This is a genomic window from Photorhabdus sp. P32 (assembly GCF_038085095.1).
In the GTDB taxonomy this organism is placed as follows: Bacteria; Pseudomonadota; Gammaproteobacteria; order Enterobacterales; family Enterobacteriaceae; genus Photorhabdus; species Photorhabdus luminescens.
In genome coordinates this window covers 1-57,671 of sequence record NZ_JAZGJN010000291.1, presented here as the reverse complement: position 1 = coordinate 57,671, position 57,671 = coordinate 1, and the positions used below count along the sequence as shown (strand labels likewise).

The following is a 57,671-nucleotide window of genomic DNA, read 5'->3' as shown; positions in this document are numbered from 1 at the left end:
CTCACGTAGCGCCTGAAACAACCCAGGGAAGCGCAGATCATAACATATGGCCATCCCGAGACGGCCAACAGGGGTGTCTACAACGGTAATATGTTCCCCGCGTTGGAAAACAGATGATTCGTTATATGATCCATGTTCATCATTAATATTGACATCAAACATATGGATTTTGTCATAACGGGCGCAAATCTTACCCTGATCATCAAACAACAGGCTGCTACTGGTGAGCCGTTCAGAATTTTCACGACTGATAAGCGGCATAGAACCGATTAATAACCAAACACCATAACGGCGTGCAATCTCACTAACAGCCTGCTGTAAAGGCCCATTCCCTTGTTGTTCCGCATGCTTACGATAGCTATCAGCATTAGCAAACAACAATGCATTTTCCGGGGTCATAACAAACTTGATAGTATCTGGCAACTGCTTAATTTGCTGTTCAATTTGCGCCAAATTATGTTTGATATTCTCACCGCTACATAACTGCAAGAGTGCAACATTGACGTTTCTCATGTTCCTCTATTCTCCTTAAGCTGACGCAGAACTTCATCAATTTTCGGTTGTTCAAGATTACCAGTAATCCGGTAACGAATAACGGATATCTTATTCCATAACGGCCCTAAGACCTTGGTCGCTGCGAATAATGCAGCACCAGCCATCGGATTGATGACAAAAGCCGTCGCTACTCCCACAGTAGCAGAAATCTCCGGCGTGACGATGGCTTCGATATTGATCTGTTGGCGAACAAGATCGATCTCACCTTTCGTTATCACATCGGCAATCAACCCATCAACCCGTAAGTTTTCAGTCTTGAGTATCCCATTTTTTACTGAAACATCACCACGAATTGAATCAAATTCAAAATCCTGGCTAAAGGTATCGCTGAAATCGAGCTGTAATTTACGTAACAAAGCATCAAAACTGACTAATTTTAGTAACTGACCAGCACTTCCCCCACCCAATTTTTCAATAGCGCCTTTACCTAAGTCGCTTTTAAGATTGCCATTCAATGTCTGCAAGTCGGGTTTCCACGGTGTATCCCACCAATTAAAATCAAAGCGGAAGGTAAATGGCGAATTAACAATCGGTACGACTATACCAAGGTAAGATGCCATCTCATCAAACTTTCCACCAGAAAACTGCCCCATAATACGCGTATTATTCCCTACAGCGCCTTCTTGCCAACGGCCTGCCACATTTAGTTTACTGGCACTGTTTTCCACTATTCCATCCCTTAATACCAGCGAATTACCTTCTGGAATCAGGGAACCAGACACCTTGCCAAGCTTCAAGCCCATAATCCAACATTCAGAACAGATGATATCTAATGAAGGCCATTGGTTCAGCGAATAACGCAGAGTTGTACCTGTCTGAGATTGTTTAGGTAAATCCGATTCAGCTTGCTGAGGGCTGTTTTGTAGAGAACTATTTTGTAAAGGACTATAGTAAAGATAGCTCAAATTCATCTGCCAAGGGCCACTATTACGGATATTAAGTTTACCGTTGATTTCTCGACTATTAGCTGTGATCTGCGTTCCCCAAGACTGTTTTTCCACACCCAACGATAACTGATTCCAACGTTGTCCCCCCGCATCCAGTGATGGAAGTGATATATGCAGATACTGCGGCAACATTGACATTCCTGCCAATGAAGAACCTGAAGTCAAAGGTGCAATCAGCCCTAACCACTCTTCCCCTTCAACTGCCGGAAGATTCAATTCCAATAGGGATTTTTCAGGTAAGTCAGGAATGTTGTTACTGTTGCTTTGTAAAATCCCCCGTAACAATTGAGTGCTTTTCCCTGCTAAACGCCATTGAGTATTAAATGTATACTGCTTATCTAAAATGCCTTTTACTCGCAACTGCGCCATATCACCATCAGCCAGAACATGAAGAGCGCGTCGTTCATCCGCTTTCAAAGCAGGTAAATGACTATCCACTTGTGATAAGTCAGCGTCGATTTTCACATCATATTGAGGCTTACCCTGAAACGGCAAATTGATACCAACCTTTCCTTCCCAATCAACAGAGCCAGAAAACACTTTAGCAATCACCGGTGAAAATCCAGATAATTTTGCAATAGCCCAACGCGCATTCAGACCAACATTTACTCGATAGTTTTTGAGTAAATTCTCGGTAGAAAAATCAACCGTAACAGGCTGCCCAAGCCATTGGGCCGATAATTTGCCGCTCTGTAAATTGCCATTATCAAAGCGGAATCGGCCATTCACATTCTTCATTTCGCTATCTAAGGGTTTAATCAACAAGTGATTATTTTTTAAAGTCACCTCACCGCGAGCATTTACATTGCCGCCATTGAGTGGAATATCCAAATGTAAATTACCCGCGATTTGACCGCCAACCTGCAATGTATCCAGTGTTTCACCAACAGAATTTGCTAACGGGCTGCGGGTAAAATATTCATGAATATCTTTGCCATCTCCCAACAGATCAGCGTCGATTAATAATTTCTTGCTACGATAATTAGGAATTACTGCTGAAAGATTACTGGCTTTCACTTTACCAAGCGCCGTTTGCGGAGCAAGCATCCATAGACCGTTATTCTGGAAATTAAGATCAATATTGAGATCCAGCAATGCCGGCCAATTTGGTTGGTACTGGAACGTCGCATGACGCAATGGAGCAAAAACTTGAAACTGCCCATTATTCTTTGCAAATGGGAAATCTTTTGGATTGCCCTGAAAAACAAAAGTCGCGTTTTCTATCTGCCCTTTAATAATTGAAGCTGTCAGATAGTCAGTCAGAGGTTTCCCCATCAAAGGTTCTGGAAAATATCGCCAAGCATCACCTGCATCATAAACCCGGACTCCCGCCAGAATACTTAGCGCCGGAGGCTGTTCTTTAGGCTGTTGATAACGAAAATCACCATTAACCCACAATGATTTCGCTTGCAAATCCAACCCTTGACTCCAAAGTTGTAAACCTCGCTCACCTTGCCGCCAGAGTATTTCTCCATGACTTTGAGATATCTCAAACGGCGCCAGGAACATATTTCGATAATCAACGACACTATCCTGCAAAGCAAAACTCAGTTTGCCTTGCCGCAAGCTGCCATTGAGAGAACCTGAGAAATTATCAATAGAGGGCAGTTCCTGCCAGCGCTGCCAACTGACATTCTGCCATTGCATACTGATTCGAGAATCATCTGCCATTTTGGGTGTAATATCGAGAGCAAGATACTTTACCAATCCTTGTGGCTGACGACGCTGCCAATCCTTCACAACATCAGGAGTCAAAAAAGAAAAAGTCGGTAAAATGCTACTTAGCCGTTCAAGTTGAATGTTTTTTGCCCGGACACGCCAATGATCATGACCATCAGCTCTCTTGGCTTCCGGCAGATAGAGCACTGATACTTTCCCTGACGGCCATTGCTGACCATCAGTGATCAAATTTGCCAACTCAGGTGCATCAAACAACCAACCATCATCTTGGCGACGCATTCGTAATACTAGATCACTGACAGAAAGGTTGTGGGGTTTGCCAGCAACTTTCCAATTAGCTTCTCCCTGACGGAGTTGTAACTGGCCGCCATCAATTCGACCATCTTTAAGCATAATCCAGCTAGACAAACTAAACTCGGCATCCTTCAACCCAGTATTATCCTGCAACCAATGACTTAACCACGGGTGAATATCAACATTATCTGCCTGCAAATAAATAGTACCGTTATCCAGTACGCCATTAGTGTCATGCAAATCGAATTTAACTTGTATATCTCCGTGCTGATTATTGATAGAAGAGAGACTAATTTTCCCTTGAGCACGGTGGCGATTATCTTTATTCAGCCAGGTTAATTGTGGTAACAACAGATCAGCACGTTCACCGGAGGGAGTGAGGAAAGTAAAACGGCTATCTTGCAGATTAAAATGATCAAACTGCTCTAGAAACAGATCAGAAAATAGATCCGATTGGGAAAACATATTACCGCTTTGATTATTAAATAGCGGTTGATAGTAATCTGCTTGTAACTGATAAAAAGTAAGATCGCGGAAACTCCAACGCATTCTTAACAAAGATAACCAGATATCCAATGCAACCGTGATCTTTTTGGCTTTCACATCTGCATTTGCAGTTTTTACACTGATATCACGTAATTCAAAAACAGGCCCAAAAGATTCCCATTTTCCCGCAATATATCCAGCATCAATAGGTACACCAATAATTGACTCAACTTTAGCGAATAATTGTGGGCGGTAATCATTAATATGTGGCAGTAGAAAACGTAATCCACTAACAAGCAAAGCCACAATGATAATGACTATTGCGGCTGTCGCTAATAATACTCCCGGCAGTCGCCTCACACACATCTCCTCGATTACCTATGCTGTTATAACAGAAAATCAAATGGTTACATCATAACTACGTCAAATTGTTCCTGACTGTAGAGCTGTTCTGTCTGAACTTTCACCTGTTTACCGACAAAAATCTCCACTTCCGCCAGTGCATGAGATTCCTCCCCTTTCAGCGCTTCGGACACTGCGGGTGAGGCATAAATAAGGAAACGATCTGCGTCAACTGCCCGGTGCACACGCACAATTTCGCGCATAATCTCATAACAGACAGTTTCAACCGATTTTACTGTTCCCCTTCCCTTACAAGTAGGGCAGTCGCTGCAAAGTATATGCTCTATACTTTCACGAGTCCGCTTACGGGTCATTTCCACCAGTCCGAGTTGGGAAAAACCATTAATCGTTGTTTTAACACGATCTTTACTCAGCACATGCTCAAGAGAAGCTAATACCCGTCGACGATGCTCTTCGCTATTCATATCGATAAAATCGATAATAATAATACCCCCCAGATTACGCAGCCTTAATTGCCTGGCAATAGCTTGCGTCGCCTCAATATTGGTATTAAAAATAGTTTCTTCCAAATTGCGATGCCCGACAAATGCGCCAGTATTAATATCAATTGTGGTCATCGCTTCAGTTTGGTCAATAATTAAATAACCACCTGATTTTAATTCAACTTTGCGATCGAGTGCTCGCTGAATTTCATTTTCTACATCAAACAGATCGAAAATAGGCTGATTACCGTTATAAAGTTCCAATCTGGCGGTCATTTTAGGAATATATTCGCGAATAAATTCCTGTAATTGAGTAAACGTCAAACGAGAATCCACACGAATACGATCAAGGGCTGCTCCGGCGAAATCACGCAAAATACGATGGGCCAGCGCCAATTCGCCATAAAGTTTATTTTTAGTGACATTGCGCTTTTTACGCTCCATCACTTTACTCCACAATCGTTTCAAGAAAGCCGCATCTTGAGCTAATTCTTCGTCACCAACGCCCTCGGCAGCCGTCCTGATAATGAAACCACCATGTTCATCACAATAGTCAGCAACAATATTTTTCAGTCGATTACGCTCTTCTTCACTTTCAATACGTTGTGAAACCCCGACATGAGAAGCTCCGGGCATAAATACAAGGTAACGGGAAGGTAAAGTAATATCGGTCGTTAGCCGAGCGCCTTTCGTGCCAAGAGGATCTTTCACCACCTGAACCATTAAATCTTGTCCCTGGCGAACCAACTCAGCAATATCTTTGACATGAAAGTTCTTTTGCTCTTCACCAGCAATACATTCCGTGTGAGGCACAATGTCTGAGGCATGAAGAAAAGCGGCTTTTTCCAGCCCAATATCAACAAAAGCAGCCTGCATCCCCGGCAACACTCGACTTACACGGCCTTTATAAATATTACCGACAATTCCTCTTTTGGCTTCTCTCTCAATATGGATTTCTTGCAAAATCCCACCATCAATGTAAGCAACGCGCGTTTCGGATGGTGTAATATTGACTAATAACTCTGCTGTCATGTGTTCCCCTTTCCATCAACTAACGCAAAAAACTTTGTGATTAATTCGTGCGTTTCCACCAATGGCAGACCAACAACTGAGTGATAACTACCATTAAGCGTTTTAACAAAGCAACCCGCTTTTCCCTGAATACCATAAGCACCCGCTTTGTCCATCGGCTCACCGGTTGCTACATAATCCAAAATTTCCTGCGTGGATAATTGGCGAAAGGTTACATCTGTAATGACTATATTACTTAAAGTACGCTGATTATCTGATAAAGCAATAGCGGTAATCACCTGATGACACTGACCGGAAAGTGCGCTGAGCATTTCAACGGCATGTTGTTCATTACGCGGTTTTTCCAAAATCTTACCATTCAATACAACAACAGTATCCGCTCCTAGCACCGGAAAATCTTCTGGCGCAATAGCAACCCCCGCCTGAGATTTATCTTTTGCTAATCGGCTAACATATTGACGCGGAGTTTCACCCTCTTGCCATTGCTCCTTTACCTGAGGAGAAAGAATTTCAAATTTAAAGTCCAATAATCCAACCAGCTCACGCCGCCTCGGTGAGCCGGAAGCCAGATAAAGGGTTTTCATGATGATATCGTCCTTACTACTACCTATCTCATTAGGCTATTTCATTTGCCATTTTGAATCTGGAGCAGAGCTTAATCCTCACGTAATCCAGGCACGCTTCGGTTACACACTCTACTCGCATCCTCAAGTTACTTGGAAAGAATGGCCTGCATCAGTAACGCCTGCTGGAATAAGCTCTATCAGGACATTAAAAACTGCGATCCGACCACTAATGCACATTAAACTGACGACGGATTTTTCGCATTAACAGGAACAACCAAGGCCAAAGAATACCATTGACCAAACTGTTCCAAAATACTTCTGGATGAAAAGCAACATTTGATAACAAAAATTCTGCCCAAAAGACGCTGAAATCCATCAGTACCGATAAAGCAATGACGACCAAAGCCTGCTGCCAAAGCGCCATATTGCGGAATAATTGAAACTTAAATGACACCAAATAACTCACAAGACTGTAAGCCAAAGCGTTAACACCCAGTGTCGCCCCCTGAATCAAATCTACGATGATCCCCAATACAAAACCGGTCCCAACACTGACTCTATGAGGTAACGCCATTACCCAATAAATCAACAATAGTGCCGACCAAGTTGGCCGATACATATAAATTTGCTCCGGCCACGGCATAATTTGCAGCACCATTGCAACCAAGAAAGATAACCAAATGATCCAACGCCCATGACTCCGGTATTGATTCATTAACGATTTCCCGAATTTATAAATTTAGCAGACGTTATTGTCGATTCAGCATTTTTCACTCTTTCTGTTGTCTTGGTTGTTTCATCAGAAACAGACGATGGAGCTGGTGGTCCGACTTCATTCGCATGCGGCAATACCTGAGGCATCATTTGCATTAAACGTTCATTGGCTACACGATAAACCTCTGATGGAGGCAATGGTTCGGATGGATTATTATCCGCTCCCCACAACAACAACAAATAACGCAAACGCTGTAATTCTGCCGTTGGTCGGGCGTGAATCACCGTATAGGCTCGCTGATTATCGACTTTAACTGACGAAACCACCGCTACCGGATAACCTTCCGGGAAACGCCCCCCTAACCCAGAAGTCACCAACACATCTCCAACCCGAATGTCTGTGTTGCTTGGCAATAGCTCAAACTGCAAATCATCAGTACAACCCGCACCCGCAACAATAGCCCTGATATCATTACGTAAAACTTGAATCGGCAAAGCATGAGTCGTATCACAAATCAGTAATACCCGACTCGTAAACTGACTGACAGCAACGACTTGACCAACAATGCCTTTATCACTGATAACAGGTTGTCCTTCATAAACACCTTCTCTTGATCCTTTATCGATGACGACCTGATCACTATAAGGATTAGCCCTACCGGAGATCACCTGCGTCACCATCATGTGTTCATCCTGACGTAAAGGCGACCCCAATAGCTCACGCAAACGGGAATTTTCCTGTTTAAGTTGCCCTAATAACAGCATATCACTGTTTTTCATCAATAATTCTTGGCGTAAAGCACGATTTTCCAATCGAAGTTGTTCACGGGAAGCAAGGGTTTCTGACACGCCATCAAGCACTTGACGCGGGCCATTGGCGAGAAAATAAAATGGACTGACCACCGTATCCATATAATTACGGACTTTACTGAGAGCATCAAGGCGGCTGTCTGCCACAACCAAAGCAATGGCAACAATAACAGCAAAGAAAAGTCGTAATTGCAGGGAAGGCCCCCTGCTAAAAATTGGCTTCATAAGCTGCGCTATTCCAAACTGTACTGTTTCATAAACAATGGAATTCCCAGACAGCAATCGCAAGGAGGTCTGAGCTGCCCGTCATTCCTCCCTCACTTGCAAGTTAACACTCACTCCTCACTGAAGAGTTCACCGCCATGCATGTCGATCATTTCAAGTGCTTTTCCGCCACCACGGGCAACGCACGTCAATGGATCTTCCGCAACAATGACAGGAATACCCGTTTCCTCTATCAGTAAACGGTCAAGATTGCGTAATAATGCACCACCACCAGTCAAGATCATGCCGCGTTCTGAAATATCGGAAGCCAATTCTGGCGGACACTGCTCAAGAGCGACCATGACAGCACTGACAATACCCGTTAAAGGCTCTTGCAGAGCTTCAAGAATTTCGTTGGAGTTAAGCGTAAAGCCGCGTGGCACACCTTCAGCCAAGTTACGACCACGAACTTCAATCTCCAACATCTCATCGCCAGGATAAGCAGAACCGATGGTGTGCTTAATACGCTCAGCGGTTGCCTCGCCAATCAGTGAACCATAATTACGACGAACGTAATTGATAATAGCCTCATCAAAACGATCACCACCGATACGTACAGAAGATGAATAAACAACCCCGTTCAAAGAGATAACCGCCACTTCCGTGGTGCCGCCGCCAATATCCACAACCATTGAGCCTGTGGCTTCAGAAACAGGTAAGCCAGCGCCAATCGCCGCAGCCATAGGTTCTTCAATCAAAAATACTTCTCGAGCGCCAGCACTAAGTGCCGATTCACGGATTGCCCGACGCTCAACTTGAGTTGCGCCAACCGGTACACAAACCAAAACTCGCGGACTTGGACGCATGAAACTGTTGCTATGAACTTGCTTAATAAAGTGTTGCAGCATCTTCTCAGTAACATAAAAATCAGCAATCACCCCATCTTTCATCGGACGAATTGCCGCAATATTACCCGGTGTTCGACCCAGCATTTGCTTTGCTTCCTGCCCAACGGCAGCAACACTTTTCGATGAACCTGCACGATCCTGACGGATTGCGACAACCGAAGGTTCATTCAATACAATACCCTGACCTTTGACGTAGATAAGGGTATTGGCGGTACCCAAGTCAATAGACAAGTCGTTGGAAAACATGCCACGAAATTTTTTAAACATAGCGAAAGGATAATCCTGCAAGCTGGGGACGGAACAAAACCCGTCTACTCTACCAACCACATGAAGCAGCGACAAGGCACACAAGCACCTGCTTCAATAAAAAAGTGGCTACGTTATTCATATCAACAGCGCGATATTCTACGTTACTTCTCCCAAACGGAGCAGAAAAAAACTGCATAAAAATGGGTTAATTTTACCAATTGCTCCATAACGAAATGCAAGAACCACCTAATTTTGCATAATTCAACATTAATGGTGCTACTGGATGATACCACTGGCGCCGTACCGGCTAAGTCCGCGGCTGCTTTTTGACCAATAGCCATTCCGGTAATCTCACATCAAATTCATGCCTATAAACTCATACCTCTGCTCGCCATTACCAACACTTAATCACAAGTACGCAGTCTGTGTAGTGAGCAAATTAATGATGTAATAAACTACGAATAAAATACAATACTTTCTGCTAAAAAATAATAAAAAACAGAATTTTCTGAAATAGAACGCCATATGCAACTAAGCTGGAATATGACAATGAGATTACAGATAAAAATGCGGATAAATTCTGTTTTATAATCCACCAACACTTTATTTTTTCTTATCTACCTTATGTAAATTACTCATTTTTATCTATCCTTATTTAATGACAAAATCGATTACAGAGAACGGAACAATAATGAAAGCCCTGCTACTCAAACAACAACAGAACCAATTATCAGCGTCCATAGAACAAGTTGATGCTTCTCATCTTCCCGTGGGAGACGTTACCGTCGATATTCACTGGTCAACTCTCAACTATAAAGACGCATTAGCAATCACAGGCAAAGGGAAAATTATCCGCCAATTCCCGATGATACCGGGTATTGATTTCTCTGGCATTGTACACAGTACCGAAGATCCCCGTTTTCATATCGGTCAACATGTATTATTAACCGGCTGGGGTGTAGGAGAAAATCATTGGGGTGGACTGGCAGAACAAGCCAGAGTTTCAGGCGAGTGGTTGACACCTTTACCTGCCGGTCTGGATAGCAGACAAGCCATGATCATTGGTACTGCTGGTTTTACCGCAATGCTGTGCGTTATCGCCCTGGAACAAGGCGGCGTTAAGCCAGAAAGTGGCGATGTTATTGTGACAGGCGCCAGTGGTGGTGTAGGGAGTACAGCGATAGCACTACTCTCACAACTTGGCTATTCCGTTGTTGCCGTTAGCGGTAGACAAGAAAATCATGAATATTTGTTATCCCTGGGGGCAAAAAAAGTTTTGCCACGCCATGAATTTAGCCAACCACCTCGTCCACTGGAAAAACAACTTTGGGCCGGAGCTATTGACACTGTAGGCGATAATGTACTGGCAACAATACTGGCTCAAACTCACTATAACGGCACTGTTGCAGCCTGCGGCCTCGCCGGTAATGCAAATCTGCCAACCACAGTGATGCCATTTATTTTACGTAACATACGTCTGCAAGGCGTAGAGTCCGTCACGGTTCCATCAGCCAAACGACCTGCCGTGTGGCAACGCCTGCAAGAGCTGTTACCCGCTTCTTTTTATCGGCAGGCAACAACTGAGATAACACTGGAGCAAACAGTGGAATATGCTAATAAATTGATAGCTAACCAGGTTACAGGACGTACTTTAGTAAGAGTTCGTTAAGAATTGTGATTAGCCTCTAAAGTAGAGTGGTTTTATTCTTGACATTTTTTCTGATAAGACCAGTATTTAGCTGCTAAATGCTACGATATGATTATAATGTCGCGCTTTATCGTGGAAATAAACTGAGTAGCTGTTACAAAAAGATGACAAATCGTTAATATCGGATTATGTTGGGGCATTGTTGACAAATCGCCGGAGATACCAGCACAATGGCAGACAAGTTTCACATTTTACTCCTTAACGGCCCTAACCTGAATATGTTAGGAACCCGGGAGCCTGATATCTATGGCAACTTAACACTTGATGATATCGTCAGCAAATTGTCTGAAGAAGCCCACCAATTAGGGGTCAAATTCAGTCACCTGCAATCTAACGCAGAATTTGAGCTGATAAATAGAATTCATTCTGCACAGGGCAACATTGATTTTATCTTGATTAACCCTGCTGCATTCACGCATACCAGCGTGGCGCTGCGTGATGCATTGTTGACAGTAAAGATCCCATTTATTGAGATCCACCTCTCCAATGTTCACGCGCGCGAGCCATTTCGTCATCACTCATATCTTTCAGATATTGCCGTTGGCGTAATCTGCGGTTTAGGGGGAGATGGCTATAGCTTTGCATTACAGGCAGCGGTAAACCGCTTGTCAAAACTCAACTAAATAAAACAGAAGAGTACGGAATCACACTCATGGATATTCGTAAGATAAAAAAACTGATCGAGCTGGTTGAAGAATCTGGCATTTCTGAACTGGAAATTTCTGAAGGGGAAGAGTCAGTGCGCATCAGCCGCGCATTAGCCCCCCAGAGTTTTCCGGCAGCTCAACAATATATTCCCGTCCAAGCACAACAACCTGCACTGTCTAACGCTGTTGCGCTTTCTCAGGCTCTGCCAGAAACAATCAGCGACAGATCGGCTGCAATCGACGGTCACGTCGTTCGTTCTCCAATGGTAGGCACCTTCTATCGTACACCTAGCCCAGATGCAAAACCGTTTATCGAAATCGGCCAACGCGTCAATGTGGGTGATACCCTTTGCATCGTTGAAGCAATGAAAATGATGAATCAGATCGAAGCCGACAAAGCAGGTGTGGTTAAAGCGATTCTTGTGGAAAGCGGTCAACCCGTTGAATTTGACGAGCCGTTGGTCGTCATCGAATAACGAGGCGTTCCCATGCTTGATAAAATTGTAATTGCTAACCGTGGTGAAATTGCCCTGCGTATCCTGCGAGCTTGTAAAGAATTGGGGATCAAAACCGTTGCGGTACATTCCTCTGCGGATCGTGACTTAAAACATGTACTGCTGGCAGACGAAACTATCTGTATAGGCCCGGCAGCTTCTGCAAAAAGCTATCTGAATATCCCGGCGATTATTTCTGCGGCAGAAATCACCGGCGCAGTAGCCATTCACCCTGGCTATGGTTTTCTGTCTGAAAATGCAGATTTTGCTGAACAGGTTGAGCGTTCCGGCTTTATTTTTATCGGTCCAAAAGCAGAAACGATCCGCCTGATGGGTGATAAAGTTTCTGCTATCAATGCGATGAAAAAAGCAGGCGTTCCTTGTGTACCTGGCTCTGATGGCCCATTGTCTGATGACACAGAGAAAAACAAAGCCTTCGCTAAACGCATCGGCTATCCTGTCATCATCAAAGCATCCGGCGGCGGCGGCGGTCGCGGTATGCGCGTCGTTCGCAGTGATAAAGATTTGGAACAATCAATCAATATGACCCGTGCGGAAGCAAAAGCTGCTTTCAATAACGATATGGTTTATATGGAAAAATTCCTTGAGAATCCACGTCATATTGAAATCCAGGTACTGGCTGACGGTCAAGGTCAAGCAATTTATCTGGCTGAACGTGATTGCTCCATGCAACGCCGTCACCAGAAAGTTGTCGAAGAAGCCCCTGCGCCAGGTATCACGCCAGAAATGCGTCGCAGTATTGGTGAACGCTGTGCTAACGCATGTATCGAAATTGGCTATCGTGGCGCCGGTACTTTCGAATTCCTGTATGAAAACGGCGAATTCTATTTCATTGAGATGAACACCCGTATTCAGGTTGAACATCCAGTTACAGAAATGATTACCGGTGTTGACCTGATTAAAGAGCAGTTGCGGATCGCCGCAGGTATGCCACTTTCCATTAAACAGAAAGATGTTGTTATTCGTGGTCATGCGATTGAATGTCGTATCAACGCCGAAGATCCGAACACGTTTCTGCCAAGCCCAGGTAAAATTACCCGCTTCCACTCACCAGGTGGATTTGGTGTACGTTGGGAATCGCATATTTATGCTGGCTATACCGTACCTCCTTACTATGATTCAATGATTGGTAAGCTGATTACTTACGGTGAAAATCGTGACAATGCTATTGCCCGTATGAAAAATGCATTGGCAGAATTGATCATTGATGGCATCAAGACAAATATCGAGCTTCAACAGACGATTATGAATGATGAAAACTTTCAGAATGGTGGCACTAATATCCACTATCTGGAGAAAAAACTGGGATTACAGGAAACTTAAAACTGGTTTATACCCTATGGATTTCAAGATGCGTCGCGACGGCAAGGGAGCGAATCCCCGGGAGCATAGCGAACTATGTGACCGGGGTGAGTGAGTGCAGCCAACAAAGAGGCAACTTGAAAGATGACGGGTATAATAACATCAGCATGCTTTAAGGAGCGTCTAAACGCTCCTTTTCATCTATTTCACATTCACACAGGCAAATATTGCTGGACAATTTCACGACCTATTTCAATTGAAGCAGTCGCTGCTGGTGAAGGCGCATTACAAACGTGTAATGAGCGTATACCCGTCACGATATGAAAATCATCAACCAGCTTACCATCGGCAGTCAGCGCTTGAGCACGTACACCCGCGGGACCGGGAACAATATCCTCGGCATTAAGTGTAGGCATCAAACAACGAGCATTGGTAACAAACCGTTTTTTACACAATGAACGGTACATCTCCGCCATTCCTTCACTAAAATAGGTACGCGCAATTTTCCAAAAACCACGATAGCTCAATATTTCTCTCAGATCTGTCAGATCAATATCGGTTTTTCTGTAACCTTCGCGCTTAAATGCCAGTACCGCATTCGGACCAATATCGCGTTTACCGTTATACATGCGAGTAAAATGCACACCAAGGAAAGGAAAATCTGGATTAGGTACTGGATAGATCAAATGGTTGACCAAGTAATTTTTTTCACTATTCAACACATAATATTCACCACGGAAGGGAATAATCTTCATACCAATATCATAGCCAGACAAACGAGCAATACGATCACTATGCAATCCAGCGCAGTTAATCAACCATTTTGCCTGATAACTATTCTGTGGCGTAACAACTTCTACTCTGCCACTATTCTCTCTAATGGCAGTAACCATTTGACCATAAACTAAGGTAGCGCCACGCTGCTGGATAATTTCCGCCAGTTTATCTGCTACTTCTTTATAGTTCACAATACCAGCATCGGGAACAAGTAATGCCTCCAATCCATTAACGTGCGGCTCACGCTCCTTAAGTTGCAAATGGTTTAGACGGCTAACTTCCAGACCATTTTGCAATCCACGCTGATAGAGATTTTCCAATAATGGTAATTCTTTTGGTTGTGTAGCAACAACGACTTTGCCACAACGATCATAGTACAAACCATGCTGGCGACAAAAAGAGAACATGGTTTTATTACCGCGCGTCGCCAAGCGGGCCTTCAAACTGCCAGGTTTATAATAAATGCCTGAATGTACTACATTGCTATTGTGACCGCTTTGATGGCTGGCTGGTGTATTCTCTTTATCCAACATCAATATCTTGATACTCGGCTGAGCTTCCTGCAATGCATTAGCAACACCAAGCCCAACAATACCAATACCGACAATAATATAATCATACATACCTTATTCCCTATTATTGATTCAGATACCGAGCAGCCCATTTTTCTAGATTTTTGCCAATGAGTAAAACTACACTAATACTAATGTCACTATTGGTAAAATGTTTTACCGATATTTCCAATTTTTTCCTCAATAGCAAATATGATAACCAATAAATAAGGTTTTATAATTCCGCCACACATGGTTATATTCAACTCATTGTTATACATAGGGTTGTTGGTAGATAAGGTGTAGCACCATTTTGGAAAGTTATTTATCAGATAAATTATTGTCGGAAATAATTTAATTTCATTGTATTTCATATTGCTTTTCACAGTATTAGCCACCAATAAATAAACAACCTAAATTTGTCTATAACATTACCAATCATCTTGTGGGAAAAATATGATGAAAATGCGATCAACATATTCCCAAAATGCATTTCCTTATATGGGTTATGCTACAAGAATACGAGATAATCTATTCATGTAGAAAAGTTTTTAAGCAAAACTAAAATGACTTACTTCGTATCACATTTTTCCTGAATAAATTCGCATCTTGCCGTACAATCCTTCCCTTCCCATCCTAATTTATCTAATTACCGGAAGAACGAATGGACAGACGATTTGTTCAATCCCATAAAGAAGCGCTTTGGGCTGTGTTGTTAACGCTTGCTTACCTTATTGGCTGGCTATTGACAGCCTATTTACCCAGTGATGCTCCCGGTGTCACTGGCTTACCTCGCTGGTTTGAAATGGCATGTTTATTACTACCAATTGTATTCATCATCCTCTGCTGGTTAATGGTGAAGTTTATTTTCAAAGAAGTCCCGCTGGAGGATGAGAATGCAAAGTGAAGTTATCTTACCTCTACTTGGCTATCTAGCACTGGTATTTCTGCTGTCAGTTTACGCCTATCGACGCCACCAAAAAGGCGCTTTCCTAACTGAGTATTTCCTTGGCAACCGTTCAATGGGCGGTTTTGTATTGGCAATGACCATTACTGCCACCTATATCAGCGCCAGCTCATTCATCGGCGGACCAGGAGCAGCCTACAAATATGGTCTGGGATGGGTATTACTATCACTGATTCAATTGCCGGCAATATGGCTTTCTCTGGGTGTGCTAGGTAAAAAATTCGCCATTCTCGCCCGCCGCTATAATGCCGTTACGCTTAATGACATGTTGTATGCCCGTTATGGCAGTCGTTTTCTGGTTTGGTTTGCCAGCCTAAGTCTTTTAGTCGCTTTTATTGGCGCGATGACCGTTCAGTTTATTGGCGGCGCACGCCTGCTGGAAACTGCTGCGGGTATCCCTTATGGCACTGGATTAATGATTTTCGGTATCTCTATCGCTCTCTATACCGCATTTGGGGGCTTCAGAGCGAGTGTCCTCAATGATGCCCTACAAGGGCTGGTCATGTTGTTAGGCACTGTTCTGTTGCTGGTAGCGATTATCTATAAGGCCGGGGGTCTGTCGGAAGCGGTTGCCACATTACGAACAATTAATCCTGAGCTGGTTTCCCCACAAGGCGCAGACCACATCCTCAGCGGACCTTTCATGGCATCGTTCTGGATACTGGTCTGTTTTGGCGTCATTGGCTTACCTCATACCGCCGTTCGTTGCATCTCCTACCGCGATAGCAAAGCTGTTCACCGTGGGATCATCATCGGCACCATCGTCATGACGATCCTGATGTTTGGTATGCACTTAGCAGGAGCGCTTGGTCGAGCGATTATTCCTGATCTGACCATTCCCGATCAGGTGATCCCAACATTGATGATCACCGTATTGCCGCCATTGGCTGCTGGAATTTTTCTAGCCGCACCAATGGCCGCCATTATGTCCACAATTAATGCGCAACTGCTGCAATCTTCTGCAACCATCGTCAAGGATCTCTACCTAAACTTGTTTCCACAACAAATCGTACAGGAAAAAAGACTCGCCCGAATTTCCAGTTTTTCTACCCTGATTCTTGGTTTGTTGCTACTTTTAGCCGCCTGGCGCCCACCTGAGATGATTATCTGGCTGAATCTACTGGCCTTCGGCGGTTTACAGGCCGTATTCCTCTGGCCCTTAGTATTGGGCCTATATTGGGAAAAAGCCAATGCCTATGGCGCTATCAGTTCGATGATTACAGGGGCAACAAGCTACACTCTACTCGCTAGTTTCAATATCCATCTATTGGGCTTCCATCCAATCGCGCCATCATTGCTACTTAGCCTGCTGGCTTTCTGGATAGGCAATACCATCGGTCAGCGATTACCGCCAAAAGCAGTCAGACCACACTAAGTTGGTCACTTTTAATCTATATTTTAATAAGGAGAATTTTTTATGCCTTGGATACAACTTCGATTAAATACTACAGGACAGCTCGCTGAATCCCTTGGAGATACTCTAATGGAAAATGGAGCAGTATCAGTCACCTTTCAAGACAGCCACGATAACCCGGTATTCGAACCCCTGCCAGGCGAGACTCGTTTATGGGGAGATACAGATGTCATCGGCCTTTATGATGCTGAAACGGATATGAAAGCCGTCATCAACCAGCTCGAACAAGTTCCTGAGTTGGGTGAAGGATTTATTCATAAAATTGAGCAATTGGAAGACAAAGATTGGGAACGTGAATGGATGGATAACTTCCACCCAATGCGTTTTGGCAACCGCTTGTGGATCTGTCCAAGCTGGCGCGACGTTCCTGATCCAGATGCTGTCAACGTTATGCTGGACCCGGGACTGGCTTTTGGTACAGGTACTCACCCGACCACATCGTTATGCCTGCAATGGTTAGACAGTCTCAATCTGGAAGGTAAGACAGTTATCGATTTTGGTTGCGGTTCCGGCATACTGGCAATTGCCGCGCTAAAACTCGGTGCAACGCACGCTATTGGCATAGATATCGACCCACAAGCTATTCAAGCCAGCCGAGACAACGCAGAACGTAACGGCGTTCTGGAGCGTTTAACGCTATATTTGGCGAAAGATGCGCCAAACGATCTTGAATCTGATGTAGTAATTGCTAATATTTTGGCAGGCCCTCTGCGTGAACTCGCTCCTGTAATTGGCGCATTACCAAAACCGGGCGGCCTGTTAGGTCTATCGGGTATTTTAACAAATCAGGCAGAAAGTGTTATTCAGGCTTATACTGATAAATTCGTCATCGATCCTGTCGCGGAGCATGAAGAATGGTGTCGGATATCTGGGGTAAAAATAACAACAAATTAAAATTATTTTATTTTGTTATAATTGCAAGAGTGAATTTTGATCGCTTATTGATGGTAATCCGTGCTATCAGCAAACTTGCTGATAGAAAAATCCTAAGTGACAAACTTTACCAATAACATATAACACCATGTTATTTATGAATAATTATATTTACCACAGAAGAAAAGCTGGAAAAAAGTTGTAACAAATGACGATTTGCTCAAAGTTTGGCCTTTCATATTTTGCGAAAAATGCGTAATATACGCGCCCTTGCAGTCACAGTATGGCCACTCTTTCTTCGTCTATTATGCGTATCGGACAATACCAGCTGAAAAACTGTCTTATTGCGGCCCCAATGGCTGGCATAACTGACCGCCCGTTTCGGTCGCTATGTTACAAAATGGGTGCCGGTATGACAGTATCGGAAATGCTATCTTCCAACCCACAGGTCTGGAGGACAGACAAATCCCGGCTACGTATGGTTCACAGTGACGAACCGGGAATTCGTTCCGTGCAAATTGCTGGCAGTGATCCCGATGAAATGGCAGCAGCAGCGAAGATCAACGTCGCTAACGGTGCTCAGATCATTGATATCAACATGGGGTGTCCAGCCAAGAAAGTGAATCGTAAGCTAGCAGGTTCGGCTTTACTACGTTACCCAGAATTGGTGGAGAAAATTCTTTCTACCGTTGTAAACGCAGTAGATGTTCCTGTTACGCTGAAAATCCGCACTGGATGGTCGCCAGAAGAACGAAACTGTGTAAAGATTGCCCAATTGGCCGAGCATTGTGGTATTCAAGCTCTGACGATCCACGGCAGGACTCGTGCCTGCTTATTTAACGGAGAGGCAGAGTACGACAATATTCGGACAGTTAAGCAGACTGTTGCCATTCCGGTTATTGCCAATGGTGACATTACTGACCCGCTTAAGGCCAGAGCAGTGCTTGAATACACCGGGGCTGATGCCCTGATGATAGGCCGCGCTGCTCAGGGAAGACCCTGGATCTTCCGGGAAATCCAGCACTATCTGGCAACAGGGGAATTGCTGTCACCGATGCCGATTGGCGAAGTGCAGCATTTAATGAACGAGCATATACGGGAATTGCACGACTTTTATGGTCCAGGCAAGGGAGCCCGTATTGCACGTAAGCATGTATCCTGGTATCTCCGGGAACATGCTCCTGATGACCAGTTCCGGCGCACATTCAACACCATAGAGGATGCCAGCGAACAGCTGGAGGTGTTGGGGGCATATTTCGAAAATTTTGCGTAATATAAAGAAAAGAGCTGACAGAACTATGTTCGAACAACGCGTAAATTCTGACGTACTAACCGTTGCTACTGTAAATTCACAAGATCAGGTAACCCAAAAACCTTTACGTGATTCAGTTAAACAAGCACTGAAGAACTATTTTGCTCAATTAAACGGTCAAGATGTTAATGATCTGTATGAGCTGGTATTGGCTGAAGTGGAACAGCCATTGTTGGACATGGTGATGCAATACACCCGTGGCAACCAAACACGTGCTGCCCTGATGATGGGCATCAACCGTGGCACACTGCGTAAGAAATTGAAAAAATATGGCATGAACTAATCACTAAAGTTAGTTCATTAAAAAAGGCGCTGTACCTCTTGGTAAAGTGCCTTTTTTGCCAAACCAAAAATATCTACGAACCTGACATGGTAACGTCTACGCTATTTCGTTCCCAAAAACCCACATTATCTGCATTAAATCTCTCTTTTACCTTGATTGATTTACCATAATTCCAAATCTTCCCAATGTCAGGTTATTCCATAACTGATAGGTTATTTTCAGCTCTCATGAATATGAAATAATTGGTTACAGCCAATAATAAGATAAAACAACCACAACATATCAAGACAACACCAAGATGTTGGTTCCAACCTGCTAGCGCCAAACCTCCACCTAACATCAAATAATATAGCAAGCCCAATAATGCTCCTGCGGTTCCCAATCTATCCGTATAATCAGTCAATGCAGAAGCCAAGATGTTAGGAATTGCAATTCCGTAGGCCACAACAATCAAAATCATAGGCAAAATAAACAACCCGGTATCTTCCAGAACCATTATCAATCCGCCTCCTATCAGGACAATGATAGAAGCAAACAACACTAAGTTTGATGAACTCCATTGTTTGTTCAGCAAGAGTCTATTCAGCCACGCGCCAATGCCTACACCCAATGCCAAAAATAATCCCGTGTAGCCAAATATCTCAGGAGAGAACCCTAACCGCTCAAAATTAAATGGAGCTAATTGGTAATAACTGAACAAACATAGATTAAAAAGGGCTATCAACAACGCATTACACCAAATTGCGACATCCTTAAGCATCATCATTAAAGTACCTATTAGCGGTATTGTTACCATTGACGCAGGGCGAGTTTCAGGCAGACAAATAGCAGACCAACCTGATAGTAATACCGCAAGTAAGGACAAGCCGGAAAAGACGCCTTTATACCCCCAGAAGTACACCAAAATAGAACCACTTATCATGCCAATTGCTGGGCTTGCAGCCAAGGCGACTCCCATAATAGAAAATACCCGAGCTAATTCACTTCTCTGGTAAGAGTCTCTCAGCATGGTTTGCGTTCCTACCGAACCCACTGCGGCCCCAAATGCAGATAACATTCTAGCAGCCAGTAACAACTCAAACTGACGACCTAGTAATGCCATTAACGAAGCGCCGCTATAGAGTAACAATCCACTTAATATAGTTGGCCGTCTGCCTATGAGATCACATAGACGCCCCCAAACAACCACTCCGATAGCAAAAGCGAAAAAATATAAAGATAAAGTTTGAGCGGCTTGCTCGGCACTCACTTTAAATTCCTTTGCGATATTGGTTAATGCCGGGCTATAGATGGTTTCTACAATTTGTGGAAACATCATCAGCGCTGTTGCCAGCGTAAGTCCAAGTTTACGTTGCATTGTGTTTTTCTTAATCAATTAAACAATAAAACGTAAATTAGCACGCTCTTAATTGTCGCATTATAATAATAAAGACAATTTACTTATTAAATCGGACATAAATATGGCATGGCTTTCTCGTGATGATAGTTTTGATCCTGATAACCTTGGGGTACCGGTAGTGGGGATTGCTGCTGAACTAGGTCAGCATGACTCAGGATTTCATCAACATGAGATGGGGCAATTATTATTTACCCAGCAAGGATGCATCAATATCACCCTGGCAGATCACTTATGCATACTTCCACCAACTCGGGTTGCCTGGATTCCACCACGTATTATTCATAGAGCAGAGATAAAAGAATCCGTCGGTTATCGCTCGATTTATCTAAATATAAATCAGATCGAATGCTTAGCAGAAAACGTTGAAGTATTGGAAGTTACACCTCTGTTACGTGAAGTATTAGAACGAATAGCACTGTCACCTTTCAATACAGATTGGTTACATAGACCTGCGGCTAACCTATTGGCCGTCTGTCTTGACGAAATCCATCTGGCAAAAAGAGAACCGACATTATTACCGCTCCCTTTCGACCGTCGTTTAGCCAGCATCCCGATGACCACACTGCCACCACCGCTCAAAATACTAGCAATGAATATCGGAGCCAGTGAGAAAACGATTAGTCGGATATTTCGTCGGGAAACAGGTCTAAGCTATCAACAATGGCGACAACAGTGGCGCTTGATTAAGTCTATAGAATTACTGGCAAAACAGGGTAATTTGTCATCTGTCGCTAATGAATTAGAATTTTCCAGTGATAGCGCTTTCACCATCTTTTTCAAGAAAATGACCGGTCGATCACCAAGGGAATATATGTCTGCTTATAAGGAACGTAGTTATTGAAGTAAATAGTTATTGAAGTAAATAATTATTGAGATAATATACAAAAAATTGCCGACATCAAAAAAACTATTCATCAAAGGATATTCACCATATGAACATAGACGCCGGCAAATATATCAAATAAAGAAGATAATCAAATATACCCTATGGATTTCAAGATGCATCGCGACGGCAAGGGAGCGAATCCCCGGGAGCATAGCGAACTATGTGACCGGGGTGAGTGAGTGCAGCCAACAAAGAGGCAACTTGAAAGATGACGGGTATAAAAGCTAATAGCATTCTACATACATAAAATATACTTGTTAAAAGCTACTATTTTTCATCATCATTTATCAATTGATAAGATACAGCAATATTTGCTGCCTGACCTGCTAATGGGTTGTAATCACTGGACAAATATATCCCTGAAATATAGTGACTATCACCAACATAAAATTTCCTATATCGAGATGTTCCAGGATCGCCAAATAACAAAAACCGACCATCACTCAAAGTAAAGACGGCTCTATCAACAGCACCATTGCCCCATACTTCCAAACTGGTAATTCGACTACCATTCAGAGAAATAGATGCCGTCTCACCAGATATTGTACCTAATCGATGGCTACTACCATCATCAAATACAACTGTCAGCCCTCCTACTCTCGGAGCCCCTCCAATACGCACAATATGCCCCACCAAAGACTCTATCTTTCTTCTCTTCCCTCCATTAAGAGCTGGTTTGAGAGGTGGAGCCATATCTTGCTCTGGAGTCAATGCCTGAATTCTGGCTTTTGCTGTTTGACGATCAAAGAAAGTAGAATAACTTAAAACATCAACATAGATTCTATTATTTACAGACTCAGATTCACTTAATCTATCCCAAATACTGATATATTCAATCCCATGTAAACGACAGTGACCATGAACAGACATAACATTATTTGCGACAGTGTCAGCCGTCGAGTTATTAAGAGCATCATTAAGTTCTCTATCATAGATACTATTAATATAACTGTTAGCCTGTTCTACCGTCTTTTTAATTAATCCTCGGACTTTTTCAATATCAATATCACTAAGCCCAATTTCAGCTCTTCTCTCTAAACCAGCAACCCAATATGTTATCTGCATCATAACCGTAGTAGAAAACATGGGTAATATTTGATAGTTAACATCATTCGAAAAATTATTAAATTTTTTGTGATAACCATCTATATTTTCTGCCAGGTTATTAAAAGCATTCCTCGCTTCGTCAGATCCTGGATGCTTATCAAGAAGATCAGCAACGGTCGCCATCCGCTCTTGTATATAGGCAATATCACCCGCAAGGATACCTTTAATCGTCTTTAATGCAGACTCCTCTATCATCCTCTCAATTTGTTTGACGATTCCTTCCCATATATTTTCTTTCGATTGAGGCCAGAATAAACCGACTAAAAAAGATATCGCGGGACCCACCGAAGGTATAAAAGAGATACCTCCTATGATTGCATTTTTTACAATATCAGTAACATCCCACTCTAATGCACTCGTTTTTACCGCATATTCATTAGCCACAATGGTTCTGAGGTTTAAAACATTTTCTGTATGCATAATGAAACCCTTAAATTAAAATAAGATGTTTAAACCAAATTCGCCGTAACATAAGCAACTCTATCCGTATTATTATAGATAACAAATTTACTATAATAAAAAGAGCTGCTAGGCACGTTTAATACCTTATCTTCTCCCAATCCTACATCTATAGAACCAGCCTCAAACCATTCAGAGGTAAAACTATGAGACCAGTAAAATTTAGCCGTAACACTATTTGCCAGCCCTGTATTTACAACTCTCAGAGAGCTTCTGGATTCTGGAATTATTGGGGTGTCTATTCTAAATACTTCTACACTAGCATGAGGTGATATAGTCACATCACTCAAAGGACCAACTGCATTTAAATCTCTATGTGCTGGAACAGGAGAATCAGAATAAACTTCTGCTTTCTGTGTATCTGAATCAACAACAATGGTTATTCTAGACATATTTATTTTCCTCATTAAAATTTAAATAAAACATACTCAACTTACATATAAATATTTTCAAAAAACAGCATTACACTTAATTAAAGATACTCTTTAACTATCATAGAACCACTATTAACTTTGAAATTTAATTCCCCGATATATTACGTGGATTTTACATGCCACAATAAATCACCAGAACATTAAGATAGCCATATTATAAGTAAGTCATTAATGAGACATATCTAAAAAAAATCACAATAATATAAAAACTATAGCAGAAATATAGTTCGTGTCAATGTTCTACCTCAATGAAATCACTATTATTTAAGAACCATTGAAATTATATAAAATATAAACAATATATACAGAAACATTAAAATGGAAATTATTGGCATTACGTTATTCACCTGAAATTAATAATATTAATATTGGTTTCCATAGAATTATATAATTCTAGTTTTTATTTCTCAACTTTACCTTTATATAATGACTATAATAATTCACAAATTCACTCACAATATTAAAATGATAATTAATAAAACCGTTTATTATCCTGGCCATATATTTTCATTATATTCTATATCAGTAATATTTTTATTACCAATTGATTATATCTTTTATAAGATAACGGATGAATATTCTTAAAAGCACGCCCTTGCTGATGAAATAAAATTAATTTAATAATAGCAAAACAATTTTTACTGTAGATTTTAACTACTCAAATATGCTGAATACGATTAATTGACCTTTAAAATATGATGAAAAAACACAGAAAAAATAAGGGCAGATTTCAAAGCATGTGAAACCACACTCGTTGCACCGACCCCAAATAATACAAATTTAAAGCACTATTAATGGCGTCCTCACCTTGGGAAAAACAATCTTCCCAGTACTACGAGGATAATCAACCATTTAAATTTCCTTCCTGTGAAAAAGAATACGTCTCTATCCTCCCAAATACGCATTTCTCACAGCTTCATTAACCAATAATGCAGACCCACTATCTTCCAATACGATCTTACCGTTTTCCAGTACATATCCTCGATCAGCCAGTTTCAATGCCTGATTTGCATTCTGTTCAACCAAAAAGATTGTCATCCCCTCTTCCCTCAATTGTTGAATAGTATCGAAAATCTGAATGATAACTATCGGCGCCAGTCCCAATGAAGGCTCATCCAGCAACAATAACTGCGGCTGGCTCATTAAAGCGCGGCCAATCGCCAACATTTGCTGTTCACCACCGGACATCGTTCCAGCCCGCTGATTACGCCTCTCCTGTAAGCGAGGAAATAAATCATAAACCCGCTCAATACGCTGCTGATACTGAGTTTTATCAGCAAAAAAACCGCCCATTGCCAAATTCTCTTCCACTGTCATACGAGCAAACACTCTGCGCCCTTCAGGAACAATAGCAATATCCTCACGCATAATACGTGCTGTCGGCCATTGAGTGATATCTTTGCCACGAAAAATAATGGAACCTTCAGTTGCTCTGGGTTCACTACATAACGTACTGAGTAATGTTGTTTTTCCTGCGCCATTTGCACCAATCAGAGTGACGATTTCTCCCTGCTGAATATTCAGGCTGACCTGATGCAATACCTGAACTTCTCCATAATGGGCAGATACCCGCTTAAATTCCAACATAATTAATACACCTCGCCCAGATATGCCCGGATAACATCCGGGTTGTTACGAATCTCTTCTGGCCGTCCTTGCGCTAAAGACATTCCCTGATTAACAACATAGATACGATCTGAAATTCCCATCACCAATTTCATATCATGCTCAATTAACAATACAGAAACTTGATGATGTTCCCTCAGTTCAGCAATTAAAGCATTAAGCTCTGCTGTCTCTTTCGGATTCAACCCCGCAGCAGGTTCATCAAGCATCAAAATTTCCGGACGAGCTGCCATACAGCGAGCAATCTCCAAACGCCGTTGCTGGCCGTATGCCAGATTACCTGCCTGTCTATTCGCCAGTGGTAATAAACCAATCCGTTCTAACCAAGTTATGGCCCAATCTACCGCCTTAGATTCTGCCCGGCGGAATGCCGGCGTTTTCAAAAGGCCGGCAAAAAGGCCCCTTTTCAGATGCTGATGCTGCGCCACTAATAGATTTTCAATCACCGTCATCTCTCGGAACAATCGCACATGCTGGAATGTTCTGATAACGCCCATACGTGCAATAGCCTGCCCAGATAACCCTTCCAGATGTTTCTCCCGCAGCTTTATAGTACCGCTATTCGGACAGTAAAATCCGGTCAAGCAATTAAAGATCGTGGTCTTCCCCGCACCATTAGGCCCAATAAGAGAAACAATTTCACCTTGATTTAGCCTCAAGGCTACGTTATTAACCGCCAGCAAGCCGCCGAAACGCATGGTCAGATCGGAAACTTGCAATAATGGTGTCGCACTCATGCTTGCTTTCCCTCCTGTACCTGTCGTTCCAATTTGATATGACGGCGTTTTGTCGGTAGCAATCCTTGCGGGCGCCAAACCATCATCAATACCATCATTGCCCCTAGCAACAACATACTGTAGGCATTCAGATCACGCATCATCTCACGGGAAACCACCAACAAAATGGCCGCTAGAATCACCGCCGTCTGCGATCCCATCCCTCCAAGCACCACAATCGCCAGCACAAAAGCAGATTCAGCAAAAGTGAAGGACTCTGGGCTGACGAAACCCTGCCGGGCAGCAAATAAAGTACCAGCAAAACCGGCAAATGCAGCACTGATAGTAAACGCCGCCAGTTTAATTCGGGTTGGACTTAAACCAAGAGAACGGCAAGCAATCTCATCTTCACGCAGAGCTTCCCATGCACGACCTAATGGCATACGTAGTAGTCGATTAATAATAAATACTGTCAGCATTACCAACAGTAACACCACCAGATAGAGGAAAATGACCCGATCGCTTGGATCGTATTTCAAACCAAAGAAGTTGTGGAAAGTATCCCAACCTCCCTCTTTCACACTGCGGTTAAATTCTAGCCCGAAGAAAGTCGGTTTTGGGATCTGGCTGATACCATTCGGACCACCTGTTATTTCAGTATTATTCAACAGTAGAATGCGAACAATTTCACCAAAACCAAGCGTAACAATTGCCAGATAGTCACCTCGCAATCGCAATACCGGAAAGCCTAACAATAGCCCCGATAAAGCTGTTGTTAACCCCGCCAACGGCAAACTCTGCCAAAACCCTAGTCCGTAATAATGACTTAGCAAAGCGTAGGTATAAGCACCGATAGCATAAAAACCTGCATACCCGAGTACCAACAACCCCGACAAACCAACCATCACATTCAAACCCAACCCTAGCATGACATAAATTAACGTCAGCGTAGCAATATCAACACTACCACGGGAGACAATAAACGGCCAGACAATTGCAGCAATAATGACCAATATTGCCAGTAGCTTTTGTCCTTTGGTTGAACCATTTAAATCCGGCAACGACCAGCTTTTAATCGGTACTTTCTTCATTGTTTGCTGAAAAACCGGACGCAATAGTTGGAACAGAAAAACAACCGCACAGCCAATGCCGATCCATAACCATCGCACTTCATCGGCACGGTGGACGACTAACTTCGTACCGTCCAGCGACAACTGCATCCCCATCATAAAGGCAGACAACACAAATAAAACGACTGAAGCAATAATGGCATTCACCCAATGAGCATGTTTCATATCTTTTCTACCTCTGGACGACCTAAAATCCCAGTAGGCATAAACAACAGCACAACAATGAGCAGAGTAAAGGAAACGGCGTCTTTATATTCGGTGCTCAAATAAGCAGAAGTTAGGGCTTCTGAAATTCCCAAGATCAAGCCGCCAATCATCGCCCCCGGGATACTGCCAATTCCTCCCAATACGGCGGCGGTGAAAGCTTTCATCCCTGCCATAAAACCGATATACGGATTTATCACACTATAGAACTGGCCCAACAAAACACCCGCTACCGCGGCCATGACTGCACCGATAACAAAGGTTAAGGAAATCACTCGGTTAGTATTGATCCCCAACAAACCGGCCATTTTCAGATCTTCCGCACAAGCACGGCAGGCACGTCCCATACGGGAATAGCGGATAAACAGTGTCAATATCAGCATGGCAAGAAATGTCACTATCCAGATGGTCAGTTGCATTGCGCTAAGACTGGCAGAAAATCCATCACTTTCGCCTAACACCCACTGTCCGGTAATCAAGCTTGGCAATGCCAGATCGCGAGAACTTTGTGACAGACTGACATAATTTTGCAAGAAAATAGACATCCCAATCGCCGAAATCAGGGCAATCAGACGTTTAGAATGACGAACTGGTCTGTAAGCCACTCGCTCAATGCTCCAACCATAAGCAGCGGCAATGACAATTGATGTTAAAAAAGCAGCCGTAATCAGCAACCAGCCCAAATCAATTCCCATCATCATTAGAGCCGCAATGACAATAAAGGAGACATAGCTACCAATCATGTAAACTTCACCATGAGCGAAGTTAATCATCCCGATAATGCCGTAAACCATCGTATAACCAATGGCAATCAAGGCATAAGTACTGCCCAGAGTCACTCCGTTTAACATCTGTTGTAGAAAATAGAGAAATTGCTCTGACATACGTTGTACCTCTGGAATAGCAGCTCCTGATCAACAGGAGCTGACGACTTTACTTCACAGAAGTAGAAGAACCATCTGCATGCCATTCAAAAATACCGAATTCGAACCCTTTCAGATCGCCAGCTTTATTCCAGCTCAGTGTTCCCATTACGGTATCCACTGGATTCGCTTTCAGGTCTTTCACCAAATCAATCGGTTCCATGCTACCGGTACGATTCATTGCCGTAGCCAGAGATTGCAGAGCAGCATAGGTGGTCCAGACGAACGGACCTGTCGGATCGCTTTTCTTACCTTTGATCGCCTCAACAATAGCTTTGTTCACCGGTACCTGATCGTAACGCTTAGGTAGTGTGACTAACATGCCCTCAGAAGCGGCTCCGGCGATATTGGATAGCGAGGAATTACCTACACCTTCTGGTCCCATAAAGCGAATATTCAGGCCAGCCTGCTTAGCCTGACGCAGAATTTGCCCCATTTCAGGGTAGTAGCCGCCAAAATAGACAAAATCCACATTTTCTTTTTTCAGGCGGGCAACCAGAGCCGAAAAATCTTTATCGCCCGCAGTAACGCCTTCAAACAAGACAATATTGACGCCTGTTGTTTTCAATTTATCGAGAACAGATCGAGCTAACCCTTCACCGTATTGCTGTTTATCGTGAACAATAGCTATACGCTGAGGTTTAATCTTGTCAGCAATATATTTCGCTGCCGTTGGTCCCTGATCAGAATCCAACCCGGTAGTACGCAGAATCATCTGGTAGCCACGAGTCGTCAAATCGGCATTGGTTGCCGCTGGAGTAATCATAATGACACCTTCATCTTCGTAGATGTCAGATGCCGGTTGAGTAGACGAAGAGCATAAGTGACCGATAACATAGCGAATATTATCATTAATCACTTTATTAGCGACGGCCACAGCCTGTTTCGGGTCACAGGCATCATCATATTCAACGCCCACCAGCTTATTGCCATTAATACCACCTTTAGCATTGATATCTGCAATTGCCTGACGGGCGCCAGTAAATTCCATATCACCATATTGAGCAACCGGACCAGACATTGCCCCCACAATCGCCACTTTGATCTCTTGCGCCCACAGTGAGTGACTCATCATCATGGCAATACAGCCTGCTAATAGTGTCTTACCTGTTATGATTTTCATTTCATTTATCCCCGTGTTGTTATTGGTCTAATTTATTGTGTTTGCCTTTAAGATCCCCCATTATCTGACGGGAAATCATGATCTCTTGCGATCACTGGTTAGGTAAAGTGATTTTTATTAATAAGATTTTATTTTTCATATTATTAAAATAGCATTTCATGCTTAAAATCAAATTAACAAGGTAGATAAAAGCATTAATTACAGAATAAAATACGGCAAAAATTGATTGGATTTTAGACGAAACATAGTGTGATATTCTGGTTAAATATTAGTAAAGCAATCTTTAGCTCGAAATATCGACTATGTTAAAAACATTTTTTCGGCAACGTAAAAAAGCGGTTACACAACACACCGTCTATCTATACCTTATGGATTTCAAGATGCATCGCGACGGCAACTTGAAAGATAACGGGTATATTCATGTAAACTGATATGGAAAAGCCATGAAGCTAACTATTGAACAACTTACTGTTTTATCAACACAAGATATGATTGATCTAAAGAAAATCTGGCCTCAACAGGCACCTGAGCAATGGCAAATTTGGTTAAAAAATGGAAATAAACTATTTGCTGCTCGTTTTAATGATAGATTACTTGCCGCAGTAAAAATGACTCTTAATGATCAATCCGGCCTGCTTAAAGATTTATGTGTCCGTGAAATAACACGCCGCCGGGGAGTGGGTTTATATTTGATAAACGAAATAAAAGCTCAACATCCCACAGTTAACCAGTGGAAATTAAGCCTTGAAGGGTTCTCAGATGCTGACGAGCCAGCATTAAAAGGTTTCATGAACGCCTGTAGTTTTTACTACGATGCCAAGTCAAATTCTTATTCTAGCTGACCCATCTTCCAGACCGCAGCCACATTGCGGGCAGTCACCCTCAAATTCTCATGCCCGCAAGCAAGCGCGTCAGAAAGAGAACAAACGCCGGGCATAATTGAGAAAACGGCATCCAATCCGTGCTGATGAACAACACCATAGTCCCGACTCATACCGCCAACCAACGCAATAGTCGAAATAGCATGTTTTTTAGCAATGCGGGCAACACCAATCGGTGTTTTACCGTAAATAGTCTGGCTGTCCATTCGTCCTTCACCTGTGATAACCAGATCAGCGCCTTGTACTGCCTTTTCCAATTCCAGCGTGGAGATAACAATATCAATTCCCGGTTGCAATTTAGCGTCCAACCAACCAAGTAAAGGAGCGCCCATCCCTCCTGCTGCTCCCGTGCCGGGTACGTCAATGACCTTAATGCCGGTCAGTAACTCAATTTTTTCACCATAATGGCGTAGAGCCGCATCTAACTCTTTCACCATCTCTGGCGTCGCCCCTTTCTGTGGCCCGAAAATAGCAGATGCGCCAAACTCACCACATAACGGGTTAGTTACATCACAAGCGACGATAATTTCAGTTCGATCCAAACGCGCATCTAAACCAGAAAGATCAATTTTAGCAAGCCGACTTAGCGCAGCCCCGCCAGACTCCAACTCTTTACCATCAGAATCAAGTAAACAACCCCCCAACGCCTGCATCATACCGGCACCGCCATCATTAGTCGCGCTACCGCCAATACCTAAAATTATCTTTCTGACACCTTGATCTAAAGCAGCCAACATCAGCTCACCGGTACCATAAGTCGTAGTTATCAGTGGATTACGCTTTTCCATCGGCACCAAATGTAAGCCAGAAGCCGCCGCCATTTCAATAACAGCGGTTTCTCCATCACCTAGCACGCCGAAAAAACTATCTACCGGCTGATTTAATGGATCGGTGACTGACAGACGTACAATCTTTCCACCGGTGGCTGCTACCATCGATTCAACTGTACCTTCCCCTCCATCTGCCATCGGCAATTTAATGTATTCAGCTTGTGGATAGATTTCACGAAATCCTTGTTCTATCGCTTCAGCGGCCTGTAAGGCGCTGAGACTTTCTTTAAATGAATCAGGCGCAATAACAATTTTCATAGGATTAATCGTGATGACAACGTAAAAAATGAAACAAAAAAGGCGATAAACTATTATCGCCCTTTTAATTTATTAATTATGAATGCGTTAACGCAAAATCACTTTATACCCTTCATCTTTCAAGTTGCCTCTTTGTTGGCCGCGCTCACTCACCCCGGTCACATAGTTATCTATGCTCCCGGGGATTCGCTCCCTTGCCGTCGCGATGCATCTTGAAATCCATTGGGTATATACCCTTCATCTTTCAAGCTACTGCTTTGTTGGCTGCTTTCACTCACCCCAGTCACATAGTTATCTATACCCGTTATCTTTCAAGCTGCCTCTTTGTTGGCTGCACTCACTCACCCCGGTCACATAGTTATCTATGCTCCCGGGGATTCGCTCCCTTGCCGTCGCGATGCAACTCGAAATCTATTAGGTATATGCTCCTGGGGATTTGTTCACTTACCGCCGCGCTGCAACTCAAAATCTATTAGGTATATATTTATGCCTCAATTGCGACACGCAATTTTTTCATAGCATTTTTTTCAAGCTGACGCACACGCTCCGCAGAAACACCGTACTTATCCGCCAGCTCTTGCAGGGTAGATTTATTATCATCATCTAACCAGCGGCAACGGATAATATCCTGACTGCGCTCGTCTAAACTTTCTATCGCTACCGATAATTTATCAGCCGCATGGTTTTCCCAATTGTCCTCTTCAATGCCATCTGCAAAATCAGAAGCTTTATCTTGAAGATACAGCACTGGCGCAACCGGTTGACCTTCCTGACTATCATCATCGGCAGACATATCAAACGCCATATCCTGCGCTGACATACGAGATTCCATCTCACGCACATCTTTACTGGTCACACCAAGTTCTTTGGCGACCATTTCTACTTCGTCCTGATTGAACCACCCTAAGCGCTGTTTAGTTTTACGCAGATTGAAGAACAACTTACGCTGTGCTTTAGTTGTTGCAACTTTAACAATACGCCAATTACGCAGTACATATTCATGGATTTCAGCTTTAATCCAGTGAACGGCAAAAGAAACCAGACGCACCCCAACTTCTGGGTTAAAACGACGTACTGCTTTCATCAGGCCAATATTCCCTTCCTGAATTAAATCCGCTTGAGGCAGCCCATAACCAGCATAGCTACGAGCGACATGAACAACGAAGCGCAGATGAGACAGAATCAGCTTCTTAGCTGCATCCAGATCTCCCTGGTAATGCAGCCTTTCAGCCAGTTCCCTCTCTTCCTCTGCTGTCAGCATCGGATAGGTATTAGAGGCACGGATATAGCCCTCTAGACTTCCTTGAGGAACTAACGCTAAGGTTTGCATTTCTTTGGCCATTCAAATCCTCTCAAATAAGGCTCAAATCGTTAGTATGGATTAGATTAGATCAGTGTATATGAACACACCGCGGTACAGTCTATCACCAGAATGTGCATATTCAAGTTACAGATCCGTGGAAGAGTAATAATTTCAGCACCGGCCATCCCTACAATGGGATCACAGAACAAAAAATAACAGATAGTTTTATATTTATGCAACTAACTTTATTTGTACTATCCCCGACAAATATTAATTCCATTCCACAAAATATGTCCGCCAGATTCACCGGCAGAATACAAATTAGGTAATGAATTCAAGCACCTTATTCAATTAATTCTACACAAAAGAAAATCGTGATTTTGGATTTAAGTCAATGAATAGAAATTCTTACCCTAGGAAAAAAAGGAGATGGTTATTGCGTTGTCAGGCTGATCTCGCTCAGCCTGTTGAAAAGATTACCGTTTTATTCTGGCGTAAAATGGCGCAAATGCTGAGTTGTCGCCAACCAAGCAGCAACCCAACCAATCATCGCAGAGAGCAAAACTAGCAGCAGGGACTCATCCCATGAAAGCCCATGTAAATTAAATGTCGTGCCAAACACGCTGGCAACCTGGGTGACAACATCAGAAAGTTTCCATACCAACAGTGCGGATAAAATTAACGATAAAATTGCCCCCAAAGCCCCTAACAAAGCACCACCATTGAGGAACGGACGCAAAATAAAGCCATCCGTTGCACCAATAAGCTTCATCACGTTAATCGTATCACGATGACTGAAAATACTGAGACGCACACTATTACCAATGACTAAAAACAGTGCAACGATCATCAGAATACCGATCACTGTCGCAATCTGACCGATAAGACCGGTCAGCGCCGCCAGACGGGCAAACCAGCTATCATCCATCCGAACTTCTTCAATACCTTTAACCTGAGAAACTCTATCGCGCAGTGTGGTTAGCGTCTGTGAACTCTGAAAATCAATTTTCGGTGTGATAATCGCCACCGCGGGCAACGGATTCTCTTCCAACATATCCAGTGCGCTACCAAAACCAGACCAAGCGCGGAATTCTGTCATTGCTTCCTGACGTGAGAGATAGTTGACATTATCCACCCCATCAAGTGCTTTCAGCTCACCTATTAATTTCTGAGCGCTATTATCATCCAGTGATTTATCGAGATATACCGTCAATTGAGGAGTGGGATACCATTTTTCCGCAGCCTGGCTGACATTCTTCCACACAATGTAACAGACGCTTGGTAATGTCAGGGAGATCGCAATCACCATCACAGTCAACAACGTCGCCAGCGGCTGACGTAACATATCTGTCAGCGTATTCATCCAAGCATAGCGCCACTGCTCACGCCATCCTCCTTGTAAAACTTTACTTTTCGATCTTGTTACTTTCCCCGCTGCCTTACGCACATTTTTAACCATGATACTCTCCCGCCATACGGCCCTGGCTCAGAGTCAGAATACGATATTTCCGTCTTTCAATCAGTGCCATATCATGGGTTGCCATCAGCACTGTCACCCCTACCCGATTAAATTCTTCAAACAGTCGTAGAATACCCTCTGACAACTCACCATCCAGATTACCGGTAGGTTCATCTGCCAACAAAACAGTCGGTTTATTCACAACCGCACGAGCAATGCCAACACGTTGTTGTTCACCACCCGAAAGCTGAATTGGGAAATTTTTCGCTTTGTCCAGCAGACCAACCTTATCCAGAGCAGCAGAAGCCCGACGACGGATATCTTCAAAACTGGCGCCTGAAATAATCAGCGGCATTGCCACATTATCGTACACCGTCCGATCCAGCAGCAGATGATGATCCTGGAAAATCATACCAATCTGACGACGTAGAAAAGGTACCTCACGGCTTTTTAACCGACTGATATCATGACCGGCAAACCAGATATGTCCGGCGCTAGGCCGCTCAATGCCACAGATGAGTTTCAGCAAGGTACTTTTACCTGCCCCTGAGTGACCGATTAGAAATGCCATTTCCGCAGGGCGCAAATGAAAATCCACCCCTTGCAGGGCTTGCCGTCCCCCCAGATAAGCTTTACTGACCTGTTCAAAGCGAATCATAGGTAATTAATCCTCTCGGGCAAAAAGCGCCTCTATAAAGTCGTCTGCCTTAAATGGCCGTAGATCTTCAATTCCTTCACCAACCCCAATATAACGAATAGGAATTTCAAACTGATCAGCAATGGCGAAAATTACCCCGCCTTTGGCAGTACCATCCAATTTTGTCAATGAGATACCTGTCAATCCAACAGCTTCATGGAACAGTTTAGCCTGACTTATCGCATTCTGACCGGTACTCGCATCCAATGTCAGCATAATTTCATGTGGAGCATCTTCGTCCAGTTTTTTCATCACCCGGACAATCTTCTTCAATTCTTCCATCAGATGAGATTTATTTTGCAAACGACCAGCGGTATCTGCAATCAGTACATCTACACCTTTAGCTTTAGCTGACTGAATAGCGTCGAAGATCACGGAAGCGGGATCAGCGCCAGTATGTTGCGCTACCACCGGAATATGGTTACGTTCCCCCCACACCTGTAACTGTTCAACAGCGGCTGCCCGGAAAGTATCTCCGGCGGCCAGCATGACAGATTTACCTTGTGCCTGAAATTGACGAGCCAATTTACCAATTGTAGTGGTTTTTCCTACACCATTAACACCAACCATCAGAATGACATACGGTGTTTTTCCTTCAATGTCCAGGGGCTTATTCACTTTAGCCAGAATCCCAGACATCTCTTCTTTTAGTTTGGCATACAAGGCTTCTGCATCTTTTAGCTCTTTACGGCTGGCATGCTCTGTCAAACTGCCAATGATTTTACGGGTAGTATCGACACCAACATCAGCAATCAATAACTGCTCTTCCAATTCATCAAACAGATCATCATCGATCTTTTTACCACTGAATAGGCTGAGAAAACCGGACCCTAGATTCTGACGAGTTTTAACCAAACTGCGTTTCAAACGAGAGAAAAAGCCTTCTTTAGTCGGGCGCTCTTGCTCTTTTGATATAACTGGCTTTGGCTGTTCAGTTTGTACCTGTTCCGCCTGCTCCGCCGCCAATCTTGCAGCTTCCTCTGCAACACGCTGTTGTTCCGCCTGCTCCGCCGCCAATCTTGCGGCTTCCTCTGCAACACGCTGTTGTTCCGCCTGCTCCGCCGCTAATCTTGCAGCTTCCTCTGCAACACGTTGCTGTTCCGCCTGCTCCGCCGCCAATCTTGCAGCTTCCTCTGCAACACGTTGCTGTTCTGCCTGCTCTGCCTCTAATCTTGCAGCTTCCTCTGCAAGGCGTTGTTGTTCCACCTGCTCCGCCGCTAATCTTGCAGCTTCCTCTGCAAGGCGTTGCTGTTCCGCCTGCTCCGCCGCCAATCTTGCGGCTTCCTCTGCAAGGCGTTGCTGTTCCGCCTGCTCCGCCGCCAACCTTGCAGCTTCCTCTGCAAGGCGTTGCTGTTCCGCCTGCTCCGCCGCCAACCTTGCGGCTTCCTCTGCAAGACGTTGTTGTTCCGCCTGCTCCGCCGCCAATTGTTCTTCTTTTTGCTGCTCTTCCTGACGGCCACGCCCGAACCAGGAGAAAAAGCCTCTTTTTTTCTCTTTTGCCATTAGCCACTGCACTCCTCAAGGTTAAATCATGGCGTTACAACAGGGAATAATAACGAAATTAGAAATAGTCTAACATTTTCGTAATAGCTCAACACATATCAATCATAAATTTCATGGTAAATTAATGCCTGTAAGTCTTAACAACTGTTACGCAAATTATGGCAAAGAAATCACAACAGCAATCAATGGGACAAATCCGCATTATTGGCGGAAAATGGCGAGGCCGGAAATTACCTGTACCGAATAGCCCCGGATTACGCCCAACGACAGATCGCGTCAGAGAGACGCTATTTAACTGGCTAGCCCCGGTTATTCAGGAAGCACATTGTCTGGATTGCTATGCCGGCAGCGGAGCGCTTGGATTAGAAGCGCTTTCTCGTTATGCATCGCAGGTTACCCTGATTGAATATGAACGTAATATAGCCAAGCAGCTTTCCGCGAATTTGGATCTGCTCAGTGCCCAAAATGCCGAAGTCATTAACGACAGTGCATTAACCTATTTATCTCAATCAGGAAAACCCTACGATGTCGTTTTCCTTGATCCTCCTTTTCGTAAAGGAATGCTCAGCGAAACCATAAAATTGTTGGAAGAGCAAAATTGGCTGGCAGATGAAAGCTGGATTTATGTTGAAGCTGAATCTGAATCAACGGCGATTGATGTGCCTGTTAACTGGCGACTTCATCGTGAAAAAGTAGCCGGACAAGTCGCATACCGGCTCTATATCCGTTACTTCCCTGCATAATGATTACTTTGGAGTACACACTGATGTTTATTCAATTGGGCAAACTGTTAATGATCTGCGTTTGGGGATTTCTGATCTTTAACCTGATCCATCCATTTCCAAAACCATTGAAGTACTTTATGGATGTCGCCATGATTTTCATGGTGGTGATGCATGCATTTCAAATGCTGCTTCTGAAAGCCAGCCAGCCCAAAGATCAAAAACTCTCTGGCCTGATGCAAACCAAAATCTTCTTTTTTGGTGTCTTTGAACTACTGTCAATGCAGAAAAAACAACGGAAAGAGAAAAGCCATCACCTCAAATAGTGCCCCCAATACCCGGAAAGTATATATAATTATGTGAGGAATGATTCATTTCATTCCTCCTTCCGGTGATGAATCCAAAAACCGTCACTATCTGTCTCAACACAGCTTATTGCCTGCTTTCTTGGCTGAACAGATAAATCATTTCTTCATTTACTGCCTATTTCCGCACAGATACTTAAACCAATCTCTATTATTTAAGTCTATATTTTGCTAGTAAAAGAGTATACCCGTTATCTTTCAAGTTGCCTCTTTGTTGGCTGCACTCACTCACCCCGGTCACATAGTTCTCTATGCTCCCGGGGATTCGTTCCCTTGCCGCCGCGATGCATCTTGAAATCCATTGGGTATAGATCCCTTACCCATCACTTATTAAGGAACAAATATGAGCTGGCCATTTATTGCAGTATTTCTTTCTGGTTGGTTGTATGTTGACGCAGCTTACCGTGGTCCAAACTGGCAAAGATGGCTATTCAGGCCAATTACTTTGCTATTGTTATTATTGTGGGCATGGCAAGCGCCTGAGCTGCATATTTCAGGCTATTTAATCTGTCTTGGGTTATTTACTGCTTTAATATCAGATGCTCTGCGTATGCTCCCCAGTAAGTATTCACTACTCTCTCTAGGCACATTATTCCTCTGTTATTTGTTCTACACGGTAAGCTTTGTATTACAGATGAATTTCAGTTTCTTCTTCCCGTTGCCATTAATTTTACTGGTTCTGGGTTCCATTATTCTGCTGGTTATTTGGAATAAACTGGAAAAAATGCGTTGGCCGGTCGTTGCCTCGGTCGTTATGCTTTTGATAATGGTGTGGATGGCAGGTGAACAATACTTCTCCCTTAATACAGATTATGGTTTCTCCCTATTAGCAGGCAGTATCTTGTTGCTACTGTCACATAGTTTCTGGCTGATCAACCATTACCGTCTCCAGCTCAAATCTTCTAAGGCGATTGTGGCAACCTGTTATTTTATCGGCCATTTTCTAATTATTCGTTCTATTTATCTTTAATAAAAAGATTAAGTTGAAAATAGATATCAGCATTCAATCGCACGATTTGCCAATTTTATTTTCTCTTTTTATTGACTCTGGAGTGGGCTCCAGAGTGTAGAGTTTAACCATTAGCCATTATCTTTGAGTTAACTCTATCCAGGGGGAGCCCATGTACTCAGATTCAAACAAAAATAGTGCTCATCAACATAACCACCAGCATGGAAGCTGCTGCGCGACTACCACTTGTTCAGATCAAGCTAAACAAGTTAGTGAGCATTTACATAATCATGAACACAATGGGGCTTGCTCACATGAGCATAGCCCTTCCCATGATACACAAGAAACACAAGCGCCTGAGCTTTTGGCAAGTCAACGTTACAGTTGGGTTGTTAATGGTATGGATTGTCCAAGCTGCGCCCGCAAAATTGAAACCGCGGTCAGCAAAATTCCAGAGGTGAAACAAGCCAAAGTGCTATTCGCAACTGAAAAACTGGTCGTAGATGCTGATACAGATATACGTTCAGCGGTTATTCAAGCGGTTAATCAGGCTGGATTTTCCCTACGCAATTCCGATTCAAATCAGAAAGCAACAAAAAGCAGCCGCTGGAAAGAATTCGCGCCGATCATCACTCTTTCATTGATGATGCTGATAAGTTGGGGAATCTCCAACACCAATCCTTCATTTGGTCGTATTGCCTTTATTATCACTACCGTGATTGGATTAGTACCTATTGTCACCAAAGCCTGGCAACTCATACGATCAGGCACGCCATTCGCCATTGAAACCTTGATGAGCGTTGCCGCCATCGGTGCGTTGTTTATCGATGCAACCGCTGAAGCGGCAATGGTACTACTGTTGTTTATGCTTGGTGAAATGTTGGAAGCTTATGCTGCCGGCCGTGCTCGTCGAGGAGTAAGCGCACTAATGGCATTAGTGCCGGAAGAAGCACTACTGGTTAAAAATGGTGAGAAAAGGACTGTCCCAGTTTCAGACCTTCGCCCAGGCGATATTATTGAGATTGCGCCAGGCGGACGTTTACCCACTGACGCAGAATTACTCAATTCATTCGCTAGCTTCGATGAAAGTGCGCTGACAGGTGAATCTATTCCGGTTGAACGCATGCAGGGAGAAAAAGTTCCGGCCGGTTGTTTGTCCGTGGATCGTGCAGTCCAAATGAAAGTATTGTCCGAACAGGGCAACAATGCCATTGACCGTATTCTGCAACTGATTGAAGAAGCCGAAGAGCGCCGTGCGCCGATTGAGCGCTTCATTGACCGTTTTAGCCGAATTTACACTCCGCTAATTATGCTGTTCTCTGCGCTAGTTATCATCATTCCACCAACTGTATTCAGCCAACCTTGGGAAACATGGATCTACCGTGGTCTTACTTTGCTATTGATCGGCTGCCCTTGCGCTTTGGTGATTTCCACACCCGCCGCAATTACCTCTGCCCTTGCAGCAGCAACCCGCCGAGGCGCCTTGATTAAAGGTGGTGCGGCACTGGAACAATTAGGGCTAATTACCACAATCGCTTTTGATAAAACCGGGACGCTGACCGCCGGTAAACCACAAGTCACAGATGTACAACCAGCAGAAAATATCAGCGAATCTCAGCTATTAACTTTGGCTTCCGCAGTAGAAAGCGGCTCCCATCACCCACTGGCTAAAGCCATTTTGCAATATGCAGAAAGTAAAAACGTTAATATTACCGAAGCTGAACACCGTAAGGCGTTGGCGGGGATTGGTGTTGAAGGTCAGTTAGACGGTAAACGTATTCTCGTCAGCGCGCCCGGAAAACTGCCCGCAAACACGTTATCTGATCGTTGGAAACAAAAAATTGTTCAGTTAGAAGATTGCGGTAAAACCGTTGTTGCCGTAATGCATGATGAACAATTTACCGGCCTTATCGCGATGCAAGATACGTTACGTCAGGATGCAATTGATGCTATCCGTTTACTGAAAGATCAAGGCATTAAATCAGTGATGTTGACAGGGGATAACCCTCGTGCAGCAACTGCAATTGCCGGTCAGTTAGGAATAGATTTCCGCGCCGGGTTAATGCCGGAAGATAAAGTCAAAGCGGTCATTGCATTGAATAAAGATCACAACACAATGATGGTCGGTGACGGCATCAACGACGCACCTGCTATGAAAGCTTCCAGTATCGGAGTGGCAATGGGAAGCGGCACCGATGTCGCTCTGGAAACCGCAGATGCAGCATTGACTCACAACCGCCTGACAGGTTTGTCAGAAATCATCACCCTTTCCCGCGCAACGCACAATAATATCCGCCAAAATATTGCTATTGCTCTGGGATTAAAAGGAATCTTCCTTGTCACCAGCCTATTGGGTATCACAGGCTTGTGGATGGCAGTACTGGCGGATTCTGGCGCAACCGCTCTTGTAACGGCGAACGCGGTAAGGTTATTAAGGATTAAACTGAAATAACGAAAATCGCCTGGCTATTTAAGGATATGGGTCTTATTTCCGGCTCATATCCTGTGCTATTGATTCTCTTTTTTTCTAACCAGATAGCGATAAGGCATTTGTTCCGTTTCTTGGGCAACCAACTGATGCTCCATAAAACGACAAAAACTGGGAATATCACGCGTAGTTGCCGGATCGTCAGCAAGAATTAATAACATTTGCCCTGCTTCCATATGACGCACGGTTTTCCGCACCATCATCACTGGTTCAGGACAGCGCAGCCCTTGTGTATCAAGGGTCTTGTCTGGATTAATAAACATATCGGGCATAACTTATCTCTACAATTTCAGGCAAACTATAAAACTGGATTATATTATAAAAAGGCTAGCAAAAATTAACTTTACATACGGCATTTTGAATTCATGTACAACCGACGTATCATGTGAGGCGCCGTCAATTAAAACGGCAGATCTTCCATTGGGTTCCCTCACCCCATTATCCAAAAAGGTACAATATGTTTTCATCAGCTACGATTACACAACAGCGAGCTACCACTTTAATTTGGCTTTCGTTATTCCATATTCTGATTATTATTTCCAGTAATTATCTGGTGCAACTACCCGTCTCTATTTTCGGTTTTCATACCACTTGGGGAGCCTTTACTTTCCCATTTATTTTTCTTGCAACCGATTTGACAGTTCGTATCTATGGCGCACCACTGGCAAGGCGAATCATTACTACCGTTATGTTCCCCGCATTGTTGAGCTCTTATATAATTTCTGCCCTATTTTTCCAGGGCGTGTGGCAAGAATTTACTGCATTGTCTGAATTCAATCTCTTTGTTGCCCGTATTGCCTGCGCCAGCTTTATGGCTTACTTCCTTGGGCAGATACTGGATGTATACGTCTTCAATCGTCTGCGCCAGAGACGTAATTGGTGGGTCGCTCCCGCAGCAGCAATGTTCTTCGGCAACTTACTTGATACCCTTGCCTTTTTCTCTATCGCTTTCTATCGCAGTACCGATGCTTTCATGGCAGCTAATTGGATCGAGATCGGGTTAGTAGATTACTGCTTTAAGCTGCTAATCTGCTTACTCTTTTTCCTACCCGCTTACGGCATTTTGTTGAACCTGATTCTCAAGTATTTCTTTGCCTATCAAACTAGCAGTACCCATATCCAAGCTCGCTGATTTTTATACGCCCGCCCGATAACTGTCTCTTAATCAGATTTCCTGATTAAGAGATTGGTAAGATAATAGCCTTCCACCCGGTTTTAAGATTTAAACTCATCTTACCTATGGTTTATTCATACACTCATTGATATTAACAACTACACCTGACAATTCGATATTATGTCAGTGATATTACTACGATTTCCTATTTTAATTTCGCTTTTCCGGTTAATTTTACTCTTATCAATTAACAGAATTGATTGTAATGCCCGTCTTATAAGAATATCTTTAAATTCCGCATTATCAATATTCGAATCCCATAAATCACCATTTGCATCAATACCGTCACAGGAAAAAACAAATAGATCTATCTCTAAATTTCTTAATTGTGTAATAAGTGATGAACTAATATAACAAGCATATTTACGATGCAGAACTCCCCCCGAACTGATTAATTGAATATTTTTTTTCTTTGATAATTGATGACAAATACGAATGCTATTGGTAAAAATAGTAATATTAATATCAGGAAGTTGCTTTGCCAGATACCAACATGTTGAACTTGCATCAAGTGCAATTATCATTCCTTCACTTATCCAAGTCACCGCCCGTTGAGCAATAAGCGATTTACTCGAAAAATGGCTTTTAACCCGCATGTTAAAGGGGTCACCATTATCCTGTGTTTCTCTGTTTAAGCTTTTTGCTCTGCCATGTAAACGCAGAAGATGACCATGCTCTTGAAGAAATCGCAGATCCCGACGTATTGTTTCTTTACTCACTTGTAAAGCTATGGAAAGTTCAGAGGTTGTTAATGATTCATGATGATGGAGAAGATCCATGATTTTCTGGTGACGTTCATTTCTCATAAAGGAATCCCTTTTATATTGGGACAGAATAGGATTATTTTGTCCAATACCAGAATTAGAAAATCACGTCTTATTTAGCAATATATTTCCACATTTAGTCGTTTTCTCTGTGACGACGATAGCAAAAGCGTTACCATTTCCTACTTTAGTCAGCATGTTTAAACGAGATAGCAAGAATAAATAACTAGTAAAATCATTTTCAACAGAAGATTACCTATTCCTGTATGAAATTTTGAAATAATAAATTATAAGCTTCCTGGTGCTCACCGGGTGTATAAAGTTCATAGTGATAAGAAAACTGCTCACGGGCTTGTTCAGCCGATTTATAATAACCTACACCAAGCCAAGCAAAGAAAGAAGCGCCTAATACCGTCGTCTCTGATTCATTAAGTACTTTTATTGGTAAGTTTAAAATATCTGCTTTTATTTGGTTCCAGAGATAATTTCGACTACCTCCCCCCACTAACACCAACTCTTTAGCATGAAATCCACTTATTTTCTCTAAAAGAGATAAGTTTTGTTTTAATTGATATCCCAACGCCTCTAATGCAGCACGATAAAAATGACGTCGTTCAGTATCCAACGTTATTCCACACCATCCTGCCTCAGAGGTTAACAAACGACAATTCATTCTTAAGTTATTAGCACCAGGAGGAACAGATAAAGCTTCATGGATCATTTGGAGATAGACCTCCGAAGGGGAAATACCTTGCCAGAAAAGCTGTCTGATCCATTCAAGTATTCCAGAAGCTAACCATTGCAATCCTGGGTTAAAGATCCCTTTTCTTGCGTCTAATTCACAGGTAGAACTAGCATAATAAGGTAAAATATGGGTGTTCACATTAGGAGTGCGTACCATCAAAATTTCCCAGGTACCGGAAGATAAGACGGGTTGATTTAAACCCGCGCCTGAGCCAAATAAAGCAAATTGGGTATCATGTCCAGAGGAAATAACGGGAATTCCTGAAGGCAAATTCAACTTTTTAGCTGCCTCTGGAATTAAAGTACCAATTTGCTCACCGGCATGAACGAGTTCGGGAAATAAACTCTCTGGAATAGAAATAGCATCTAATATTACTTCACTAAACTGCTCATGATGAATATTTAGCAACTGACTGGTCCCGGCCATCGTTCTATCAGTTGACATCACTCCGGTTAATCGATAATTGATTAAAGAAGAAATAAACAGCCATGCATGGGCTTTATCGTAAAGAGTAGGATGATTTTCCTTTAACCAAATTAACTTATAAAGCGTATTAAAATTAAATTTCCCAACACCGGATATCGTTTGCAATTTCTCAGCAGAGAAATAACGCTCAATATTTTCAACAATAGGAGTTGTTCGCGAACATTTCCAACTAATAATGGGATAAAGTAGGTCACCCTTTGCATCGACCAGTGTTCCATCAACACCAAACGTCGTCACCGTTATTGCGCGTATCTTATAACCTGATAATTTGGGGATAACTCCACGACAACAGCCTGCCAACCGTTCTAAAATGGCATCCAGTGACCATATGTGCCAGTGAGAATTGGCTTTATCAGGCTCACTGGTATTCGGTGTTGACTCCCTTGCAATCACATTACCCTGAGAGTCAACCGCAATAGCCCGCACATTCGTAGCCCCGCAATCCAAAACTAAAACGACATCTTGCATCATACGCTCTCCTGTTGTGGAACAGAGGCGGTACAATTCGTATCGTACCGCCAGCAGCCACTATTTCTTATAGAGAGGACCATAGTTTTGACAAGCTCGGTAATCTGAACCTTCTGGCTCCATACCGTGTGCATTCCATGCAGAAGGACGATAAATGGCTTTCTCATCCACGTTATGCATACAAACTGGGATCCTAAGCATAGAAGCTAATGTAATGAAATCGGCGCCAACATGACCAATAGAAAGCACTCCATGATTAGCCCCCCAATTCGCCATAACGGAGTACACATCCTTAAAGACGCCTCTACCGGTTAAACGTGGAACAAACCAAGTTGTCGGCCAAGTTTCATTTGTCCGTTTATCCAGAATGTCATGAATATCTTTAGGCAATTCCGCACTCCAGCCCTCAGCGATTTGCAGGACAGGACCAAGTCCTTTAATGATATTGACACGGCTCATGGTGAAAGGAACGCCGCCTTTCGTTAAGAATTTGGAGGAAAAGCCGCCACCTCTGAAATATTCATGGAGCGCCGGGCGCCATTGCGTTGCAGCCAGGCAAGCATCTACTTCCTCTTCGGTAATTTCCCAGTGAGGTTTCATCGTAGGATGGCCTTGAGCATCTTTTTGGCAACAAGTCCCATCCAGTGTTGCAGAACCTGAATTAATCAGATGAATCACCCCATTTTCAGCCTGCCCCGTGAGTTTTTTGCCCGTAACACGCTCAACAGCGTCTGGCGACCAGAAAGTTCGAACATCAGCAAAAATCTGCGCTGTCCCTGTCAACATATGACCAAATAACATCGCAACGCCATTTAGACTGTCATTCTCTGTTGCAACCGTAAATGGCTGACGGATGCCGCTCCAGTCGAATGAACTATTTAAAATGGCTTCCGCAGTATCGCCATTGGGATATTGATCTGTCCAATGACGCTGCCCCTGGAAACCCGCAACAATAGCGTTGTAGCCGAGTGCTTCTTCACCATACCCTTTTTCTTTCAGTTTTGGGTTCCCCTGCATCATGTCACGAATGCAAATAGCCATGAGTAAACTTTCGCGAAGAACTTGACGACGACTTTCTGGTGAACGGTGATATTGTTTAGCATTCAGATCTTCACCATATTGGAAATACTTATCTGCCCAAGATAAGGCAAGCTCAAGTTCCTCTTCATCATATATTTGCAGATCAATACGACGGCGTAATTCCGTCATATCAACAGTTTGGATTTTCATACCAAGCCAAGATTCGAAAAAATTATGATCAACAATTGAACCTGCAATACCCATTGAGGCGCCACCAACAGAAAGGTAAGTTTTTCCTTTCATACTGGCGACAGCTAATCCAGCTCGGGCAAATCGTAGCAACTTTTCTTTAACATCATCAGGAATACGAGTGTCATCAGCATCTTGAACTTCATGCCCATATATAGAAAAAGCAGGAATACCTTTTTGCGAGTGGGCGGCTAAAGCTGCCGCAAGATAGACTGCGCCTGGACGTTCAGTCCCATTAAACCCCCAAATAGCTTTGGGTCTCGTTGGTTCCATATCTAATGTTTCACTGCCATAACACCAACACGGTGTGACGGTAATTGTCAGACCAATATTTAATGCACTGAATTTTTCATCACAAGCCGCAGACTCAGCAAGACCAGCAATACATGTGTCTGCAATAACACATTCAACAGGGGTACCACAAGCATGGTAAATATGCCCAGTCAATAAATTAGCTGTCGCTTTCGCCATATTCATGGTTTGCTCTTCAAGTGATTCACGCACTCCCATACGACGGCCATCAATAACTGGACGAATACCAATCTTGGGTAGGTTCATATTCTTTCTCATGCGATTTCCTCCATACAAATAAAGTTGTTATTTGCTTTTTGAATTAAACGGATTACCGGGTAATGCATTCGCGCGGAATTTTGCGAAAATCAAGATCACAGCAAAACAAAAAGCAGGCACAAGCTCAGCCGTTGGAATATGACCCACAGCATCACTGACAAATCCCATAATAGGCGTCACGACGCCACCTCCAACAATCGTCATGACAATGAGCGAAGAACCATATTTAGTGTCCTGACCTAATCCTTTAATTCCTAATGAAAAGATAGTGGGGTATTGAATAGACATAAACATGCTACAAATGGTCAATGCAATTAAGCCGATATATCCCCCTACGAATGCGGAAATAATGCAAAGGATCATGGATATCAAGGCATAACAAGCTAATACTTTTTCCGGAGCAAATCGCTTAACTAACCAAGTACCCGTCGATCGACCAATAAAGAAAAACACCATTGTTGCTGTCAGATAATTAGCCGCGTACCCCGGAGTCATACTCGGAATTTCATCAACGGCATAACGAATCAGGTAACTCCAGCAAGCTGTTTGCGCACCGACATAGCAAAATTGTGCTAACACCGCCCAACGCCAATGCTTGATTTTAATAAGGCGGCCTAAAGAGTCAAAGAATGAACTGCTATTATCATGCACATCACCTTGTATCACTGGAAACTTGGTAAATAAGATCAAAAATGCAATCATTAAAACAGCAGCAGCGATAATCATATAAGGGGACTGTACCGCTAAAACGAGGCTATGATTATAAGTATCAATCTGCTCAACAGTCATTTTATCAAGTGTTTCTTGGGGTAAATGAGGGACATGAGATAAAATTAAACTTTGCCCAAAAATAACGGCGATAATTGCCCCAAAAGAATTAAATGTTTGAGCCAAATTAATGCGAAAATGCCCCGTTTTTTCAGGACCTAATACCGTGACGAAAGGATTAGCCGCTGTTTCCAAGCACCCTAATCCAGCAGCGATAATAAAAAGCCCCACCAAGAATAATGTATAACTCATCGCTTCTGCGGCAGGCCAAAAAAGAGTAGCGCCAACAGCATAAAATAATAAACCAGTAATTATCCCTGCTTTATAATTTAACTTATTCATTAATATGCCAGCAGGAATAGGAATAACAAAATAACCAAAATAAAATGCAGACTGGATTAATCCCGCCTGGAAATTTGTTAAGACAAAAGCTTTCTGAAATTGAGGCAGCAATATATCATTTAAGTTATTTGCCACAGCCCATAAGAAAAACAGAGAGCATAAAAGAGTAAAAGGGATTAAATAGCCTCTGTTTTTTTTATTATCACGCGCTATACTTGATTGCATCGATATATTATCCATAGCATCCTCATCTATCGCAGTTGATACTGTAAGTTTTCCAGAATCAGTCGTATTTTTAGCCATCTATAAGATAAGAAAATGATCCCAATCACACTTATTTATTCATACCGCTAAATTGTGAACCTAATCACTGAAATAAATCCATTACACATGCCCGTTTGTATCTTTTTTATTTAATTCGGTCATAAAGATGACCGTATAATTTTTTTTATGAAAAAACGGTCAATAAAACCAATAAATGACCGTTTGAGTTAGAAATGAAAAATACGGAATAAAAAGGTAAATACAGATATCTTCAAAACCCAAAAAATGATAAAAACATTTGAGCTTAATCACAAAAATTAACTTAAATATTTATTTAAAAACAACAAAGTATTACAACAAAAATAGCAAACTTCATTTATTTATTTTTCATTGACTAGCATAAAAGCATACTTCGAATTTAAACAAGGTAAATAATCATGAAAAGAAATACATTATCTCGTGAAATTATTAATACATGCTTAGAAATGACCCGATTAGGATTAAATCAAGGCACTGCGGGTAATGTTAGTGTCCGTTATAACAATGGAATGTTAATTACGCCGACAGGAATCCCTTATGAACAATTGACTGAAACACATATTGTTTATGTAGATGAATATGGTCAACCTGAGGATAATAAGATCCCCTCGAGTGAATGGCGTTTTCATCAAGCGGTCTATCATGCCAGACCCGACGCCAATGCAGTCGTCCATAATCATGCAATTCATTGCACAGCGGTTTCTATTTTAAATAAGCCAATCCCGGCCATTCATTACATGATTGCAGCGGCGGGAGGAGATTCAATTCCCTGTGTGCCTTACGCAACATTTGGCACCAAACAACTCTCTGACTATGTATTTAACGGTTTTAAAAACAGAAAAGCGATTCTATTACAGCATCATGGGATGATTGTTTGCGAAGTTAATCTACAAAAAGCACTGTGGCTCGCACATGAAGTTGAAGTGCTCGCTCATTTATATTTACAAACCTTAGCGATCCAAAATCCAGTTCCTATTCTAAGTCCAGAGGAAATAGCAATCGTGCTTGAAAAATTTAAGACATACGGCTTAAAAATTGAAGAAAATTGAAAAAATAGGATCACTTTGTCAAGCAGTCATTATGGCTCATAGCATGATTACTAATGAAATAAGTTGGTTTGGACAAGGCGCAATTAATGAATTATTCCTGGCGTCAAAAGAAAAGAATTGTCTCTTAGTCAGAACGGCTAATTAAGAGATTGGCAAAGCAATAGCCTGCCACGCTGTCCGCTTTTTTACTACCAGCCCAACCCACTAGCTTTCCCAAACGCAGCTAGGCCCAATAGAGAAAAAGGGTCTGTTCTAGTACAAAGATCCGGGCATAGATCAAAAAAACACACATTTCCCACAACAAAATGGGCATAACAACTTTATTTATCCATAACCAACCATTAATTTTTATAGATGGTGTTAGTCTGTTAAGTAATTTAAGTACTTTTTTCACCCGAAAATAGTTTACCGGTCTGTCACATTCTGCTCCCTGTTCGTTAGGAAAATTGATGCGACAAACAGATATTGAGTTTCCACAAAAGGAATATTCCTATGCTGAAAATTATTCAATCTCCATCCAAATACATTCAGGGACCCGATGCCCTGCTTCATATTGGTAAATATACAAAAACTATCGCCGACCACGTTTTAGTTATCATCGGTAACTCCGCGATGAAATTGGTGGGAGAGACCGTTCATAACAGCCTGGAACAGCATGAAATTACCCGCCATTTTGAAATGTTTGGCGGTGAATGTAGCCAAAATGAGATTAAGCGCCTGTCTGATATTCTTAAAAAACATGAATGCCAAGCCGTTATTGGCATCGGCGGCGGCAAAGTACAAGATACCGCAAAAGCGGTTGCTTACGAATCCAGATTACCTGTTCTGATTGCCCCTACTATCGCTTCCACGAATGCCCCAACCAGCGCGCTCTCTGTTATTTACAACGATGATGGCAAATATGAAGATTATCTCGTTTTCCCAACAAACCCAGATATTGTACTCATAGATACCAACATTATCGCTAAAGCCCCAACCCGTTTTCTGATTGCCGGAATTGGCGACGCGCTGGCAACTCACTTTGAAGCCCGAGCTTGTGGAGCCACACATCAACCCCGAATGACAGGTGGTGGAATATCCCGTACAGCAATGGCCCTTTCTCATCTCTGTTACGAAACGTTGTTAGAAGAAGGCTATAAAGCAAAACTGGCTGTTGAAGCCGGCGTCAGTACATCCGCGGTGGAAAATGTTATTGAGGCCATTACTTACTTAAGCGGCTTGGGCTTTGAAAATACGGGCTTAGCCGCTGCTCATGCCGTACACAATGGTTTTACCGTATTGGAAGAATGTCACCACATGTACCACGGCGAAAAAGTCGCTTTCGGAGTATTAGTTCAACTGATACTGGAAAATAGCCCAAATGAAGAATTAGATACTTTACTTGATTTCTGTGTACAGATAGGGCTACCGGTTACTCTGGATCAACTTGGCGTAAAAGATAGTGAAAAACTGCAAGAAAAAGTAATGGCAGTGGCGACAGCGAGTTGTGCTACGGGAGAAACCATTCACAACATGCCTTTTGAAGTGACACCAGAAAAAGTATATGCCGCTATTATGGCTGCTGACCGGATGGGACGCGACTGGCTGTATTAAGTTTAACAAGAGCGGGCAAATTGTCCGCTTTTACTCTTTTATTCAAGCAACTAAAGTTCGGAAATGAAAAAGAATAATCTTGGCTAATACAATGCATATCCACTGAAAAGCAAATAATCTCTGTTAATACTGCTTGTAGTGAAGTGAAAATCAATCAACTGAGTTGTTGAGCAACGAGAAAACGCACTGTTCAAAATCAGTGCGTTAAGAAATAAATTTATCGAGTCTATTCAGGCCAAAAGTTTTCATCCATTATTTGCTCAAACGTCCAAGGACAAGTTTCAGGAAATATATTCCGATTAATTAGCGTTTCTTTTTCTGCTAATCGACGAGCAGCGGTGTAAGCTTTTTCCAAATGTTCATCCAACTTATTTTTCAAACTGGGAGATTCTTGCAAACAATCAATCGCCTTATCACGCTGTTCTTCAATGGTTAGTTCCCAACTCCGCCCTCTGCGATCTGCCTGATATCTCCATTTCAGTAAGTGTGCGAGTAAAATTTCCAACCGAGATCGTAATTCTCTGCGCTCACTCCGCCCCATAGCCTCAATTTCCTCAAGAAGATTTTCCGTATCCAACTGGCTAAAATCACCGGAACGAAGCAAGTCTGCCTGCTCCTGCGTCCAACCATAAAAATCGCTGTCATAACGTGTCGTCATGGTTCCTCCACTTGTATATCAGCTATGCAACTGTATAAATTATGAGTCTGGCAGATTATTGGTATACCGTCAAAACAGTATGTTTATCGTTAAAATCGATTAGCAGCCCATTCACCATAAAGGTACAACACAATATTGCAGCTTAAAACCGGTGGTTTTAACCTTTCATTTGGAAGAATAAATTTATCGAGTCTATTCAGGCCAAAATTTTTCATCCATTATTTGCTCAAATGTCCAAGGACAAGTTTCAGGAAATACACTACGCCTAATATTAGTTTCCCTCTCCGCTGCAATAATGGCATCACCATAAGCATCAGAGGAAATTTCGCTAAGTTCTGACTTTAAGCTGGGATTTTTTTTAAGACGACGGGCTATTTTCCTCCTCTGTTCTTCAATCGTAAGCTTCCAGCTCCGACCTTGCCGTTCAGATTGGAATTGCCATTTTAGGAGGTGAAGAAACAGTACCTCAAGACGAGATTCCAACTCGTTTCTTTGGCTATTTCCCATACTTTCTATTTCCTCCGAAAGGTTTTCCCTGTCCAATTGATTCAGATTACCAGAACGAAGCAAACCTGCCTGCTCCCGCGTCCAACCATAAAAGTCGCTGTCATAACGTGTCGTCATGGGTTCCTCCACTGGGTATATCAGCTATACAACTGTATAAATTATGAGTCTGGCAGATTATTGGTATACCGTCAAAACAGTATGTTTATCGTTAAAATCGATTATCAGTCCATTCACCATAAATTGAGAAGAGCCTTTCGTCTGAACGGATACATATAGAATAACAAATAAAGGAAGCATGAAATCTGTGGTTTTTGTTTGATAAAGAACAAAAACGAACCAAAAACGCTCACCGATAACTAAGTAAAGCTAGTTATTGTGACAATGGTCACAATTTCATTGGTAAAGTACATTTTAAAAAGTTAACAAATCACTCAGAATCATCGCCGGGGAAAAACAACTTTAACAACTGAGGGTTGTTTCACAGATAGGTTGGGTTATTTCAACTATCATAATTTTCGTTATGGAAAATAACCACTTACAAAACCTTTCATTTTCCCATCCGGTGGCAATAGTCAACCGGCAAGCTGTTTATATAACCAAAAATGCCATCGGAGGCAAAATATGTTAAGTATTTTCAAGCCGACACCTCATAGGTCCCGGCTGTCAACAGAACAGATAGATCCCGTCTATCGTCGCTTACGCTGGCAAATTTTTATGGGTATTTTCTTTGGTTATGCTGCTTATTATCTAGTAAGGAAAAACTTTGCACTCGCAATGCCTTATCTGGTTGAGCAAGGTTTTTCCAAAGGCGATCTCGGCTTCGCATTATCAGGGATTTCTATCGCATACGGCATCTCCAAATTCATCATGGGCTCCGTATCCGACCGTTCTAACCCACGATTCTTCTTACCTGCGGGTCTGATCCTCGCGGCTGTTGTCATGCTGTTTATGGGTTTCGTACCTTGGGCAACTTCCAGTATTGCCATTATGTTTGTACTACTGTTCCTGTGCGGCTGGTTTCAAGGCATGGGTTGGCCTCCCTGTGGTCGTACTATGGTGCACTGGTGGTCACAGAAAGAACGTGGCGGTATCGTTTCTATCTGGAACTGCTCACATAATGTTGGCGGCGGCTTACCACCATTGCTATTCCTGTTAGGTATGGCGTGGTTCAATGATTGGAAAGCCGCACTTTACATGCCAGCTTTTGCCGCAATTCTCGTTGCATTGATTGCGTTCGCGCTGATGCGTGACACGCCACAATCTTGTGGCTTGCCGCCAATCGAAGAGTATAAAAACGACTATCCTTCTGATTACACAGAAAAAGATGAAAAAGAGTTAACAGCTAAACAGATTTTCATGCAGTACGTGTTACCTAACAAACTGCTATGGATGGTTGCTATGGCTAACGTATTTGTTTATCTGCTACGTTACGGTGTTCTTGACTGGTCGCCAACCTATCTACGTGAAGCCAAGCATTTCGCACTAGACAAATCTTCATGGGCTTATTTCCTGTACGAATATGCCGGTATCCCAGGCACGCTACTCTGTGGTTGGATGTCAGACAAAGTATTTAAAGGCAACCGTGGTGCAACCGGTGTGTTCTTTATGACATTGGTCACTATCGCAACTATCGTATTCTGGTTGAACCCACCAGGTAACCCAACTGTAGATATGGCTTGCATGTTGATTATTGGCTTCCTTATCTACGGCCCAGTGATGCTGACTGGTCTACATGCCCTTGAGCTGGCGCCAAAGAAAGCCGCAGGTACAGCCGCCGGCTTCACTGGCTTATTTGGTTACTTAGGCGGCTCTGTTGCTGCAAGTGCTATCATCGGCTATACCGTTGAATTTTTCGGTTGGGATAGCGGTTTTATGGTGATGATTGGTGGTAGTATCTTGGCCGTTATTCTATTGCTAATCGTCACGGTTACCGAAAAAAAACATAAACAGGAAATAGCCCAACAATATGGCTAACCTCTGTCATTAAACTGTGATATATCGCTGATAATATTAATTAAGCCGCAGCATTATATATGCTGCGGCTTTTTTCAGCCTCTAAACTAAGAGATTATGTCAGTGAGCATTATTAACACAGACAAACACACAGTTTAATGAGATAGATTTCATCTCATCGCTAAAACGGAGAAACACACATGCAAACTCCAATCAAAACAATAATAACAGGTATTATTTTAGCCTCATCAATGTCAGGTATCACCCAGGCGGCAGATAAGATTGTTATCGCCCATCGAGGCGCAAGTGGATATCTGCCTGAACACACTCTGCCAGCCAAAGCGATGGCTTATGCCGAAGGTGCTGATTATCTGGAACAAGATCTGGTCATGACTAAAGATGATGAACTGATAGTCTTACACGACCACTATCTTGATCGCGTAACTGACGTTGCCAGTAAATTCCCTAGCCGTGCTCGCCAAGATGGACGCTACTATGCCATCGACTTTACCTTATCTGAAATCAAGTCATTAAAATTCACGGAAGGCTTCGATATTAAAAATAATCAACAGATACAAAGCTTCTCCAATCGTTTCCCGATGTGGAAATCTGATTTCCGAATCCACACTTTTCAGGAAGAGATTGAATTTGTTCAAGGATTAAATAAATCTACCGGCAAAAGCATCGGTATTTACCCGGAAATTAAAGCGCCGTGGTTCCACCAACAAGAGGGAAAAGATATTTCCACTAAGGTGCTAACCGTGCTGAAAGAGTATGGTTATACCAAGAAAAGCGACAAAGTTTACCTGCAATGTTTTGATACCAACGAACTCAAACGCATCAAAAACGAGCTGGAACCCAAGCTAGGCATGGATCTGAAACTGGTTCAACTTATCGCCTACACCGACTGGAATGAAACTTATGAAAAACAATCAGACGGCCAATGGACAAATTACAGCTACGACTGGATGTTCAAGCCAGGTGCAATGAAAGAAGTGGCACAATATGCTGATGGCATCGGCCCTGATTACCATATGATCGTGGCGGAGAATTCCACACCAACCAATACTAAGTTAACTAGTCTGGTAAAAGAAGCTCACACCAATAATCTGGAAGTCCACCCATACACGATTCGAATTGATCAACTGCCTAAATACGCCACCAGCGGCGATCATCTTTTCGATATCATGTATAACCAAGCGGGTGTAGACGGTGTATTCACCGATTTTCCTGACTTAGGAGTAAAATTCCTGCAAAAGCAGCATCAACATAAATAAGATGCAAACAGGGTGCCTCAATCTGCGCCCTGTTCTTATCGCTTTAAGGATTACGCCTGACTTATCGAAAAGGCCATAACATCACTGAGCTTTTCAGCCCGCAAAGCTAACATCACCAAACGATCGACGCCAAGCGCCACGCCTGCACACTCAGGCATCCCTTGTTTCAAGGCGCCAACCAAGTTTTCATCAATCGGCCGAACAGGTAAACTTAACTCTGCGCGTTTACGGTTATCCTGTTCAAAACGCTGACGCTGCTCATTACTATCAGTTAGCTCACGGAAGCCATTCGCCAATTCAACACCTTTAAAATAGACTTCAAAACGCTCTGCCACCCGATGATCTTCTTTGCTGATTTCCGCCAGAGAAGCCTGAGAAGCGGGAAAATGGTAGATAAAAGTTGGCTTTTCAGTACCAATATGCGGTTCAACACCAACAGCAAACAAAAGTTGCAATAAAGTATCTCGATCTTCTTCTACATCAGCAATATTACTCAGATCCAATTTGGCGGCGACTTCACGCAACTTTTCCTTCTCTGCTGATAGCGGGTCAATATCCAGATAACGCAGGAAAGCCTGTTGATAAGAGAGTGATTCTGCATTTTCACAGTCAAGGATCTGTTGAAGTAAGTCATCAACTTCATTCATCAAACGATACATATCATAGTGAGGCCGATACCATTCCAGCATGGTAAATTCAGGATTATGATAACGCCCCGCCTCTTCATTACGGAAGCAGCGACCGAGCTGATAAATAGGGCCGCTTCCTGCCGCCAGCAGGCGCTTCATGTGATATTCCGGGCTTGTCATCAGATAAAGAGCCATACCATCCGCAGCACCTGGACCAACAAACTCCGTCTGAAAAGGAAACAATTGAATATCAGTCACTGTAAACTGCCCCATCGCAGGCGTTTCAACTTCCAATACCCCACGATCTGCGAAAAAGCGCCGTATTTCTGCTAAAATAGTCGCTCGTTTCAACAAGTTGGCGATAGGTGCGCTTGGCTGCCAGTTTGCTGTTTCGCTCATGTAAATGACTCCAAAATAAAACCAAACGTGCAGTCTACCTGCATCACACATATCAGACAAATTATTACCGTCTGATCATCCCGGAACAACTTAGCTTGTCTCGTATCAAGACTATCGCAGATTGACTACTACTGGATATATTATTACTAGCTATCTGCCAAAATATTACAGTCAGATAAACAATAAAATAGTGATCGATTTTTCCTGACACAACAAAGCCAATACCAGACAAAATCACTATTTACTCTAACAGAGTTACAATTTAAAGTGGCAAAATTCGTCTATATTGTTTTTATTCGGCTTAATACAATTAATACCTTTTGTGCTGATCCTACTCAGATATTTTCCATTATCTGCCTGCAATGCAATAGTGTGCTCTGATAATGCCATCATACTCTCCGTTTAAATATAATTAATTACTTTATAGAATACCATTTAAACCTCATATCGATTCTTTATGCCCATAGAAATAAAACTCCATTATTGAATATATACTACTACCGTCAAACAATAAAATATATCCTCTCTTTATTATTGACGATATAACCAATTATTAAATAACCAGAAAAAATTATCATATCTAAATTAAAAACAAGATATTATCAGGAAACTGAAAAATAATTTAAGATGATAATTATAATATGACCAGTAACACGAAGAATACATTATTAATCAAATTATCACGAAATATAATTAATATTTTATCTGGTATATTAAGTGACTCATCCTATTGTTCTATCATTAAAATAATAGTGGTCAGTTTTACTTGACCACCATAAGGCTATGTAAAAAATCACCACTGTCCAATTACAGTTTTATAACTTTAAACTGGCAATATATATCTAAGTCGTATTTATCCGGTTTAATATAGTTAAAAATACCACCAGCATTGATCCGACTTAGATATTTCCCATTATCTGCACACAAAGCTACTACATTATCGTCGATATACTCTAAAGTAAAAGTAGAATAAACATCAATATCTGATTTTGTCGCTACAATATAATCGCTACCTGCCAGAGAAATCCGACTTAAATAGAGGCCATTGCTTGCACGAAGTGCTATCTTATTGGAACTAAGTTGTGTTGCAGAATATTTAGTGTAAATATCAATAATAGATTTATTCGCTTCAATAAAGTCAAATCCTCCGCCTCGATCAATTCGACTTAAATAGAACCCATTATCTGCCTGTAATGCAATAGGGCTACTTGATAATCCCATAATATTCTCCTATTTTAAATATATTTAATTTATTTTGGTCAACTATATTATTTATAGCGCATTAATTTAAATTCCACATTTTACTATTCCTGAAAATATAAAACACTTTCAATGAATATATACAACCAATATGATTATTAAATACCAAAATATATTTTGGCATCTATTTTGAATGATATAATCATTTAAGATTTAACTATAACATTCATTAAACATAAATAATTATCACATTTAAATTATAAAATTAAAAACTATAAACAAAATAAAAATTCATTTAAAATTATTAATTATAATATTATAAATATCAACAATTACCCGTTATTAGATAATTATATTAAAATATGTCATTGGTTTTTAGATGGTATATTAAAGGACGAATTTTATTATCGCTCTAT

General features: G+C 42.5%; 50 protein-coding genes (1 of these 50 running past the window's edge). 20 read left to right on the top strand and 30 right to left on the bottom strand.

Going from position 1 to position 57,671, the window contains the following annotated elements; all coding sequences use genetic code 11:
- The 7 genes from nit1 to mreB form a co-directional block, all read right to left on the bottom strand.
- Positions 1 to 513, bottom strand: partial view of a deaminated glutathione amidase gene (gene nit1, locus V2H77_RS20905; protein ID WP_265380106.1) — the 5' portion only. The gene continues 345 nt to the left of window position 1, outside the view; only the first 513 of its 858 coding nucleotides appear in the window; it begins with the start codon at positions 511 to 513; its stop codon lies off the left edge, out of view.
- Positions 510 to 4,322, bottom strand: a complete 3,813-nt coding sequence (gene yhdP, locus V2H77_RS20900) for an AsmA2 domain-containing protein YhdP (protein ID WP_341500345.1) — start codon at positions 4,320 to 4,322, stop codon at positions 510 to 512. Before yhdP ends, nit1 begins: the two co-directional genes overlap by 4 nt.
- A gap of 47 nt (positions 4,323 to 4,369) precedes the next feature.
- The gene (gene rng / locus V2H77_RS20895) at positions 4,370 to 5,839 is read right to left on the bottom strand and encodes a ribonuclease G (RefSeq protein WP_341500344.1); all 1,470 of its coding nucleotides are present in this window, start codon (positions 5,837 to 5,839) and stop codon (positions 4,370 to 4,372) included.
- Entirely contained in the window at positions 5,836 to 6,423 is a 588-nt protein-coding gene (locus tag V2H77_RS20890) for a Maf family protein (RefSeq protein ID WP_341500343.1), read from the bottom strand. The genes rng and V2H77_RS20890 overlap by 4 nt, the downstream gene beginning before the upstream one ends.
- A gap of 208 nt (positions 6,424 to 6,631) precedes the next feature.
- Positions 6,632 to 7,120, bottom strand: a complete 489-nt coding sequence (gene mreD, locus V2H77_RS20885) for a rod shape-determining protein MreD (RefSeq protein ID WP_049582722.1) — start codon at positions 7,118 to 7,120, stop codon at positions 6,632 to 6,634.
- Entirely contained in the window at positions 7,120 to 8,154 is a 1,035-nt protein-coding gene (gene mreC / locus V2H77_RS20880) for a rod shape-determining protein MreC (protein WP_341500342.1), read from the bottom strand. Before mreC ends, mreD begins: the two co-directional genes overlap by 1 nt.
- 110 nt (positions 8,155 to 8,264) lie before the next feature.
- Positions 8,265 to 9,308, bottom strand: coding sequence for a rod shape-determining protein MreB (gene mreB, locus V2H77_RS20875; protein WP_011148194.1), 1,044 nt, complete (start codon positions 9,306 to 9,308; stop codon positions 8,265 to 8,267).
- A gap of 673 nt (positions 9,309 to 9,981) precedes the next feature.
- On the opposite strand from mreB, the gene acuI reads away from it, so the two are divergent.
- The 4 genes from acuI to accC all read left to right on the top strand — a co-directional run bounded on the left by acuI (position 9,982) and on the right by accC (position 13,483).
- Positions 9,982 to 10,959, top strand: coding sequence for an acrylyl-CoA reductase (NADPH) (gene acuI / locus V2H77_RS20870; protein WP_341500341.1), 978 nt, complete (start codon positions 9,982 to 9,984; stop codon positions 10,957 to 10,959).
- A 209-nt stretch (positions 10,960 to 11,168) separates the two neighbouring features.
- The gene (aroQ, locus tag V2H77_RS20865; RefSeq protein WP_265380112.1) at positions 11,169 to 11,621 is read left to right on the top strand and encodes a type II 3-dehydroquinate dehydratase; all 453 of its coding nucleotides are present in this window, start codon (positions 11,169 to 11,171) and stop codon (positions 11,619 to 11,621) included.
- Positions 11,622 to 11,650: 29 nt separating this feature from the next.
- Positions 11,651 to 12,121, top strand: a complete 471-nt coding sequence (gene accB / locus V2H77_RS20860; RefSeq protein WP_265513344.1) for an acetyl-CoA carboxylase biotin carboxyl carrier protein — start codon at positions 11,651 to 11,653, stop codon at positions 12,119 to 12,121.
- Between the two features lie 12 nt (positions 12,122 to 12,133).
- Positions 12,134 to 13,483 carry an acetyl-CoA carboxylase biotin carboxylase subunit gene (accC, locus tag V2H77_RS20855; RefSeq protein ID WP_265380114.1) on the top strand — a complete coding sequence of 450 codons (1,350 nt, stop codon included), beginning with the start codon at positions 12,134 to 12,136 and terminating at the stop codon, positions 13,481 to 13,483.
- 191 nt (positions 13,484 to 13,674) lie between these two features.
- On the opposite strand, the gene lhgO is transcribed toward accC, so the two are convergent.
- Complete coding sequence (gene lhgO / locus V2H77_RS20850; protein WP_341500340.1) at positions 13,675 to 14,862, bottom strand: L-2-hydroxyglutarate oxidase; 1,188 nt, start codon at positions 14,860 to 14,862, stop codon at positions 13,675 to 13,677.
- A gap of 592 nt (positions 14,863 to 15,454) precedes the next feature.
- Here lhgO and V2H77_RS20845 point away from each other — a divergent pair.
- The 5 genes from V2H77_RS20845 (at position 15,455) to fis (ending at position 19,639) form a co-directional block, all read left to right on the top strand.
- A complete protein-coding gene (locus tag V2H77_RS20845; protein WP_262980428.1) occupies positions 15,455 to 15,697 on the top strand; it encodes a YhdT family protein in 243 nt (80 codons plus the stop codon).
- Complete coding sequence (gene panF, locus V2H77_RS20840) at positions 15,687 to 17,132, top strand: sodium/pantothenate symporter (protein WP_341500339.1); 1,446 nt, start codon at positions 15,687 to 15,689, stop codon at positions 17,130 to 17,132. Before V2H77_RS20845 ends, panF begins: the two co-directional genes overlap by 11 nt.
- A gap of 42 nt (positions 17,133 to 17,174) precedes the next feature.
- Complete coding sequence (gene prmA / locus V2H77_RS20835) at positions 17,175 to 18,065, top strand: 50S ribosomal protein L11 methyltransferase (RefSeq protein ID WP_265380118.1); 891 nt, start codon at positions 17,175 to 17,177, stop codon at positions 18,063 to 18,065.
- A gap of 286 nt (positions 18,066 to 18,351) precedes the next feature.
- Positions 18,352 to 19,317, top strand: a complete 966-nt coding sequence (dusB, locus tag V2H77_RS20830) for a tRNA dihydrouridine synthase DusB (protein WP_088373878.1) — start codon at positions 18,352 to 18,354, stop codon at positions 19,315 to 19,317.
- 25 nt (positions 19,318 to 19,342) lie between these two features.
- Positions 19,343 to 19,639 carry a DNA-binding transcriptional regulator Fis gene (gene fis / locus V2H77_RS20825; protein ID WP_010847912.1) on the top strand — a complete coding sequence of 99 codons (297 nt, stop codon included), beginning with the start codon at positions 19,343 to 19,345 and terminating at the stop codon, positions 19,637 to 19,639.
- A gap of 193 nt (positions 19,640 to 19,832) precedes the next feature.
- On the opposite strand, the gene V2H77_RS20820 is transcribed toward fis, so the two are convergent.
- Positions 19,833 to 20,996, bottom strand: a complete 1,164-nt coding sequence (locus V2H77_RS20820; RefSeq protein WP_341500338.1) for a Bcr/CflA family efflux MFS transporter — start codon at positions 20,994 to 20,996, stop codon at positions 19,833 to 19,835.
- A 103-nt stretch (positions 20,997 to 21,099) separates the two neighbouring features.
- Here V2H77_RS20820 and V2H77_RS20815 point away from each other — a divergent pair, with 103 nt between their 5' ends.
- Complete coding sequence (locus V2H77_RS20815) at positions 21,100 to 21,879, top strand: AraC family transcriptional regulator (RefSeq protein ID WP_341500337.1); 780 nt, start codon at positions 21,100 to 21,102, stop codon at positions 21,877 to 21,879.
- 312 nt (positions 21,880 to 22,191) lie between these two features.
- Here V2H77_RS20815 and V2H77_RS20810 read toward each other — a convergent pair whose 3' ends face one another.
- From V2H77_RS20810 to V2H77_RS20780, 7 genes are all read right to left on the bottom strand, one after another.
- Positions 22,192 to 23,451, bottom strand: coding sequence for an insecticidal delta-endotoxin Cry8Ea1 family protein (locus tag V2H77_RS20810; RefSeq protein ID WP_341500336.1), 1,260 nt, complete (start codon positions 23,449 to 23,451; stop codon positions 22,192 to 22,194).
- A gap of 29 nt (positions 23,452 to 23,480) precedes the next feature.
- Positions 23,481 to 23,882, bottom strand: a complete 402-nt coding sequence (locus tag V2H77_RS20805; protein WP_088373754.1) for a hypothetical protein — start codon at positions 23,880 to 23,882, stop codon at positions 23,481 to 23,483.
- Between the two features lie 927 nt (positions 23,883 to 24,809).
- The gene (gene livF, locus V2H77_RS20800; RefSeq protein ID WP_088373755.1) at positions 24,810 to 25,511 is read right to left on the bottom strand and encodes a high-affinity branched-chain amino acid ABC transporter ATP-binding protein LivF; all 702 of its coding nucleotides are present in this window, start codon (positions 25,509 to 25,511) and stop codon (positions 24,810 to 24,812) included.
- 2 nt (positions 25,512 to 25,513) lie between these two features.
- Positions 25,514 to 26,287 (bottom strand): high-affinity branched-chain amino acid ABC transporter ATP-binding protein LivG, encoded by a 774-nt coding sequence (gene livG / locus V2H77_RS20795; protein WP_341500335.1) that lies wholly within the window; start codon positions 26,285 to 26,287, stop codon positions 25,514 to 25,516.
- A complete protein-coding gene (locus V2H77_RS20790) occupies positions 26,284 to 27,561 on the bottom strand; it encodes a high-affinity branched-chain amino acid ABC transporter permease LivM (protein ID WP_341500334.1) in 1,278 nt (425 codons plus the stop codon). Before V2H77_RS20790 ends, livG begins: the two co-directional genes overlap by 4 nt.
- Positions 27,558 to 28,484 carry a high-affinity branched-chain amino acid ABC transporter permease LivH gene (livH, locus tag V2H77_RS20785; RefSeq protein ID WP_341500333.1) on the bottom strand — a complete coding sequence of 309 codons (927 nt, stop codon included), beginning with the start codon at positions 28,482 to 28,484 and terminating at the stop codon, positions 27,558 to 27,560. Before livH ends, V2H77_RS20790 begins: the two co-directional genes overlap by 4 nt.
- 49 nt (positions 28,485 to 28,533) lie before the next feature.
- Positions 28,534 to 29,646 (bottom strand): branched-chain amino acid ABC transporter substrate-binding protein, encoded by a 1,113-nt coding sequence (locus V2H77_RS20780; RefSeq protein WP_341500332.1) that lies wholly within the window; start codon positions 29,644 to 29,646, stop codon positions 28,534 to 28,536.
- Between the two features lie 443 nt (positions 29,647 to 30,089).
- Between V2H77_RS20780 and panM the strand changes: the two genes are divergently transcribed.
- Entirely contained in the window at positions 30,090 to 30,488 is a 399-nt protein-coding gene (gene panM / locus V2H77_RS20775; RefSeq protein ID WP_265380127.1) for an aspartate 1-decarboxylase autocleavage activator PanM, read from the top strand.
- Here the strand turns inward: panM and V2H77_RS20770 are convergent.
- The 5 genes from V2H77_RS20770 to ftsY all read right to left on the bottom strand — a co-directional run bounded on the left by V2H77_RS20770 (position 30,476) and on the right by ftsY (position 36,577).
- Positions 30,476 to 31,615 carry a glycerate kinase gene (locus V2H77_RS20770; RefSeq protein ID WP_341500331.1) on the bottom strand — a complete coding sequence of 380 codons (1,140 nt, stop codon included), beginning with the start codon at positions 31,613 to 31,615 and terminating at the stop codon, positions 30,476 to 30,478. The two genes, panM and V2H77_RS20770, sit on opposite strands and share 13 nt — an antisense overlap.
- A 484-nt stretch (positions 31,616 to 32,099) precedes the next feature.
- Complete coding sequence (gene rpoH, locus V2H77_RS20765; RefSeq protein ID WP_265380130.1) at positions 32,100 to 32,957, bottom strand: RNA polymerase sigma factor RpoH; 858 nt, start codon at positions 32,955 to 32,957, stop codon at positions 32,100 to 32,102.
- A gap of 445 nt (positions 32,958 to 33,402) precedes the next feature.
- A complete protein-coding gene (gene ftsX, locus V2H77_RS20760; RefSeq protein WP_341500330.1) occupies positions 33,403 to 34,377 on the bottom strand; it encodes a permease-like cell division protein FtsX in 975 nt (324 codons plus the stop codon).
- A complete protein-coding gene (gene ftsE, locus V2H77_RS20755; RefSeq protein ID WP_341500329.1) occupies positions 34,370 to 35,035 on the bottom strand; it encodes a cell division ATP-binding protein FtsE in 666 nt (221 codons plus the stop codon). Before ftsE ends, ftsX begins: the two co-directional genes overlap by 8 nt.
- A gap of 6 nt (positions 35,036 to 35,041) precedes the next feature.
- Positions 35,042 to 36,577 (bottom strand): signal recognition particle-docking protein FtsY, encoded by a 1,536-nt coding sequence (gene ftsY, locus V2H77_RS20750; RefSeq protein WP_341500328.1) that lies wholly within the window; start codon positions 36,575 to 36,577, stop codon positions 35,042 to 35,044.
- 158 nt (positions 36,578 to 36,735) lie between these two features.
- Here ftsY and rsmD point away from each other — a divergent pair, with 158 nt between their 5' ends.
- The 4 genes from rsmD (at position 36,736) to V2H77_RS20730 (ending at position 41,065) form a co-directional block, all read left to right on the top strand.
- On the top strand, positions 36,736 to 37,320 hold the full coding sequence (gene rsmD / locus V2H77_RS20745) for a 16S rRNA (guanine(966)-N(2))-methyltransferase (protein WP_341500327.1): 585 nt from the start codon (positions 36,736 to 36,738) through the stop codon (positions 37,318 to 37,320).
- Between the two features lie 23 nt (positions 37,321 to 37,343).
- Entirely contained in the window at positions 37,344 to 37,625 is a 282-nt protein-coding gene (locus tag V2H77_RS20740) for a DUF1145 family protein (RefSeq protein WP_341500326.1), read from the top strand.
- A gap of 382 nt (positions 37,626 to 38,007) precedes the next feature.
- Positions 38,008 to 38,634, top strand: coding sequence for a lysoplasmalogenase (locus V2H77_RS20735; RefSeq protein ID WP_341500325.1), 627 nt, complete (start codon positions 38,008 to 38,010; stop codon positions 38,632 to 38,634).
- A 151-nt stretch (positions 38,635 to 38,785) separates the two neighbouring features.
- Positions 38,786 to 41,065 (top strand): zinc/cadmium/mercury/lead-transporting ATPase, encoded by a 2,280-nt coding sequence (locus V2H77_RS20730; RefSeq protein WP_341500324.1) that lies wholly within the window; start codon positions 38,786 to 38,788, stop codon positions 41,063 to 41,065.
- Between the two features lie 56 nt (positions 41,066 to 41,121).
- Here V2H77_RS20730 and tusA read toward each other — a convergent pair whose 3' ends face one another.
- Positions 41,122 to 41,373: a sulfurtransferase TusA gene (gene tusA / locus V2H77_RS20725; RefSeq protein WP_139656274.1), complete on the bottom strand. Its 252-nt coding sequence runs from the start codon at positions 41,371 to 41,373 to the stop codon at positions 41,122 to 41,124.
- Positions 41,374 to 41,558: 185 nt separating this feature from the next.
- Between tusA and V2H77_RS20720 the strand changes: the two genes are divergently transcribed.
- A complete protein-coding gene (locus V2H77_RS20720) occupies positions 41,559 to 42,233 on the top strand; it encodes a 7-cyano-7-deazaguanine/7-aminomethyl-7-deazaguanine transporter (protein WP_341500323.1) in 675 nt (224 codons plus the stop codon).
- A gap of 140 nt (positions 42,234 to 42,373) precedes the next feature.
- On the opposite strand, the gene fucR is transcribed toward V2H77_RS20720, so the two are convergent.
- From fucR to fucP, 4 genes are all read right to left on the bottom strand, one after another.
- Positions 42,374 to 43,081, bottom strand: a complete 708-nt coding sequence (fucR, locus tag V2H77_RS20715; RefSeq protein ID WP_341500322.1) for an L-fucose operon activator — start codon at positions 43,079 to 43,081, stop codon at positions 42,374 to 42,376.
- Positions 43,082 to 43,295: 214 nt separating this feature from the next.
- Positions 43,296 to 44,741: an L-fuculokinase gene (fucK, locus tag V2H77_RS20710; protein WP_341500321.1), complete on the bottom strand. Its 1,446-nt coding sequence runs from the start codon at positions 44,739 to 44,741 to the stop codon at positions 43,296 to 43,298.
- 57 nt (positions 44,742 to 44,798) lie between these two features.
- Positions 44,799 to 46,577 carry an L-fucose isomerase gene (fucI, locus tag V2H77_RS20705; RefSeq protein WP_341500320.1) on the bottom strand — a complete coding sequence of 593 codons (1,779 nt, stop codon included), beginning with the start codon at positions 46,575 to 46,577 and terminating at the stop codon, positions 44,799 to 44,801.
- A gap of 27 nt (positions 46,578 to 46,604) precedes the next feature.
- A complete protein-coding gene (fucP, locus tag V2H77_RS20700) occupies positions 46,605 to 47,927 on the bottom strand; it encodes an L-fucose:H+ symporter permease (RefSeq protein WP_341500392.1) in 1,323 nt (440 codons plus the stop codon).
- A 461-nt stretch (positions 47,928 to 48,388) separates the two neighbouring features.
- On the opposite strand from fucP, the gene fucA reads away from it, so the two are divergent.
- A complete protein-coding gene (fucA, locus tag V2H77_RS20695; protein WP_341500319.1) occupies positions 48,389 to 49,039 on the top strand; it encodes an L-fuculose-phosphate aldolase in 651 nt (216 codons plus the stop codon).
- A 492-nt stretch (positions 49,040 to 49,531) separates the two neighbouring features.
- Entirely contained in the window at positions 49,532 to 50,632 is a 1,101-nt protein-coding gene (locus tag V2H77_RS20690; protein WP_139656268.1) for a glycerol dehydrogenase, read from the top strand.
- Positions 50,633 to 50,858: 226 nt separating this feature from the next.
- Here V2H77_RS20690 and V2H77_RS20685 read toward each other — a convergent pair whose 3' ends face one another.
- Both V2H77_RS20685 and V2H77_RS20680 read right to left on the bottom strand, forming a co-directional pair.
- Complete coding sequence (locus V2H77_RS20685; protein ID WP_049582761.1) at positions 50,859 to 51,290, bottom strand: DUF29 domain-containing protein; 432 nt, start codon at positions 51,288 to 51,290, stop codon at positions 50,859 to 50,861.
- Positions 51,291 to 51,482: 192 nt separating this feature from the next.
- On the bottom strand, positions 51,483 to 51,914 hold the full coding sequence (locus tag V2H77_RS20680) for a DUF29 domain-containing protein (protein ID WP_341500318.1): 432 nt from the start codon (positions 51,912 to 51,914) through the stop codon (positions 51,483 to 51,485).
- Positions 51,915 to 52,418: 504 nt separating this feature from the next.
- On the opposite strand from V2H77_RS20680, the gene glpT reads away from it, so the two are divergent.
- Both glpT and glpQ read left to right on the top strand, forming a co-directional pair.
- Positions 52,419 to 53,771 (top strand): glycerol-3-phosphate transporter, encoded by a 1,353-nt coding sequence (glpT, locus tag V2H77_RS20675; RefSeq protein WP_341500317.1) that lies wholly within the window; start codon positions 52,419 to 52,421, stop codon positions 53,769 to 53,771.
- Between the two features lie 179 nt (positions 53,772 to 53,950).
- The gene (gene glpQ, locus V2H77_RS20670; protein ID WP_341500316.1) at positions 53,951 to 55,027 is read left to right on the top strand and encodes a glycerophosphodiester phosphodiesterase; all 1,077 of its coding nucleotides are present in this window, start codon (positions 53,951 to 53,953) and stop codon (positions 55,025 to 55,027) included.
- A 50-nt stretch (positions 55,028 to 55,077) separates the two neighbouring features.
- Here glpQ and epmA read toward each other — a convergent pair whose 3' ends face one another.
- A complete protein-coding gene (epmA, locus tag V2H77_RS20665) occupies positions 55,078 to 56,055 on the bottom strand; it encodes an elongation factor P--(R)-beta-lysine ligase (protein WP_341500315.1) in 978 nt (325 codons plus the stop codon).
- An 807-nt stretch (positions 56,056 to 56,862) separates the two neighbouring features.
- Positions 56,863 to 57,276 carry a fascin domain-containing protein gene (locus V2H77_RS20660; protein WP_265380205.1) on the bottom strand — a complete coding sequence of 138 codons (414 nt, stop codon included), beginning with the start codon at positions 57,274 to 57,276 and terminating at the stop codon, positions 56,863 to 56,865.
- Between the last annotated feature and the right edge of the window lie 395 nt (positions 57,277 to 57,671).

Bases quoted from the DNA above. Each gene is read 5' to 3' on its own strand.
- rng (WP_341500344.1), bottom strand. From the start codon at position 5,839: ATGACAGCAGAGTTATTAGTCAATATTACACCATCCGAAACGCGCGTT.
- V2H77_RS20890 (WP_341500343.1), bottom strand. From the start codon at position 6,423: ATGAAAACCCTTTATCTGGCTTCCGGCTCACCGAGGCGGCGTGAGCTG.
- mreD (WP_049582722.1), bottom strand. From the start codon at position 7,120: ATGAATCAATACCGGAGTCATGGGCGTTGGATCATTTGGTTATCTTTC.
- mreC (WP_341500342.1), bottom strand. From the start codon at position 8,154: ATGAAGCCAATTTTTAGCAGGGGGCCTTCCCTGCAATTACGACTTTTC.
- mreB (WP_011148194.1), bottom strand. From the start codon at position 9,308: ATGTTTAAAAAATTTCGTGGCATGTTTTCCAACGACTTGTCTATTGAC.
- acuI (WP_341500341.1), top strand. From the start codon at position 9,982: ATGAAAGCCCTGCTACTCAAACAACAACAGAACCAATTATCAGCGTCC.
- aroQ (WP_265380112.1), top strand. From the start codon at position 11,169: ATGGCAGACAAGTTTCACATTTTACTCCTTAACGGCCCTAACCTGAAT.
- accB (WP_265513344.1), top strand. From the start codon at position 11,651: ATGGATATTCGTAAGATAAAAAAACTGATCGAGCTGGTTGAAGAATCT.
- accC (WP_265380114.1), top strand. From the start codon at position 12,134: ATGCTTGATAAAATTGTAATTGCTAACCGTGGTGAAATTGCCCTGCGT.
- lhgO (WP_341500340.1), bottom strand. From the start codon at position 14,862: ATGTATGATTATATTATTGTCGGTATTGGTATTGTTGGGCTTGGTGTT.
- V2H77_RS20845 (WP_262980428.1), top strand. From the start codon at position 15,455: ATGGACAGACGATTTGTTCAATCCCATAAAGAAGCGCTTTGGGCTGTG.
- panF (WP_341500339.1), top strand. From the start codon at position 15,687: ATGCAAAGTGAAGTTATCTTACCTCTACTTGGCTATCTAGCACTGGTA.
- prmA (WP_265380118.1), top strand. From the start codon at position 17,175: ATGCCTTGGATACAACTTCGATTAAATACTACAGGACAGCTCGCTGAA.
- dusB (WP_088373878.1), top strand. From the start codon at position 18,352: ATGCGTATCGGACAATACCAGCTGAAAAACTGTCTTATTGCGGCCCCA.
- fis (WP_010847912.1), top strand. From the start codon at position 19,343: ATGTTCGAACAACGCGTAAATTCTGACGTACTAACCGTTGCTACTGTA.
- V2H77_RS20820 (WP_341500338.1), bottom strand. From the start codon at position 20,996: ATGCAACGTAAACTTGGACTTACGCTGGCAACAGCGCTGATGATGTTT.
- V2H77_RS20815 (WP_341500337.1), top strand. From the start codon at position 21,100: ATGGCATGGCTTTCTCGTGATGATAGTTTTGATCCTGATAACCTTGGG.
- V2H77_RS20810 (WP_341500336.1), bottom strand. From the start codon at position 23,451: ATGCATACAGAAAATGTTTTAAACCTCAGAACCATTGTGGCTAATGAA.
- V2H77_RS20805 (WP_088373754.1), bottom strand. From the start codon at position 23,882: ATGTCTAGAATAACCATTGTTGTTGATTCAGATACACAGAAAGCAGAA.
- livF (WP_088373755.1), bottom strand. From the start codon at position 25,511: ATGTTGGAATTTAAGCGGGTATCTGCCCATTATGGAGAAGTTCAGGTA.
- livG (WP_341500335.1), bottom strand. From the start codon at position 26,287: ATGAGTGCGACACCATTATTGCAAGTTTCCGATCTGACCATGCGTTTC.
- V2H77_RS20790 (WP_341500334.1), bottom strand. From the start codon at position 27,561: ATGAAACATGCTCATTGGGTGAATGCCATTATTGCTTCAGTCGTTTTA.
- livH (WP_341500333.1), bottom strand. From the start codon at position 28,484: ATGTCAGAGCAATTTCTCTATTTTCTACAACAGATGTTAAACGGAGTG.
- V2H77_RS20780 (WP_341500332.1), bottom strand. From the start codon at position 29,646: ATGAAAATCATAACAGGTAAGACACTATTAGCAGGCTGTATTGCCATG.
- panM (WP_265380127.1), top strand. From the start codon at position 30,090: ATGAAGCTAACTATTGAACAACTTACTGTTTTATCAACACAAGATATG.
- V2H77_RS20770 (WP_341500331.1), bottom strand. From the start codon at position 31,615: ATGAAAATTGTTATTGCGCCTGATTCATTTAAAGAAAGTCTCAGCGCC.
- rpoH (WP_265380130.1), bottom strand. From the start codon at position 32,957: ATGGCCAAAGAAATGCAAACCTTAGCGTTAGTTCCTCAAGGAAGTCTA.
- ftsX (WP_341500330.1), bottom strand. From the start codon at position 34,377: ATGGTTAAAAATGTGCGTAAGGCAGCGGGGAAAGTAACAAGATCGAAA.
- ftsE (WP_341500329.1), bottom strand. From the start codon at position 35,035: ATGATTCGCTTTGAACAGGTCAGTAAAGCTTATCTGGGGGGACGGCAA.
- ftsY (WP_341500328.1), bottom strand. From the start codon at position 36,577: ATGGCAAAAGAGAAAAAAAGAGGCTTTTTCTCCTGGTTCGGGCGTGGC.
- rsmD (WP_341500327.1), top strand. From the start codon at position 36,736: ATGGCAAAGAAATCACAACAGCAATCAATGGGACAAATCCGCATTATT.
- V2H77_RS20740 (WP_341500326.1), top strand. From the start codon at position 37,344: ATGTTTATTCAATTGGGCAAACTGTTAATGATCTGCGTTTGGGGATTT.
- V2H77_RS20735 (WP_341500325.1), top strand. From the start codon at position 38,008: ATGAGCTGGCCATTTATTGCAGTATTTCTTTCTGGTTGGTTGTATGTT.
- V2H77_RS20730 (WP_341500324.1), top strand. From the start codon at position 38,786: ATGTACTCAGATTCAAACAAAAATAGTGCTCATCAACATAACCACCAG.
- tusA (WP_139656274.1), bottom strand. From the start codon at position 41,373: ATGCCCGATATGTTTATTAATCCAGACAAGACCCTTGATACACAAGGG.
- V2H77_RS20720 (WP_341500323.1), top strand. From the start codon at position 41,559: ATGTTTTCATCAGCTACGATTACACAACAGCGAGCTACCACTTTAATT.
- fucR (WP_341500322.1), bottom strand. From the start codon at position 43,081: ATGAGAAATGAACGTCACCAGAAAATCATGGATCTTCTCCATCATCAT.
- fucK (WP_341500321.1), bottom strand. From the start codon at position 44,741: ATGATGCAAGATGTCGTTTTAGTTTTGGATTGCGGGGCTACGAATGTG.
- fucI (WP_341500320.1), bottom strand. From the start codon at position 46,577: ATGAGAAAGAATATGAACCTACCCAAGATTGGTATTCGTCCAGTTATT.
- fucP (WP_341500392.1), bottom strand. From the start codon at position 47,927: ATGGATAATATATCGATGCAATCAAGTATAGCGCGTGATAATAAAAAA.
- fucA (WP_341500319.1), top strand. From the start codon at position 48,389: ATGAAAAGAAATACATTATCTCGTGAAATTATTAATACATGCTTAGAA.
- V2H77_RS20690 (WP_139656268.1), top strand. From the start codon at position 49,532: ATGCTGAAAATTATTCAATCTCCATCCAAATACATTCAGGGACCCGAT.
- V2H77_RS20685 (WP_049582761.1), bottom strand. From the start codon at position 51,290: ATGACGACACGTTATGACAGCGATTTTTATGGTTGGACGCAGGAGCAG.
- V2H77_RS20680 (WP_341500318.1), bottom strand. From the start codon at position 51,914: ATGACGACACGTTATGACAGCGACTTTTATGGTTGGACGCGGGAGCAG.
- glpT (WP_341500317.1), top strand. From the start codon at position 52,419: ATGTTAAGTATTTTCAAGCCGACACCTCATAGGTCCCGGCTGTCAACA.
- glpQ (WP_341500316.1), top strand. From the start codon at position 53,951: ATGCAAACTCCAATCAAAACAATAATAACAGGTATTATTTTAGCCTCA.
- epmA (WP_341500315.1), bottom strand. From the start codon at position 56,055: ATGAGCGAAACAGCAAACTGGCAGCCAAGCGCACCTATCGCCAACTTG.
- V2H77_RS20660 (WP_265380205.1), bottom strand. From the start codon at position 57,276: ATGGGATTATCAAGTAGCCCTATTGCATTACAGGCAGATAATGGGTTC.